Source organism: Nitrospirillum bahiense (genome assembly GCF_007828025.1).
Classification (GTDB): domain Bacteria; phylum Pseudomonadota; class Alphaproteobacteria; order Azospirillales; family Azospirillaceae; genus Nitrospirillum; species Nitrospirillum amazonense.
This window is the reverse complement of sequence record NZ_VITO01000001.1, coordinates 460,108-517,057: the sequence shown is the minus strand read 5'-3', so window position 1 is coordinate 517,057 and position 56,950 is coordinate 460,108. Positions and strand designations below refer to the sequence as shown.

Annotated in this window: 50 protein-coding genes (2 of these 50 running past the window's edge); 22 read left to right on the top strand and 28 right to left on the bottom strand. The window is 70.2% G+C overall.

Annotated elements, in window-relative coordinates:
* From FBZ88_RS02190 to FBZ88_RS02180, 3 genes are all read left to right on the top strand, one after another.
* Positions 1-587 carry the 3' end of a methyl-accepting chemotaxis protein gene (locus FBZ88_RS02190; protein ID WP_186464155.1) on the top strand. Its footprint begins 1,285 nt before the window's first position, so 587 of the gene's 1,872 nt are visible here — the last part of the coding sequence; its start codon lies beyond the left edge, outside the window; its stop codon occupies positions 585-587.
* A gap of 73 nt (positions 588-660) precedes the next feature.
* Positions 661-846, top strand: coding sequence for a hypothetical protein (locus FBZ88_RS02185; protein ID WP_145615191.1), 186 nt, complete (start codon positions 661-663; stop codon positions 844-846).
* A 112-nt stretch (positions 847-958) separates the two neighbouring features.
* Complete coding sequence (locus tag FBZ88_RS02180) at positions 959-3,061, top strand: S9 family peptidase (RefSeq protein WP_246138454.1); 2,103 nt, start codon at positions 959-961, stop codon at positions 3,059-3,061.
* A gap of 56 nt (positions 3,062-3,117) precedes the next feature.
* Here FBZ88_RS02180 and FBZ88_RS02175 read toward each other — a convergent pair whose 3' ends face one another.
* The 8 genes from FBZ88_RS02175 to FBZ88_RS02140 form a co-directional block, all read right to left on the bottom strand.
* Positions 3,118-3,885 (bottom strand): alpha/beta fold hydrolase, encoded by a 768-nt coding sequence (locus FBZ88_RS02175; protein WP_145615190.1) that lies wholly within the window; start codon positions 3,883-3,885, stop codon positions 3,118-3,120.
* Between the two features lie 113 nt (positions 3,886-3,998).
* The gene (locus FBZ88_RS02170) at positions 3,999-7,103 is read right to left on the bottom strand and encodes an efflux RND transporter permease subunit (RefSeq protein WP_145615189.1); all 3,105 of its coding nucleotides are present in this window, start codon (positions 7,101-7,103) and stop codon (positions 3,999-4,001) included.
* Positions 7,100-8,236, bottom strand: a complete 1,137-nt coding sequence (locus tag FBZ88_RS02165; protein WP_145615188.1) for an efflux RND transporter periplasmic adaptor subunit — start codon at positions 8,234-8,236, stop codon at positions 7,100-7,102. Before FBZ88_RS02165 ends, FBZ88_RS02170 begins: the two co-directional genes overlap by 4 nt.
* A gap of 97 nt (positions 8,237-8,333) precedes the next feature.
* Entirely contained in the window at positions 8,334-8,969 is a 636-nt protein-coding gene (locus FBZ88_RS02160; protein WP_088873008.1) for a TetR/AcrR family transcriptional regulator, read from the bottom strand.
* 133 nt (positions 8,970-9,102) lie between these two features.
* Positions 9,103-10,011 (bottom strand): alpha/beta fold hydrolase, encoded by a 909-nt coding sequence (locus FBZ88_RS02155; RefSeq protein WP_145615187.1) that lies wholly within the window; start codon positions 10,009-10,011, stop codon positions 9,103-9,105.
* Between the two features lie 60 nt (positions 10,012-10,071).
* Entirely contained in the window at positions 10,072-11,610 is a 1,539-nt protein-coding gene (locus FBZ88_RS02150; RefSeq protein WP_145615186.1) for a cation:proton antiporter, read from the bottom strand.
* 61 nt (positions 11,611-11,671) lie between these two features.
* Entirely contained in the window at positions 11,672-12,322 is a 651-nt protein-coding gene (locus FBZ88_RS02145; RefSeq protein ID WP_145615185.1) for a helix-turn-helix domain-containing protein, read from the bottom strand.
* A gap of 29 nt (positions 12,323-12,351) precedes the next feature.
* A complete protein-coding gene (locus FBZ88_RS02140) occupies positions 12,352-13,506 on the bottom strand; it encodes an NAD(P)/FAD-dependent oxidoreductase (protein ID WP_411861183.1) in 1,155 nt (384 codons plus the stop codon).
* Between the two features lie 264 nt (positions 13,507-13,770).
* On the opposite strand from FBZ88_RS02140, the gene FBZ88_RS02135 reads away from it, so the two are divergent.
* The 4 genes from FBZ88_RS02135 (at position 13,771) to FBZ88_RS02120 (ending at position 18,713) form a co-directional block, all read left to right on the top strand.
* Positions 13,771-15,417, top strand: coding sequence for a serine hydrolase domain-containing protein (locus FBZ88_RS02135; RefSeq protein WP_186464154.1), 1,647 nt, complete (start codon positions 13,771-13,773; stop codon positions 15,415-15,417).
* Positions 15,417-16,910 (top strand): M81 family metallopeptidase, encoded by a 1,494-nt coding sequence (locus tag FBZ88_RS02130; RefSeq protein ID WP_145615182.1) that lies wholly within the window; start codon positions 15,417-15,419, stop codon positions 16,908-16,910. The genes FBZ88_RS02135 and FBZ88_RS02130 overlap by 1 nt, the downstream gene beginning before the upstream one ends.
* Complete coding sequence (locus tag FBZ88_RS02125; RefSeq protein ID WP_145615181.1) at positions 16,907-18,196, top strand: MFS transporter; 1,290 nt, start codon at positions 16,907-16,909, stop codon at positions 18,194-18,196. The genes FBZ88_RS02130 and FBZ88_RS02125 overlap by 4 nt, the downstream gene beginning before the upstream one ends.
* Before the next feature lie 133 nt (positions 18,197-18,329).
* Positions 18,330-18,713 carry a VOC family protein gene (locus tag FBZ88_RS02120; protein WP_145615180.1) on the top strand — a complete coding sequence of 128 codons (384 nt, stop codon included), beginning with the start codon at positions 18,330-18,332 and terminating at the stop codon, positions 18,711-18,713.
* A 115-nt stretch (positions 18,714-18,828) separates the two neighbouring features.
* Here FBZ88_RS02120 and pyk read toward each other — a convergent pair whose 3' ends face one another.
* From pyk to FBZ88_RS30090, 10 genes are all read right to left on the bottom strand, one after another.
* Positions 18,829-20,247, bottom strand: coding sequence for a pyruvate kinase (gene pyk, locus FBZ88_RS02115; RefSeq protein WP_145615179.1), 1,419 nt, complete (start codon positions 20,245-20,247; stop codon positions 18,829-18,831).
* Positions 20,248-20,453: 206 nt separating this feature from the next.
* Entirely contained in the window at positions 20,454-21,251 is a 798-nt protein-coding gene (fabI, locus tag FBZ88_RS02110; protein WP_145615178.1) for an enoyl-ACP reductase FabI, read from the bottom strand.
* Complete coding sequence (locus tag FBZ88_RS02105; RefSeq protein ID WP_186464153.1) at positions 21,251-22,465, bottom strand: acetate/propionate family kinase; 1,215 nt, start codon at positions 22,463-22,465, stop codon at positions 21,251-21,253. Before FBZ88_RS02105 ends, fabI begins: the two co-directional genes overlap by 1 nt.
* A gap of 4 nt (positions 22,466-22,469) precedes the next feature.
* The gene (locus FBZ88_RS02100) at positions 22,470-23,453 is read right to left on the bottom strand and encodes a phosphate acetyltransferase (RefSeq protein ID WP_145615177.1); all 984 of its coding nucleotides are present in this window, start codon (positions 23,451-23,453) and stop codon (positions 22,470-22,472) included.
* 24 nt (positions 23,454-23,477) lie between these two features.
* Positions 23,478-25,706 carry a DUF3141 domain-containing protein gene (locus FBZ88_RS02095; protein ID WP_145615176.1) on the bottom strand — a complete coding sequence of 743 codons (2,229 nt, stop codon included), beginning with the start codon at positions 25,704-25,706 and terminating at the stop codon, positions 23,478-23,480.
* 362 nt (positions 25,707-26,068) lie between these two features.
* Positions 26,069-27,436, bottom strand: coding sequence for an efflux transporter outer membrane subunit (locus FBZ88_RS02090; protein WP_145615175.1), 1,368 nt, complete (start codon positions 27,434-27,436; stop codon positions 26,069-26,071).
* Positions 27,433-28,539, bottom strand: coding sequence for an HlyD family secretion protein (locus FBZ88_RS31215; protein ID WP_145615174.1), 1,107 nt, complete (start codon positions 28,537-28,539; stop codon positions 27,433-27,435). Before FBZ88_RS31215 ends, FBZ88_RS02090 begins: the two co-directional genes overlap by 4 nt.
* A complete protein-coding gene (locus FBZ88_RS02080) occupies positions 28,536-30,107 on the bottom strand; it encodes an MFS transporter (protein ID WP_145615173.1) in 1,572 nt (523 codons plus the stop codon). The genes FBZ88_RS31215 and FBZ88_RS02080 overlap by 4 nt, the downstream gene beginning before the upstream one ends.
* A complete protein-coding gene (locus FBZ88_RS02075) occupies positions 30,104-30,565 on the bottom strand; it encodes an ester cyclase (protein ID WP_145615172.1) in 462 nt (153 codons plus the stop codon). Before FBZ88_RS02075 ends, FBZ88_RS02080 begins: the two co-directional genes overlap by 4 nt.
* A gap of 154 nt (positions 30,566-30,719) precedes the next feature.
* A complete protein-coding gene (locus FBZ88_RS30090) occupies positions 30,720-32,513 on the bottom strand; it encodes a hypothetical protein (protein WP_186464152.1) in 1,794 nt (597 codons plus the stop codon).
* Between the two features lie 202 nt (positions 32,514-32,715).
* Between FBZ88_RS30090 and FBZ88_RS02065 the strand changes: the two genes are divergently transcribed.
* From FBZ88_RS02065 to FBZ88_RS02005, 13 genes are all read left to right on the top strand, one after another.
* The gene (locus tag FBZ88_RS02065; protein ID WP_145615171.1) at positions 32,716-33,231 is read left to right on the top strand and encodes a hypothetical protein; all 516 of its coding nucleotides are present in this window, start codon (positions 32,716-32,718) and stop codon (positions 33,229-33,231) included.
* A gap of 563 nt (positions 33,232-33,794) precedes the next feature.
* Positions 33,795-35,483: a GspE/PulE family protein gene (locus FBZ88_RS31210; protein ID WP_145615170.1), complete on the top strand. Its 1,689-nt coding sequence runs from the start codon at positions 33,795-33,797 to the stop codon at positions 35,481-35,483.
* A 4-nt stretch (positions 35,484-35,487) separates the two neighbouring features.
* On the top strand, positions 35,488-36,711 hold the full coding sequence (locus FBZ88_RS02055; RefSeq protein WP_145615169.1) for a type II secretion system F family protein: 1,224 nt from the start codon (positions 35,488-35,490) through the stop codon (positions 36,709-36,711).
* Entirely contained in the window at positions 36,695-37,156 is a 462-nt protein-coding gene (gene gspG / locus FBZ88_RS02050) for a type II secretion system major pseudopilin GspG (RefSeq protein ID WP_186464151.1), read from the top strand. Before FBZ88_RS02055 ends, gspG begins: the two co-directional genes overlap by 17 nt.
* Before the next feature lie 3 nt (positions 37,157-37,159).
* A complete protein-coding gene (locus tag FBZ88_RS02045) occupies positions 37,160-37,603 on the top strand; it encodes a prepilin-type N-terminal cleavage/methylation domain-containing protein (protein WP_145615168.1) in 444 nt (147 codons plus the stop codon).
* Positions 37,604-37,624: 21 nt separating this feature from the next.
* On the top strand, positions 37,625-38,065 hold the full coding sequence (locus FBZ88_RS02040) for a type II secretion system protein (protein ID WP_246138468.1): 441 nt from the start codon (positions 37,625-37,627) through the stop codon (positions 38,063-38,065).
* 5 nt (positions 38,066-38,070) lie between these two features.
* Positions 38,071-38,757 (top strand): prepilin-type N-terminal cleavage/methylation domain-containing protein, encoded by a 687-nt coding sequence (locus FBZ88_RS31205; RefSeq protein WP_186464150.1) that lies wholly within the window; start codon positions 38,071-38,073, stop codon positions 38,755-38,757.
* Positions 38,758-39,762, top strand: coding sequence for a PilN domain-containing protein (locus FBZ88_RS02030; protein WP_145615165.1), 1,005 nt, complete (start codon positions 38,758-38,760; stop codon positions 39,760-39,762). It abuts the gene before it with no gap.
* A gap of 1 nt (position 39,763) precedes the next feature.
* A complete protein-coding gene (locus FBZ88_RS02025; protein WP_145615164.1) occupies positions 39,764-40,381 on the top strand; it encodes a GspMb/PilO family protein in 618 nt (205 codons plus the stop codon).
* Positions 40,359-41,159 carry a hypothetical protein gene (locus FBZ88_RS02020; RefSeq protein WP_145615163.1) on the top strand — a complete coding sequence of 267 codons (801 nt, stop codon included), beginning with the start codon at positions 40,359-40,361 and terminating at the stop codon, positions 41,157-41,159. The genes FBZ88_RS02025 and FBZ88_RS02020 overlap by 23 nt, the downstream gene beginning before the upstream one ends.
* A complete protein-coding gene (gene gspD / locus FBZ88_RS02015) occupies positions 41,156-43,465 on the top strand; it encodes a type II secretion system secretin GspD (RefSeq protein WP_145615162.1) in 2,310 nt (769 codons plus the stop codon). Before FBZ88_RS02020 ends, gspD begins: the two co-directional genes overlap by 4 nt.
* Positions 43,466-43,488: 23 nt before the next feature.
* A complete protein-coding gene (locus tag FBZ88_RS02010) occupies positions 43,489-44,346 on the top strand; it encodes a general secretion pathway protein GspK (protein WP_145615161.1) in 858 nt (285 codons plus the stop codon).
* Between the two features lie 26 nt (positions 44,347-44,372).
* Positions 44,373-45,113, top strand: a complete 741-nt coding sequence (locus tag FBZ88_RS02005; protein WP_186464149.1) for a prepilin peptidase — start codon at positions 44,373-44,375, stop codon at positions 45,111-45,113.
* Between the two features lie 3 nt (positions 45,114-45,116).
* Here the strand turns inward: FBZ88_RS02005 and FBZ88_RS02000 are convergent, their stop codons facing one another.
* From FBZ88_RS02000 to FBZ88_RS01985, 4 genes are read right to left on the bottom strand one after another with little or no spacing between them, the layout of a single operon-like run.
* A complete protein-coding gene (locus FBZ88_RS02000) occupies positions 45,117-45,494 on the bottom strand; it encodes a hypothetical protein (protein ID WP_145615159.1) in 378 nt (125 codons plus the stop codon).
* A gap of 33 nt (positions 45,495-45,527) precedes the next feature.
* Positions 45,528-46,271: a permease prefix domain 1-containing protein gene (locus tag FBZ88_RS01995; RefSeq protein ID WP_145615158.1), complete on the bottom strand. Its 744-nt coding sequence runs from the start codon at positions 46,269-46,271 to the stop codon at positions 45,528-45,530.
* On the bottom strand, positions 46,264-46,602 hold the full coding sequence (locus FBZ88_RS01990) for a PadR family transcriptional regulator (protein ID WP_145615157.1): 339 nt from the start codon (positions 46,600-46,602) through the stop codon (positions 46,264-46,266). The genes FBZ88_RS01995 and FBZ88_RS01990 overlap by 8 nt, the downstream gene beginning before the upstream one ends.
* 15 nt (positions 46,603-46,617) lie before the next feature.
* On the bottom strand, positions 46,618-47,367 hold the full coding sequence (locus FBZ88_RS01985; RefSeq protein ID WP_145615156.1) for a hypothetical protein: 750 nt from the start codon (positions 47,365-47,367) through the stop codon (positions 46,618-46,620).
* A gap of 310 nt (positions 47,368-47,677) precedes the next feature.
* Here FBZ88_RS01985 and FBZ88_RS01980 point away from each other — a divergent pair, with 310 nt between their 5' ends.
* Positions 47,678-49,255 (top strand): aldehyde dehydrogenase (NADP(+)), encoded by a 1,578-nt coding sequence (locus FBZ88_RS01980; protein WP_145615155.1) that lies wholly within the window; start codon positions 47,678-47,680, stop codon positions 49,253-49,255.
* A 69-nt stretch (positions 49,256-49,324) separates the two neighbouring features.
* On the top strand, positions 49,325-50,251 hold the full coding sequence (locus FBZ88_RS01975; protein ID WP_145615154.1) for a Gfo/Idh/MocA family protein: 927 nt from the start codon (positions 49,325-49,327) through the stop codon (positions 50,249-50,251).
* Between the two features lie 176 nt (positions 50,252-50,427).
* Here the strand turns inward: FBZ88_RS01975 and FBZ88_RS01970 are convergent, their stop codons facing one another.
* The 6 genes in view from FBZ88_RS01970 to ytfQ are tightly spaced (at most 53 nt apart) and all read right to left on the bottom strand, a layout consistent with a single transcriptional unit that may run on beyond the window.
* On the bottom strand, positions 50,428-52,236 hold the full coding sequence (locus tag FBZ88_RS01970) for an IlvD/Edd family dehydratase (RefSeq protein WP_145615153.1): 1,809 nt from the start codon (positions 52,234-52,236) through the stop codon (positions 50,428-50,430).
* A gap of 53 nt (positions 52,237-52,289) precedes the next feature.
* Positions 52,290-53,024, bottom strand: coding sequence for a FadR/GntR family transcriptional regulator (locus FBZ88_RS01965; RefSeq protein WP_145615152.1), 735 nt, complete (start codon positions 53,022-53,024; stop codon positions 52,290-52,292).
* A 7-nt stretch (positions 53,025-53,031) separates the two neighbouring features.
* Positions 53,032-54,102, bottom strand: a complete 1,071-nt coding sequence (gene yjfF, locus FBZ88_RS01960; RefSeq protein WP_211102471.1) for a galactofuranose ABC transporter, permease protein YjfF — start codon at positions 54,100-54,102, stop codon at positions 53,032-53,034.
* Positions 54,102-55,115 carry an ABC transporter permease gene (locus FBZ88_RS01955; protein WP_145615151.1) on the bottom strand — a complete coding sequence of 338 codons (1,014 nt, stop codon included), beginning with the start codon at positions 55,113-55,115 and terminating at the stop codon, positions 54,102-54,104. The genes yjfF and FBZ88_RS01955 overlap by 1 nt, the downstream gene beginning before the upstream one ends.
* Positions 55,112-56,644 (bottom strand): sugar ABC transporter ATP-binding protein, encoded by a 1,533-nt coding sequence (locus FBZ88_RS01950; protein WP_145615150.1) that lies wholly within the window; start codon positions 56,642-56,644, stop codon positions 55,112-55,114. The genes FBZ88_RS01955 and FBZ88_RS01950 overlap by 4 nt, the downstream gene beginning before the upstream one ends.
* Positions 56,644-56,950, bottom strand: partial view of a galactofuranose ABC transporter, galactofuranose-binding protein YtfQ gene (gene ytfQ, locus FBZ88_RS01945; RefSeq protein WP_081486693.1) — the end only. 647 nt of this gene lie beyond the right edge of the window; 307 of the gene's 954 nt are visible here — the last part of the coding sequence; its start codon lies off the right edge, out of view; its stop codon occupies positions 56,644-56,646. Before ytfQ ends, FBZ88_RS01950 begins: the two co-directional genes overlap by 1 nt.

The following is a 56,950-nucleotide window of genomic DNA, read 5'->3' as shown; positions in this document are numbered from 1 at the left end:
AGATCGCCACCGACACGGCGTCGCGCGCGGAGACGGCGCGCCAGACCATCGAACACCTGGCCGGCCAGATGGAAAAGATCACGGAGATCGTGAACCTGATCACCCAGATCGCCAGCCAGACCAACCTGCTGGCCCTCAACGCCACCATCGAGGCGGCGCGGGCGGGTGAGGCGGGCAAGGGCTTCGCCGTCGTGGCGTCGGAGGTGAAGAACCTGGCCAACCAGACGGCCAAGGCGACGGACGAGATCACAGCGCAAATCGAGGCGACGCAGCAGGCCAGCGGCCGGGCGGTGGCCGAGGTGCGCACCATCGCCCAGGTTTCGGCCAAGGCGCAGGAGGTGGCGGCCGGCATCGCCTCGGCCGTGGAACAGCAGGGGGCGGCGACGCGGGAAATCTCGCAGAACGCCAGCATCGTGGCCCGCGGCACCCGCGCCGTCACCACCAACATCCACGCCGTCAGCGACGTGGTGGTGGACAGCGCCGACCGCGCCAGCCACGTGCTGGGCACGGCCGGGGAATTGGCGCAGCAGCTGAAGACCCTGGACGAACAGGTCAGCCGCTTCGTCACCGCGGTGCGGGCGGCCTGACGGAACGCATCCAATCCGCCGGTCGGGGGTTATGGTCCGAACGCGACCCAACCCCCACCGGACGGAGGATGCCATGGCACCGGAACCCAAGGACCAGCCCACGAACGGACGCCCCAACCCCGACGCCGTGCCTCCCGGCACCCCCGGTGCCGGTGAGAACATCTGCCGCCGCTGCGCCGGCACCGGCACGGTGGACGGGGCGCCCTGTCCGGAGTGCGGCGGCACGGGCAAGGTGGTGACGCCGGTGGGTGGCGGTTAATACCCCGGTCATCAGGTCCCATCTGGCGGCGGCCCCGCAAACATGACAGGTTGTGCGCCTGTACCGGGAGCGGGGCCCGGGCCGACAGAAGAACAATGCAGATGGGACCCACATGACTTCACGTTTGCACCGGGCGGCGTTCGCGCTGGCCCTCACGCTGGGCGTCGCACCCTGCGCGCTGGCGGCTTCCCCAGCCCCCACCGGCACCACGCCAGAGGCGGTCACCCCCGCCCACACCCTGACGCCGCGCGACGCCTTCGCGCTGGCGCAGGCCAAGGACGTGCAGATCAGCCCGGACGGCAAGCGCATCGCCTATACCCGCTCGTCCGAAGACATCATGACAGACAACGCCCGCAGCGAGGTCTGGCTGGTGGACGTCGCCAGCGGCCAGCAGACCCCGCTGGGCGTCCCGGGCAGCAGCCGGGCGCGCTGGTCGCCGGACGGCACCCGCCTGGCCTATGTGGCCAAGGGCCCCGGCGACAAGCCGCAGATCTGGGTGCGCTGGCTAAGTGGTTCCGGCAGCGGGAACAGCGCCGCCATCACCGCCCTGCCGGAAGGCCCATCCGACATCGCCTGGTCGCCGGACGGCAAGCAGATCGGCTTCACCATGTTCGTGCCGGAGGAGGGCAGCAGCTTAGGCTCGCCCCTGGCCGCGCCGGAGGGGGCGAAGTGGGCCGACCCCATCAAGGTCATCACCACCATCAACTATCGTGAGGATGGCGAGGGCTATGTCCGCCCCGGCTTCAACCACATCTTCGTCGTGCCCGCCGATGGTGGCGCCCCGCGCCAGCTGACCAACGGCCAGTATGACGACGGCGGCGCCCTGTCGTGGATGCCCGATGGCCGCCACATCGTGTTCAGCACCAACCACGGCAAGGACTGGGAACGCGATCCCCTGAACTCCGACGTCTTCTCCGTCGATACCACCACCGGCGGCCTGACCCAGCTGACCACGCGCCACGGTCCCGATCAGGAACCGGTGGCATCGCCGGATGGCAAGCACATCGCCTTCGTCGGCTTCGACGACAAGGAGCTGGGCTACCAGAACAGCGTGCTGTCGGTCATGAACGCCGACGGCAGCGACGTGCGGGCCCTGACGGCCGGCTTCGACCGCGACCTGGGCAGCCCGCGCTGGGCGGCGGATGGCCGGTCCATCTACGCCACCTACACCGACCACGGCGTCACCAAGGTGGCCCGCGTCACCCTGGATGGCAAGGTCACCACGGTGGCCGAGGGCTTGGCCGGCAGTGAGCTGGACCGCCCCTATTCCGGCGGCGGCTTCAGCGTGTCCAAGGATGGCGCGGTGGCCTTCCCCTGGGGCGACCCCACCCACCCGGCCGACGTCGGTCTCAGCACCGGTCCGGGAGAGCAGAAGCGCCTGACCACCCTCAACGCCAGCCTCTTCGCCGGCAAGACGCTGGCCAAGGTGCAGCCGCTGCCCACCACCTCCAGCGCCGGCGGCCTGCCCATCGACGCCTGGATGGTGACGCCGCCGGACTTCAACCCGGCCAAGAAGTACCCGCTGGTCCTGGAAATCCACGGCGGACCCTTCGCCAGCTATGGCCCCGTCTGGTCGACGCAGGACCAGCTCTACGCCGCCGCCGGCTACATCGTCGTCTACGCCAACCCGCGCGGGTCGACGTCCTACGGCGAAAGCTTTGCCAACCAGATCCACCACAACTATCCCAGCCAGGACTTCGATGACCTGATGAGCGTGGTGGACGCGGCCATCGCCAAGGGCTCGGTCGATCCCAACAACCTGTTCGTCACCGGCGGGTCCGGCGGCGGCGTGCTGACGGCCTGGATCGTGGGCAAGACCGACCGCTTCAAGGCGGCGGTGACGCAGAAGCCGGTCATCAACTGGACCAGCGAGGTGCTGACCGTCGACGGCTATACCTTCATGGCCAAGTACTGGTTCGGCAAGATGCCGTGGGAGGACCAGGAGCAGTACTGGCGCCGGTCGCCGCTGAGCCTGGTGGGCAACGTCAAGACGCCCACCGCCGTCATGGTGGGCGAGGAAGACCACCGCACACCCCCCAGCGAGGCGGAGCAGTACTACGCTGCCCTGCAACTGCGCAGCATCCCCACGGCCCTGATCCGCGTGCCCGGCGCCAGCCACGGCGGCCTGGCCGAACGCCCGTCGCAGCTGGTGGGCGAGACCAATGCCATCCTGGCCTGGTTCAAGAAGTACCGCACGGATACCGAGGCCAAGTAAGCGGTCTCTGTGCCAAGGAAAAGCCCCGGCCGGGTCGCCCTGGCCGGGGTTTTTTGTCAGCCGGCCTGGCTGTCGAGGAAGTTTTCGATCATCTGGGCGAACCGGGGCGGGCACTCCTGCATGGGGTAATGACCGCAGTTGGGCATCACCATCAGGGTCGCGTTGGGATGCCAGGCGAGGAAGGTGCGTTCCATCGCCGCGGCGTCCAGGCCGGGATCCCTGTCCCCGACCATGACCAAGAATGGTGTCGCCAGCCCGCGCACCTCATCCACGAAATGGGTCGTCCGCATCATGCGCAGATAGTGCGGACGGCACTGGGGCGCCACGCGGTCCCGGTTCTGGCGCAGCTTCACCTCGGCCCACTGGTCCGACAGGCCCGTCACGTATTTGACCAGGCGGCGGAAGGCGTCGTCGTCCTCACAGGTGCGGGCGAAGAAGGCTGCGGCCTCGTCCGGCAAGGGGTTGCCGGCGGCGGAGAGGGGGCAGACAGCGACCGCGCTCTTGATGCGCGACGGCACGTCGGCCGCCAGGCGCTGCGTCGCCATGCCGGTCATGGAATGGCCCACGACATGGAAGCGGGACCAGCCGAGACGATCGGCCACGGCCAGGCAATCGGCGGCGATCTCTTCAATGGTATAGTCGCCCGCCAGGTGCATGGACCGGCCGTAACCGCGCAAATCCACCAGGGCGTAGGTGAAGCGGTGAATGTCCAGATAGGGTAATGCCAGTTGGTAATTGCGGCTGTCGCCCAGCCAGTCATGCAGGACCAGCACGGGTTCCGGCCCCGTGCCGTGCAACGTGACGCCCAGGATGTCTGCGGTCATTTCGAATTCCTTTTCAAGGCTGCGGGGAAGCCAAAAAGGAAACGCCCTTCCGGCAGACCGGAAGGGCGTTCGAAACTGGGACCAGTCTTATCATACCTCGGCGCGAAGTCAACTCACTCCGCCGGTACCGCCCGGGGATAATGGGGCGCTTCCTCGTGCGCCGCCGCCCCGTCCGCCTTCACACGGAACCACAGGGCGTAGAGGGCGGGCAGGAAGACCAGGATCAGCACCGTGCCCACGGCTGTGCCGCCGATCAGCACGTAGGCCATGGACCCCCAGAACACCGACTGGGTCAGGGGGATGAAGGCCAGCACGGCGGCCAGGGCCGTCAGGATGACGGGCCGCGCCCGCTGCACCGTGGCCTCGATCACCGCGTGGTAGGGCGACAGCCCTTCCTCCTGGTTGGTGTGGATCTGGCCGATCAGGATCAGGGTGTTACGCATCAGGATGCCCGACAGGCCGATCAAGCCCAGGATGGCGTTGAAGCCGAAGGGCTGGTGGAAGATCAGCAGGACGGGCACCGCACCCACCAGGCCCAGGGGTCCCGTCAGGAACACCATGGCCATGGCCGACAGCGACCGGGTCTGCAGCACCAGCACCAGCAGGATCAGGGCCGCCATGATGGGGAACATGGGCGCCAGCGCGGCGTTGGCCTTGCCCGCTTCCTCGATGTTGCCGCCCATGTCGATGCGGTAGCCGGCGGGCAGCTTGGCGATGACGGGGGCCAGGGCCTTCTCGATGGCCATGGACACCTGGGGCGGCTGCAGGGCTTCGTCGATGTCGGCCTGCACGGTGATGGTGGGCACGCGGTCGCGGCGGCGCAGGATGGGCTCCTCCGCCCGCACTTCCACATGGCCGATCTGGCTCAGCGGTACCAGGCGCCCGTCGGCGCTGGTCAGGGTCATGTCGCCCAGGCGGGCGGGGTCCAGGCGGTCGGGGCCGGCGCTGCGGGCCGTCACCTGCACCACGCGGATATCCTCGCGCACCTGGGTCACCGGGGCGCCGGTCAGCAGGAACTGCAGCTGCTGTGCGGCGTCGGTGGGGTTCAGGCCGATCAGGCGCAAGCGGTCCTGGTCCAGCACGAAGTGCAGGGTGGGCGCCCGCTCGCCCCAGTCCTGGTTCACCAGGCGGGTGTCGGGGTTGGCCCGCATGACGGCCTGCACCTCATCGGCGATGCCGCGCAGCACCGCCACATCGGGCCCGCTGACGCGGAACATGACGGGGAAGCGCGAGGGCGGGCCGAACACCAGCTGCGACACGCGCACCCGGGCCTCCGGCGCCAAACCATCGGATATCGCCTGGCGCAGGTTGTCCTTCAGCCGGTCGCGCGCCTTGTCGTCCGGGGTCAGGACGATCATCTTGGCGAAGGACGGGTCGGGCAGCTCGGGGTTGTAGGACAGGAAGAAGCGCGGCGCGCCCTGGCCGACATAGGTGGAGACGATCTTCGCCTCCGGCTGCCGGCGCAGCCAGTCCTCAACCTTCTTGGCGGCGGCGCTGGTGGCCTCGATGCTGGTGCCCTCGGGCATCTGCACCTCCGCCATGATCTCCGGCCGGTCGGAGGTGGGGAAGAACTGCTGCTTGACGAAGCCCATGCCCACGCCGGCCAGCAGGAAGGTGCCGACCACGGCCAGGGCCACCCGGCCGCGATGGTCCACCGCCCAGGTGATCAGGCGGCGCAGGCGCTGATAGCGCGGGGTGGCGTAAATCGCGGCGTGCCCGCCGGGGATGGGCCGGATGTTGGGCAGCAGCTGGACGCCCAGGTAGGGCGTGAACACCACCGCCACCACCCACGAGGTGATGAGGGCGAAGCCCACGATCCAGAAGATGTTGCCGGCATACTCGCCCGCCGTGGACCTGGCGAAGCCCACGGGCGTGAAGCCGATGATGGTGACCAGGGTGCCGGACAGCATGGGGGCGGCCGTATGGCTCCAGGCGTAGGCGGCGGCCTTGATGCGGTCGTACCCTTCCTCCAGCTTCACCACCATGATCTCGATGGCGATGATGGCGTCGTCCACCAGCAGGCCCAGCGAGATAATCAAGGCGCCCAGGGTGATGCGGTCGAAGGCGCGGCCGGTGACCTGCATGATGACGAAGACGGCGGCCAGGGTCAGCGGCACGGCGGCGGCCACGACGATGCCCACGCGCCAGCCCAGGCTGGCCAGGCTGACGAACATCACCACGCCCAGGGCCACGAAGAACTTCAGCATGAACTCACCCACCGCCTCGTGGATGTTCACCGCCTGGTCGCTGACCTTGCTCAGCGTCAGGCCCACCGGCAGTTCGGCGGCGATCTTCTTTTCTTCAGCATCGAGGGCCTTGCCCAGTTCCAGACCGTTCCAGCCGTCCTGCATGACCACGCCCAGGGCCAGGGCCGGGTCGCCATCGTGGCGGATCAGGTAGGTGGGCGGGTCCTCATAGCCGCGCTTCACCTCGGCCACGTCCGACAGCTTGAAGGTGCGGCCGCCGGCGACGATGGGGGTGTTGCGGATCTTCTCCAGGTCATCGTAGGCGCCATCCAGGCGGATGAAGACCTGGGGGCCGTCGGTGTCGATGGACCCGGCCGGCGTCACCGTGTTCTGACGGGCCAGGGCGTCGAAGATGTCGCGGGCGCCGATGCCCAGGGTGGCCAGGCGGGCGTAGGTGAAATCGACGAAGATGCGCTCGGGCCGTTCGCCCAGGATGTCGATCTTCTTCACGCCGGGCACGTGCAGCAGGCGCTGGCGCAGGGTTTCCGCCTCGCGCGTCAGCTGGCGGGCGGGCATGCCCGGCGCCTTGACCGCGTAGACGGCGAAGTCGGTGTCGGAGTACTCGTCGTTCACGAAGGGGCCTAGGGCGCCGGACGGCAGGGTGCGGGCCTCGTCCCCCAACTTCTTGCGCGCCTGATAGAACTGCTCCGGCACGGCCGAGGGCGGCGTCTTGTCCTGCAGCGACAGGGTCATCAGCACCATGCCCGGCCGGGTGAAGGTCTCCACCTTGTCGTACCAGCGCAGTTCCTGCAGGCGCTTTTCCAGGGGCTCGGCCACCAGATCCTGCATCTCCTGCGCCGTGGCCCCGGGCCAGACGGCGCTGACGGTCAGCACCTTGATGGTGAAGGCGGGGTCCTCGGCGCGGCCCAGCTTCAGGAAGGCGAGGACGCCCGACAGGGTGATGGCGATCAACAGGAACAGGGTGATGGCGCGTTCGCGGACCGCCAGGGCCGACAGGTTGAAGCCGCTCATTTCAGCACCGCCTGGGCGGGGGCCGCGTTCTGCGCCACACGCACCTTTTCGCCCTCGTGCAGGAAGTGGCCACCCAGGGCCACCACCCGCTCGCCGGCCTTGACACCGCCCAGCAGGGTGGCCTCTTCCGCGCCCAACTGGCCCACGGTCACCGGGCGGAAGGCGATGGTCGCCCGATCACCGCTGACGGGATCGCCGCCGGCTTCGGGCGTGAGCACCCAGACGCCGGGGCCCTTGCCCTCGTCGTTCAGGGCACCCAGGGGGACGGAGACGGGCGGGGTGTCGTCGCCGGTCAGGGACAGGTGCACCGTCACCGTGGCGCCCAGCGGGGCCTGGGCGGCGGCGCCATCCAGGACGTAGCGCGCCTCATAGGTGCGGGTCTGGGTATCGGCGGCATCCGACAGCTGGCGCAGGGTGGCGGGCGCGCGCACGGCGCTGCCATACAGGGTGGCGGTGGCGTGGGAGCCCACCGCCGGCCGCACCGTTTCCGGCAGGTTCACCGCCGCCTCGCGCGGGCCGGCATGGGCCAGGCGCACGACGATCTGGCCGGCGGTGACTACCTGGCCCGGTTCGGCCAGCGTATCCATCACCGTGCCGTCGGCGTCCGCCACCAGGGTGGTGTAGGCGGCGTCGTCCTGCGCCACCCGCAGCTGGGCCAGCGCCGCGTCCAGTTGAGCCTGGGCGCCGTCGGCCGCGGCCTTCTTCTGGTCGTAGGCGGAGGGGGAGACGGCGCCGTTGCCCACCAGGGCGCGATAGCGCGCCTCATCCGCCCGGGCCTGGGTCAGCGTGGCCTTGATCATGGCCACCTGGCCCTGCTGGGTGGTGATGGCGTGGGCGTAGTCGGTGTTGTCCATGCGCATCAGCGGCTGGCCGGCCTTCACGGTCTGGCCGGGGTCCACCAAACGCTGGGTGACCTTGCCTGCGACGCGGAAGCCCAGTCCGCTCTGCACCTTGGCGGTGACGACGCCGACATAGGCGCGCTCGTCGCGCGCCGCCGGCTGGGCCGTGGCGACGCGCACCAGGCGTTCGGCCGTGCGCGGGTCGGGGGCAGGCTTGTCACAGGCGGAAAGCGAGGTGCCGGCCAGGGCCAGAACGGCCAGGGTCAGCAGGCGGGAAGATACGGGGTGCCGCATGGCGAAGCTCCATCCCTGAAGGAGCCTCGACCATACAGACAAGTGACGATCTCGTCAATCCGTCACTCGTAACGCTTCATACGTTACTTATTACATGTCAGGGGCGCAAGCTGCGCAACACCAGTCCACCGACCGCCGCCGTGGCGGCATCCAACATGTCCAGCTTCTCTTCCAGCATCAGGGGATGGGCGAAGGGCCATAGCGTCTCCTCGATCGCCAGGCACACCTCGTCCAGCGGGGTCTCGCGCTCGAACTCCCCCGCCTCGCGCCCGGCGACGACCAGCGCGCGCACCATGTCCCGCAGCTCTTCCTCGTACGTCGTGCCGGCGTGCCAGTTCTCGGTGACGGCGGTGACGACGATGTCGTGGAGCCGGCGTTCCTCGAAAAACAGGTCGGCACCGGCCCGCGCCAGGGTGGGATAGACGCGGCGCAGGCGTTCGCCCGCCGACAGGGGCTCCGCCATGATGGCGCGCAGCTGGGTGGTGATCTCGCCCAGGCAGCGGGCGCAGATGGCCTCACCGATGGCCTGTTTGCTGCTGAAGAACTTGTAGATGTAGGCGGTGGACAGGCCGATGGCCTTGGCCAGGTCCGCCACCGTGGTCTTGTGATAGCCGTAATGGCGGAAGTGCTGGTCGGCGGCTTCGACGATCTGGGCGCGGCGTTCATGGTCGAGGGGACCGCGCTGTCCGGCGGAGGCCGGGCTCGCGGGGGTGGGGCGCGCTGCGGTGGTCATGGGCGTGCGACCTTCAAATGATGAGATCCGGGCGGATCGGTCCGCCGCCCCTTATGTATGTGATAAATGACACATTGACAATATCGTCACTCATAGAGTGCGCGGAATAGCCACGGGCATCCAGTCGAAACGGTCAGGCGAGGAAGTCCAGGAAGGCGGCCAGCACCTCGTCCGGCCGTTCCTCCTGCAGGGTGTGGCCGCAGTCCAGCGCCCGGCCGCGCACATCGTCGGCCTTCTCCCGCCACGTGGCCAGCACGTCGTACAGCTGGCCCACCGTGCCATGCGCCCCCCACAGGGCCAGCAGCGGCGCCGTCACCCGCCGGTGGGCATCGGCCGCGTCGTGCGCCAGGTCGATGGTGGCGGCGGCGCGATAGTCCTCGCAGATGGCGTGGCGGGTGGCGGGGTCCCGGTAGCAGCGCAGATACTCGGCGAAGGCCGCCGGTTCGGTGGCGCCGGCGGTCTTGTTCTGCCGGTCGATGTGGCTGCGCAGGAAGAATTCCGGGTCGGCGGCGATCAGCCGTTCCGGCAGGGGCGCCGGCTGGATCAGGAAGAACCACCAGAAATACCGGGTGGCGAATTCCTGGTTGGTCAGGGCGTACATGGTGGCGGTGGGTGCCACGTCCAGAAGGGCCAGGCGGCTGACGGCGTCCGCATGGTCTAGCGCCATGCGGTGCGCCACCCGTCCGCCCCGGTCATGGCCGGCCACGGCGAAGCGTCCATGCCCCAGCGCCCGCATCAACAGCACCAGGTCCAGCGCCATGGCGCGCTTTGAATAAGGGCTGTGCTCCGCATCGCTTTCTGGCTTGGCGCTGTCGCCATAGCCGCGCAGGTCGGCCGCCACCACGGTGAAACGCCGGGCCAGGGCCGGGGCGATCTTGCGCCAGGTGACGTGGGTCTGCGGGTGACCGTGCAACAGCAACAGGGACGGCCCGTCACCGCCGATGGCCGCCCGCAGGGTGACCCCGGTATCGACGGTGACGTCCGCCAGGCGGAAGCCGGCCAGGAAGGGGCTGGGGCCCCGCTCAACGAAGATCGCGTTCATGCCGCCAGCATGCCCCCAGCCGGTTGCCGGCGGTGATGCAAGCTTTGCATAAGCCGATGCTCAGCTTTCGGCCAGTTCCAACTCATCAGGCAAGGCCGCCGCCAGTTCGGCCCAGTCCAGCTCCTGCTCCAGGGTGTGGAACACGTCATCGTCGATCCGTCCGCTGCGGCGCAGGTTGGCCAGGGCGCGGCGCTTGGCGGCGATGGTCTCGCGGCGCAGCTGGGCGGTTTCGCTGGCCTCGCGCGGGTGCCGGCCGCTGGATATTGCAGCGCGGTCGCGCTCATAGATTTCGCGCATCAGGCGCGCGCCGTCACCGTCCTTGTCCTCCAGGCTGGCCAGGGCGGCGTCCAGCAGGGCGCCGCGGGCGAACGTCAGATCCTGGCTCAGGCTGTCGTCCGCCGGAAAGCGCAGCAGGCGGATCAGCGGCCCCAGGGTCAGGCCCTGCGCCACCAGGGTGCCCAGCACCACGGCCAGGGCGCACAGCACGATCAGGTCGCGCTCGGGGAATCCCTCCGGCAGCGCCAGCGCCGTCGCCAGCGTCACCAGCCCGCGCATGCCGCACCAGGATACGACCAGCCCCTGGGCCAAGCTGGGCGGCTGGTCGTACCAGCCCCAGCGGGCGATCAGGTTGACCAGGCGGTTGTACAGCATGACCCAGGCCAGCCGCACGCCCACCACCACCGCCAGCACCGTGCCTGCGAATTCCAGGGCGCGGTCCAACTGCCCGTCGCCCAGGTGGCTCAGGATGCTGCGCGCCTGCAGGCCGGTCAGCAGGAAGGCCAGGACGTTCAGCAGGAAAACCACCGTGCCCCACACGGCGTAGGTGTTGACGCGGTCGCGGGCCCGCTGGCGGTAGGGCACGTGGTGGGCCAGGGTCATGGCGTTGGCCACCACGGCCAGGATGGCGGACAGGTGCAGCCGGTCGGCGATGACCCAGACGGTGAAGGTGCCGGCGAAGCTGGCGATGGTCCCGCCCAGCGTGCCTTCCAGCGGCCGCGACAGCACGATGTAGGCGCGCGCCGTCAGGTACCCCAGCAGCAGGCCGCCGGGTACGGCCAGCGCCACCTCCGGCGCCAGCTTCTCCAGGCTGCCGTCCCGCGCCCAACCCACCGCCGTGGCGAAGATCAGCAGGGCCACGGCGTCGTTCAGCAGGCTTTCGCCCTTCAGCACCGTGACGGTGCGGCGGGGCAGGCTGAAGCGGCCCAGCATGGTGGTGGCCGCCGCCGCGTCCGGCGGGGCGACGATGGCGCCCAGGGCCACGGCCGCGACCAGGGGCATGCCCGCCAGGGCCACGCCGGCCCAGGCGACGGCGGCTGTGGTCATCACCACGGCCAGGCCGGCCAGCGCCACCAGCGGTATCCACAAGGGCCGCAGGGATCGCGGGGGCAGATCATAGGCGGCGTCCAGCAGGGTGGGGGCGATGAACAGGGTCAACGCCAGGCGCGGGTCCATGCTGATCTGGGGTGACCAGGGCAGGGCCGCCACCAGCCCGCCGGCCAGGGCCAGCAGGGCGGGGTAGGGCACGGCCAGGCGGCGCGACACCTGCAACAGCAGGATGGCGACCACCACCAGCGTCAACATGCTTTCAAACAGCGCCACGTTGATCCCCGCCTTCCCCAAGCCGGGGCAACCTAGCATTTCGCCGGCGTCAGGGCAGCCGTCAGGCGGGGCGTTCGGCGGATTCTTCCGCCAGGGTGATCAGGTCACCCTGCAAGTTGCCGTCGTCGCTGGAACAGACGCCCAGCACCAGGGCGCGCTCGCAATCCTTGGCCAGGTAGGCATGGCCCATCATGCTGTCGATGTAGATGCCCTGGCCCTGGCGCAGGGTGACGGGGGCGTAGAATTCCAGGTGCACCTCGATGGTGCCCTCGACCACATAGATGAACTCCTCCCCCTGGTGGCGGACCAGGTCGCCGAACTCCGCCAGGGTGTGGGCCAGCACCTGGGTCAGGATGGGCACCATGCGCTTCCGCCGCAGGTCGGTGCAGAGGTATTCATAGTCGTAGGCGCCGGTGTGGATGCGCACGGAATTGCTGTCGCCGGTCAGGCTGCGCCGGCCGGTAATGACGGGCGGGGCGCCCTTGGCGGCAGCGCCGGGGCCCCGGTCCTGGGCCAGGAATTCGGCCATGCTCAGGCCCAGCCGGCCGGTGAATTGCTCCAGCTTGTCGTAGCTCAGCGACAGCTTGTCGCCTTCCACCTTGGCCAGGGTGGACAAGGGGATGCCCACCTTCTCGCTCATCTGTTTCAGGGTCCAGCCATTGCGCTGGCGCAGCGCGCCGATCAACTGGCCCAGGGTGGCATTCTTCTTCATCCGGTGGTCCATGGGGACGTGACCCGCCTTTATTCCAGCGGCACGCCCGGTTCGCAAGCGGCACCGGCCAGCCGGGATGGCAACACGTTAGCCAGCACCAGCCCCTCGGCCATGATGTCGTCGGGCACGGGGCGGTCCAGCACCAGGCTGGCCGCCAGCCGCGCCAGCGCCGGTGCCATCTGGATGCCGTAGCCGCCCTGGCCGGCGCACCAGTACAGGCCAGGCACGGCGATGTCGGGGCCCACCACCGGCTGGCGGTCGGACGCGAAGGTGCGCAGGCCGGCCCAGCTGTGGGTGACGCGGCGCACCGGCAGGTCCAGCGCCTGCTGCACCCGGTCGACGGCGATGGCCACGTCCAACTCATCCGGCAGGGCGTCGCAGGGCTCGCTGGGGGTTTCGTCCGCCGGGGACAGCAGCAGCTTGCCGGCGTCGGGTTTCATGTAGAACTGCTCATCGGTGTCGAAGACGCCGGGCCAGCGGTCGGTGTCGTGGCCCGGCGGCGGGTCGACCAGCAGGGCGGTACGCTTCAGCGGCGTGAGCCCCAGGGGGGCGGCACCGAAGGCCTGGCCCACCCGCTCCGCCCAGGCGCCGGCGGCGTTCACCACCTTGGGGGCCGCCACCTCGCGCCCATCCACGCGCAACACCCACAGATCGTCCTCGCGGCGAGGCTGGTTGGCCGCCGCGTCGGTCAGCAGGGTGGCGCCCCGGCGCTTGGCCAGGCGCAGATAGCCCTGGTGCAGGGCGTCGACATCGATGTCCATGGCGCTGCCCGTTTGCGCCAGGGCGGCCATCGCCACGTACTCCGGCCGCAACAGGGGCATCTGGGCCATGGCGTCGGCCACGGGTATCGTCCGCACGCTGTCGCCAATCTCCGCCAGGAAATCGACCAGGCGGGGCGCCTGCGCCGCTGTGGCGACGTACAGCAGGCCGCGCGGCGACAGCAGCGGATGGTCGGTGAAGCCCTCGGGCGGCGCATCGAAAAAGGCCCGGCTGGCCCGGGTCAAGGCCCGTACGTCGGGCCCGCCATAGGCGGCGGCGTAGAGGGCGGCTGATCGCCCGGTGGCATGCACGCCCGGCCGCGCCTCCGCCTCCAGCACCAGCACCCGCGCGTGGGGGCTCAGCTCTGCCGCCAGGGCGGCCCCGCCCATGCCGGCACCGATGACGATGACGTCATACCTTTCCAATTCCATCTCCCAGCCGGCGATATTCTCCAATTAGAGAAAAGATTTGGCACGCGGGCATTCGGCTGTCCAGCCGCAATATCGCGATCGGATGGTTATGTTTCAGGCGTATTCATAAAATGAAACACCATAAATGTGATATTTAACAATAGGTTATATAACAATGCCCATGCCATTCAGATGAGATTATTCTCACTTCGGAGAAACAATCTCTTGACAGGAAATACGGCCGTCGCGAACTATCCCGTCAACGGCAGGAGGGCTGCGATGGGCAAGGGAACGGGCGACGGCGCGGGCTTAGTCCCGGCTGCGGCGGAGGGGGCGAGGGCGGCAGTGGATGGTGCCGTCCTGGACGCGGTCTTCGCCGCCCTGGATACGACCCATCTGCCAGGCGTGGCGGTGGGGGTGGCGCTGGATGGCGTGCCGCTCTATCGCAAGGGCTTCGGCTTGGCCAGCCTGGAGCTGCCGGTCACCCTGTCGCCCACCATCCGCATGCGCATCGGCTCCACGACCAAGCATTTCGGCGCCCTGGCCTACATGCTACTGGTCGAGGCGGGGTTGGCCGGGCTGGACGACCCCGTGGCCAGGCATGTGCCGGAGATGGCGCGGGCGGCGGCCGGTGTCACCATGCGCCAGCTGATGACCCACGTCAGCGGCCTGCGCTGCAGCCTGGAATTGGCGCTGCAGCTCAGCGGCCCCGGCCACCATCTGTCCACCGCCGACTGCATGCGGCTGATGGCCGATGATGACGACGTGAATTTCCCGGCAGGGGAGGAGTGGTGCTACAACAACGGCGGCTACGTCCTGCTGTCGCTGGCCATCGAGCGTCTGTCGGGGATGAGGCTGGGCGACTTCTTCCGCGACCGCCTGTTCCGCCCCCTGGGCATGAACGACACCCTGCTGCGCCTGGTCGACACCGACTATGTGCCCAACAGCGCGTCCCTGCACATGGTGGACGGCAAGGGCGGCTATTACCGCCAGCCCATCGGGGCGGAGATCGCGGCCGAGGGCGGCATCGTCTCCACCGCCGATGACATGCTGCGCTGGCTGGCCCACCTGCGCGCCGCCCTGGCCGGCCGGCCGACGGTGGGCAGCGCCGAGACCTGGCGCCGCATGGTGGAGCCGGCGGTGCTGGCCAACGGCTATGTCACCGGCTATGGGCTGGGCCTGATGGACACGCCTTACCGCGGGGTGCGCACGGTGCATCACGCCGGCGGGGTCATGGGCGGGTCCAGCCAGATGATCACCCTGCCCGACCATGGGCTGGACATCATCATCATGGCCAACCGCGCCGGCCTGGACCCCATCGATCTGGCCGCCCGCGTCATCGATGCCTGCGTGCCTGGCTTAGGTCCCAAGCTTGAGCCGTATGAGGGCATCATCCCCACCGGCACCTATTATAGCCCACACAACGGCGGCACCTTCGGCCTGGCGCGACAGGGGGGCAAAGCCGTCATCAGCATGGGCGGTATGGGCCTGCCCCTGGTGCGGACGGACGATGGCCTGCTGCGCCCCAACGTCGCCGTCTTCCACATGGGCCTGGACGTGCCGGAAACGGAAGAGGCGCCCAAGACCCTGCGCGCGGTGGAGTTCGGGGTGGAGCGGGAACTGGTGCTGCTGGAACCGGACCCCGCGGCCGATCTGCGCCCCCGGGCCGGCCGCTATGCCGCCGCCGCCTCCGGCACGACGGCGGTGGTGGAGCCTGACGGGGATGGCCGGACGGGCCGTCTGGTCCTCACCGGCCGCCATGGCACTCTGCGCCACCGCCTGGCGAACCTGGCGCCCGGCCTGTGGGACGCCAAGCCCCTGGATCTGCCCGTGCCCATCGTCGGCGGCCTGATCGCCTTCGACAGTCAGGGCTTTACCTTCAACAGCGGCCGCACCCGCCGGCTGCGCTTCCGCAAGGTGTCCTGATGCGTACCGGTCCCCTCACGGTTTTCGTCGCCGGCCTGGTGCATGAGACCAACAGCTTCTCCCCCCTGCCCACGTCCATGCGGTCCTTCACCAACGACCTGCGGCACTTCGGCGGTGATCCGGCCACCCTGGCGCGGGCGCGGGTGCTGCCGGCCTATGGCGACCTGTTCACGGTGGCGGAAAGGCACGGCGACCGGGTGATCGACGGCCCGACTGCGGGGGCCCAGCCCTCCGGTCCCGCCCCGCGGGGCGTCTATGAGGGCCTGCGCGACGCCCTGCTGGCCGACCTCAAGGCGGCCATGGCGGCGGAGCGGGTGGACATGGTGGTGCTGACCCTGCACGGCGCCATGGTGGCGCAGGACTATCCCGACTGCGAAGGCGACCTGCTGACCCATGTGCGGGCCCTGGTCGGCCCGGACATGCCGGTGGGCGTGACCCTGGATCTGCACGGCAACGCCACCCGCGCCATGGTGGACAGCGGCGCTGTCATCATCGCCTGCAAGGAATATCCCCACATCGATTTCCTGGCCCGGATGGAGGAGCTGTACACCATCCTCTCCGCCATGGCGCGCGGTGGCCCGAAGGCCCGGACCCATATCCGCAAGGTGCCGGTCATGGGCCTGTTCGGCACGACGGAGCAGCCGATGCGCGGCTTTGTCGACCGGCTGGCCAGCTATGAGGGGCGGGACGGCGTGCTGTCCGTCTCCATGATGCACGGCTTCATCTGGTCCGACACGGAACATACCGGCGCCGCCGTCCTGGCGGTATCGGACGGCAGCGATCTCGCCGCTGTCGATCGCGTGCTGGCCACGATCGCCGCCGACTTCCAGGCCATCGTCACGGCGGCCCCCCTGCAGGAGCGCCTGCCCCTGGACCAGGCGGTGGACAAGGCCGTGGGCCTGATGGGGTCCGGCAAGCCGGTGGTCCTGGCCGACAGTTCCGACAATCCCGGCGGCGGGGCGGCGTGCGACAGCACCTTCGTCCTGCGCGCACTGCTGGACCGGGGCGTCCAGGACGTGGCGCTGGGCATGATCTGGGACCCGCAGGCGGCCTTGATCGCGGCCGATGCCGGCGTGGGCGCCGAACTGCCCCTGCGCATCGGCGGCAAGGTCGGGCCCCTGTCCGGCGACCCGGTGGATCTGGAGGTCACGGTGACGGCGGTGCGTGACGACATCCGCCAGCGCGGCCTGGCCACGGACGGCGACGACCCCATCGGCCTGGCCGTGGCCCTGCGCGCCGGCACTTGGGACATCGTGCTGAACAGCACGCGGCAACAGACCTTCTCCCCCGGCTGTTTCACCGAATTGGGCATCGACCTCTCGGCCAAGGCCCTGGTGGTGGTGAAGTCCACCCAGCATTTCCGTGCCACCTTCGACGCCATCTCGTCCGCCACCGTCTATTGCGACGCGCCGGGGTCCTTGAACATGAACCTGGGCGCGCTGCCCTACCGCCATCTGCGCCGGCCCATCTGGCCCCTGGATCCGGTGTCGTGACCGACGCGGCGGTGCCCATGCCGGCGGCGCGAGGCGGGCGGCCTCACACCCTGATGGTCCTGGCGCTGGCCATGATGGCGGGGATGGTGGCGCGCACCCTGCTGTCGCCGGTGCAGGAATTGGCCAAGGCTGATATGGGTCTGTCCGATAACCAGATGGGCCTGATCCAGGGCATGGCGCTGGCGCTGCCCGTGGCGGTGCTGGCGGTGCCCATCGGCCGGCTGGTGGACCGCACCCGGCGGGTGACCCTGCTGCTGGCCCTGTCCGCGCTGTGGATCGCGGGCACGGTCCTGTCGGGCCTGGCCTGGGATTTCGCCAGCCTGTTCGTGGGCCGCATGCTGGTGGGGCTGGGGGCGGCCGGCGCCGTCCCGGCCATCCTGTCGCTGACCGCCGACCTGTCCACGCCGCAACGCCGGGGCCGGGCCGTCATGGTCATGGTGATCGGTCAGGCGGCGGGCATGGCGGCGGCCTTTGCCGGGGGTGGGGCCCTGGTGGGGTCGCTGGCGCCGGTGGCGGGGCTGCCCCTGGGATTGACCGCTTGGCGGGCCACGATGCTGCTGGTGGCGCTGATGATGCTGGCGCCCACGGCCTTGCTGGTCTGGCAGGCGGAGCCGGCGCGGCAGGAGGGGGTGGCCGACGCGCGGCCGGAGGTATCGCCCCGGCTGGGGCCCGCCCTGGCCGAGCTATGGCGCCTGCGCCGCCTGGTGGCGCCCCTGATGGCCGGCATGATCACCGTCAACATGGGCGACGCCGCCGCCACCGTCTGGGCGGTGCCGGTGCTGACGCGATCCTTCGGCCTGCAGCCGGCGGACTTCGGCGGCTGGATGGGCGTGCTGCTGGGGTTGTCGGGGGCGGGCGGCACCGTCCTGGGCGGCTTGGTCGCCGATTGGGGGCACAAGCGCAATGCCCAGGGCGGCATCTTGTGGGGGGCCTTGGGCGGTGCGGGGCTGTCGGTGCCGGCTGCCCTGTTCGCCCTGGCGCCCGGTGTGCCGCTGTTCGCCCTGCTGCTGGCGCTGCTGATGGTGGCGGGCGCCATCGTGGCCGTGGGCGTGGCGTCGGCCATCACCCTGCTGGTGCCCAACCATCTGCGTGGCCTGTGCCTGGGCCTCATGAGCGCGCTGGGGGTCTTCATCAGCCTGGGCCTGGCGCCCAGCATCGTCAGCCTGCTGGCGCAGGCGTTGGGGGGCGAGGAACACCTGCCCCTGGCCCTGGCGCTGGAAGGCGTGGTGGCCAGCCTGGTGGGGGTGCTGACCTTCCGGCGGGCCCTGCGCGCGGCTCGTTCTTAAGGACAACAGACAATAAACCCTTGAATTGTTTTTAAAGGGAAAAAGTCAATCCTCATATGGCAGCATTGTTGAGTTTTTCCGCCTGTCTATAGTCATGCCACCCATTCCGTGAAGAATTGAGGGGAGGAAGACTATGGCGATCTACACCCACGTTTCCGTCGGCACCAACGACCTGGCCAAGGCCAGGGGCTTCTATGACGACGTGCTGGGCAAGCTGGGCCTGAAGCGGGTGGCCGACCTGGGCGACAACGGTTCCATCTGGGGTGAGGACAAGCCGTCCTTCTTTGTGCTGAAGCCGGCCAACGGCCAGCCCGCCACCGTCGGCAATGGCGTGACCGTGAGCTTTGAGGCGCCGAATCGCGCTGCCGTCGATGCCTTCCATGCCGAGGCCCTGGCCAAGGGCGGCGTGTGCGAGGGCAAGCCGGGCCCCCGCGGCTGGGCGCCCAACGCCTATGCCGCCTACGCCCGTGACCTGGACGGCAACAAGCTGGCGGCCTATTGTTTCAAGCCCGAGTGACCGGCCCCACGTCGCAATGAAAACGGCGCCGCAGCGATGCGGCGCCGTTTGACTTTGGACGCATGTTGCCGGACGCGATCGCGCCCGGCGCCCGGTGGGCCGCCCGGGGGAGCCCTTACCCCCCGATCTGCAGCATGCGCAGGTTGTTGGTGGTGCCGGCCTGGGCGAAGGGGATGCCGGCCACGACGATGATCTGGTCGTGCAGCTTCGCGAACTCCGCGCTCTGCGACACGGCGGTGGCGACATCCACCATCTGCTCGTAGGAGTGGATGTCCTCCGACAGGGCGCTGTGCGTGCCCCACAGCAGGCACAGGCGGCGCGACACGGCCTGGTCGGCGGTGATGGCCAGGATGGCCACTTCCGGACGCTTGCGGGCGATACGGGCGGCGGTGGTGCCGCTGGAGGTGAAGGCGACGATGACCGGCGCGCGCACGGCCTCCGCCAGGTCGGCGGCGGCGGCGGCCACGGCATGCGGCGGCGTCTGCTCCTCCGATGGATCCGACGCGCGGATGAGGGAGTGGTACAGCTTGTGCCGCTCAGTCGTGGCAATGATGCGGTCCATCATGGACACCGCTTCCAGCGGATAGGCGCCGCTGGCCGATTCAGCCGACAGCATGACGGCGTCCGCACCGTCATAGATGGCGGTGGCCACGTCCGACGCCTCGGCGCGGGTGGGGGTGGGGGCGGCCACCATGCTGTCCAGCATCTGGGTGGCGACGATGACCGGCTTCACCGCCAGGCGGCAGGCGCGCACCAGTTCCTTCTGGCGGCCGGGCACCTCCTCCTGCGGGATTTCCACGCCCAGGTCGCCACGGGCCACCATGATGGCGTCCGACAGGCGGATGATGTCGTCGATCTGGTCCAGGGCCTGCGGCTTCTCGATCTTGGCCATCAGGCCGGCGCGGTCGCCGATCAGGCCGCGCGCCTCGATCATGTCGCTGGGCTTCTGCACGAAGGACAGGGCCACCCAGTCCACGCCCAGGTTGAGGCCGAATTCCAGGTCGGCGCGATCCTTGGCGGTCAGCGGCGACAGGTTCAGCAGGGTGCCGGGTAGGTTGACGCCCTTGCGGTTGGAGATGATGCCGCCGAAGATGACCTCGGCCGTCATGCTGTCGTCGCCCAGGCTGGTCACCTTCACCCGCACGCGGCCGTCGTCGATCAGCAGGTGATGGCCCGGCAGGACGGCCGCGAAAATCTCGGGGTGCGGCAGGGGGATGGCGTCGCGGTCGCCGTCCTGGCCCTTCAGCACGAAACGGATGGTGTCGCCCTTGGCCACCGCGATCTTGCCGTCCTTGATGGTGCCGACGCGGATCTTGGGACCCTGAAGATCCTGCAGGATACCGATGGGCCGGCCCACTTCCTTTTCCAGCGCCCGGATGTGGGCGTGGACCTTGGCATGGTCCTCATGGGTGCCATGGCTGAAGTTCAGGCGGAAGGTATCGACGCCCGCCAGGAACAGCGCCTTCAGCATCTCGGGTGAGTTGCTGGCGGGTCCGACGGTGGCGACGATCTTGGCACGGCGGTGGCGACGCATTGTTGTTTTCGGCCCTGGCGGGCCGCCCCAGAAGTGAAGGCCGGTTGGAAACGGTGCCCGGGCGCATCGTCGGCATGGCCAACGGTTGCCCGGTCCGGTTGGCGGCGATGGTAACCGCTTCGCCCGCCGACAACAACATGGGGATATGCGAAATTCCGGTTAAGGGCGGTAATTTTACTACATGGCAGACGGGTGCCCTGGGCCGGTCATGCCACGATGTTGGCACCCCCATCGATATAAAGGGTGCTGCCGGTCAGGCGCCGGGCGAAGGGGCTGGCCAGGTAGGCGCAGGTGTAGCCGACATCCATGATATCGACCAATTCCCCAACCGGCGCGCGGCTTATGGCGTCGTTCAGGAGACGGTTGAAGTCCTTGAGGCCGGATGCCGCACGGGTCATCAGGGGGCCGGGCGACAGGGCGTGCACGCGGATGCGCTGTGGTCCCAGCTCATGCGCCAGGTAGCGGCAGGACGCCTCCAGCGCCGCCTTGACGGGCCCCATGACGTTGTAATTGGGCACCACGCGGTCGGCACCCAGATAGCTCATGGCGAACATGGCGCCGCCGTCGGTCATCAGCGGGGCGGCCAGTTTGGCCATGCGGATGAAGGAATGGCAGGAGATGTCCATGGCGCGGGCGAAGCCCTCGGCCGAGCAGTCCAGCAGGCCGCCCTTCAGATCCTCCTTGGGGGCATAAGCGATGGAATGCACCAGGATGTCCAGCCCGCCCCAGGTCTCGCGCACCGCGTCGAACACCGCCTCCAGCTGTCCCGGCGCCGTCACGTCCAGGGGCAGGAACAGGCGGGCCCCCAGTTCCCGCGCCAAGGGCTCCACATGTGGCTTGGCCTTGTCGTTCAGGTAGGTCAAGGCCAGGTCCGCCCCCACCTCCTGGAAGGCCTTGGCACAGCCATAGGCGATGGACTGGTCATTGGCGATACCCACCACCAGGGCACGCTTGCCGGCCAGGATGCGGTGGGGGGTGGGCAGGTTGGGTGTCTCGGTGCTCATCAGGTCGCTCCCGTCAGCAGGCGCCGCGTGTGGCGGGCGATCATCTGTTCTTCATCCGTGGGCACGATCCAGGCGGCCACGCGGCTGCCGGGCGTGCTGATGCGCGCGGCCCCCTCACCGGGGTGCGCGTTGGCCCCGCTGTCCAGTTCCACCCCCAGCCAGGCGGCGTGGTGGCAGACCGCCTCGCGCACGCCGGCGCTGTGTTCCCCGATGCCGGCGGTGAAGACCAGGGCGTCCAGCCCGCCCAGCGCCGCCGCCAGCGACCCGATTTCCCGCCCTATGCGGTAGGTGAACAGGTCCACCGCCAGCTTAGCCCGGGGTTCGGGCGAGGTTTCCAGCGTGCGCATGTCGCTGGAAATGCCGGAGACGCCCAGCAGGCCGGACCGCTGGTAGAGCAGCTTTTCCAGGTCGCGCGGCCCCATATGCATCTCATCCATCAGGTACAGCAGCACGCCGGGATCCAGGGTGCCGCTGCGGGTTCCCATGGGCAGCCCCTCCACGGCGGTGAAGCCCATGGTGCTGGCGACACTGCGCCCGGCATCGATGGCGCACAGGCTGGCGCCGTTGCCCAGGTGGGCGACGATGACCTTGGCGCCGCCAAGCCCCAGGGCCGGCAGCTGTCCCGCGATGTACTCGTAGGACAGGCCGTGGAAGCCATAGCGGCGCACGCCCCGGTCGGTGATCTCCGCCGGCAGGGCGAAGGCTTGGGCCAGGGGCGGCTGGGTGGCGTGGAAGGCGGTGTCGAAGCAGCCCACCTGGAACAGGCCGGGCGTGCTGGCCAGGATGCTGCGCGCCGGTGCCAGGTTGTGCCGTTGGTGCAGGGGCGCCAGGGGCACGAAGGTGGCCAGCCGGTCCAGCACGGCGGCGTCCAGTGCCGCTGGGGCGGTGAAGTCGCCGCCGCCGTGGACGATGCGATGGCCCACCGCCTCCACCTTGTGGCCTTCCAGATGGGTGTTGATGAACCCCATCAGGAAGCGCGTGGCGGCGTCATGGTCGAAGGCGCCGGCCTCGGTACCGGTCCAGCGCCGTTCCCCCACCACGTCGCCGGCGGGGTGCCGGGCGATGAAGTGGGCGTTGTCGGTGCGCAGCCCCTCGATCTGGCCCTTTAGGAACAGTTCCAGCTGCCGGGTCTCATCCGCGAACAGCGAGAACTTGATGCTGGAGGAGCCGGCGTTGATGACGATGATGGCGTTGCTGATCTTTCTCCGGCGCATGGGCTTACCCCACCGCCTTGGCCGAGAGGGTGCGGCGGTGGCGGGCGATCAGGGCCGCCACGGCGCAGGAGGCCAGGCGCGCCGGCACGCTGTCGGCCCGGCTGGTCAGGATGATGGGAACGCGGGCGCCCAGCACGATGCCGGCGGCGTCCGCCCCGGCCAGGAAGGTCAGGCTCTTGGCCAGCATGTTCCCCGCCTCCAGGTCCGGCACCAGGATGACGTTGGCATGGCCGGCGACGGGGGAGGTCAGGTGCTTGATGGTGGCGGCCTGGGGGCTGATGGCGTTGTCCAGCGCCAGGGGGCCGTCCAGGATGGCGCCGGTGATCTGCCCGCGCTCCGCCATCTTGCACAGGGCGGCCGCCTCGATGGTCGAGGGGATCTTTGGGTTCACCGTCTCCACCGCCGACAGGATGGCGACGCGCACATCGCCGAAGCCCAGGATCAACGCCAGGTCGATGGCGTTCTGAACGATGTCCACCTTCTCCGCCAGCGTGGGCGCGATATTGACGGCGGCGTCGGTGATGATCAGCGGATCGTCATGCCCCGGAATGTCCATGACGAAGCAATGGCTGAGGCGGCGGGCGGTGCGCAGGCCGGTGTCCGTCTTGACCACGGCGCCCATCAGCTCGTCCGTGTGCAGGCTGCCCTTCATCAGGGCCTCGGCCTTGCCTTCGCGCACCAGTTCCACCGCCCGCTGGGCGGAGGCGACGCTGTGCGGCGTGTCGATGATGGGCAGGGTGCCGATGTCCAGGCCCGCCTGGTCCGCCATGGCGCGGATGCGCGCCTCCGGCCCCACCAGGATGGGGGCGATCAGGCCCAAACGGGCCGCGTCCACCGCCCCCTCCAGCGCGCTCAGGTCGCAGGGGTGCGCCACCGCCGTGGGCGGCGGGCCGGCCTGGTGGGCGGCCGCGATCAGGCGCTGGTACTTCTTGTGCCGGGCGATGTCGGCCTGAACCGTGGGGGTGGTCGCGGCGGTGGGGCTGTCCATGGCGGTCTCCATTACGGGGCGGTTTCAGGCGGTGGCGGAGGTGCGGTGGCGGCGGGGCTTGGGCGCCGCCGGCGGGGGTACGGCCTGGAACAGCGCCGTCACCTCGTCCAGTCGCGCCGTCACGGTGGGGCCTGGCACCTCCCCCGCCTCGACCACTTGGCGCAGGGCGTCGGCGGCGCGGGCGCGCGCCTCCGGGTCCGCCGGCAGCAAGTCGGGAAGGGCCACCATGGCCGCCGTCGCGTCCCGTTGCAGCAGGGCCGACTGCTCCCGCACCAGAGCCTTGAACTCGGCCAGGGTCAGGCGCGCTTGCGCCGGGGCCTGGTCGCGCAGGGCCCGCAGCACGGCGAAGCGCCGCTCGTCGGCGCCGGCATGGGCATCCGCCTGCAGGACGTACAGCAGGCCGCGGACGATGGCCGCCGGGATGCCGCCCTGGCGCAGCCGGTCGGCGCCGACCTCGGCATCCTCAAGGGCAGCCAGCACCGGCCGGTCCCGCGTCGAGGCGTCCACGCCGACGGCGGTTTGCAGCAGGGCGGAGCCGTAGAAGGTCAAGAAGAAGGTCTCCGTCGCCAGATCGCGCAGGTCACGCCACGTGTCCAGCATCTGCACGATGCCGTCCGACACCGTCTCCTGCGCCTTCAGGAAGGGGTTGTCGTCCGCCACGGGCCGGCGGTGGGCGCGGACGGCGTCCGCCAGGCCGGCGACGGGCAGCATCATCGGGTTCTTGTCGGAGAAAACCTCGAAGCGCAGGCGGTTGGGGTGCATCCGCCGCAGCCACTCCGCGCCCTGGTCCGTCGCCATGCGCTTAACAACCGGGCGCAGGGTGCGACCATACAGGTCGCGGTTCAGGGCAGAGACGCGGGCCACGGTGGCGAAGCGGCGGTCGTCGCGCACGTCGTTGCCGCCCAGCGCGCGGATGTCGTCCAGGCCGCGCCGCTCGAACCGGGTCAGGTAGTGGCCGGACACCAGTTCGGCATGGGCCACGTCCGCCTTTTCCGTGAACACCGCCTCGTACAGGCCCGGCGGCAGGACGTCGATCAGGTCCATGGTCCGGGTGAACTCGTCATGCTCCTTGGCCGCGACCTTGGCGGAGACGAAGATGCCCAGGTGACCGATGCTGGGGTGCAGGGAGTAGACGATGGTCTGGCCGCCGGCCGCCAGTTCCGCGTCGCTGTCGTAGAGATCCAGGATCCAGTCCAGCGCCTGTTGCGGCGGGGTGATGTCATCGCCCCAGGAACAGAAGACGACGATGGGCGACTTGATGGTCCGCAGATCCACCTTGGTGCCATCCGACAGCGCGATGCCGCCCCGGGTCAGGCGGTTGCCCAGGAACAGCTCATCGGCGATGTACTGCATCTCCCCGGCGTTCAGCAGGATGGGGCTGCCCCACCAGCGTTCGAACTCCAGGAAGCGCGGGCCTTCCGTGTCCACTCTGGAATAGACGGCGTAGTTCTTTTTCCACAGGGTGTTGGCGGGGTTCATGCTCTCGAAATTGGCGATCAGGGCGGCGCCGTCGAAGATGCCGTTGCCCAAATCGCCGCTCAGCGTCGTCAGCCAGGTGCCGCCCAGCAGCCCGCCCAGATAGCGCAGCGGGTTCTTGGCATGCACCCCCGCCCAGTACGACAGCGGCGACCCCGCCAGCACGATGGGGCCTGTCAGGTCCGGCCGGGTGGCGGCCATCATCATCACCTGCCAGCCGGCCTGGCAATTGCCGATCAGGGTGGGCTTGCCGTCCGCCTCCGGATGGAGCGCGGCCACCGTCTCCACGAAGGTGGCCTCCGCCCGGCAGACATCCTCCACCGTCTGGCCCGGCACCGGCTGGGGCAGGAAGCCCACGAAGTAGCAGGGATGCCCCTCCGCCAGGGCCACGCCGATTTCGCTGTCATGCTTCATGCCGCCGATGCCGGGGCCGTGGCCGGCGCGGGGATCGAAGACGACGAAGGGGCGCAGGCGCGGATTGGTGGGGCGGTCGGCCGGCGGCAGGATGCGCACCAGGCAGTAGTTGACAGGCCGCGCCAGCGTCCTTCCATCCGTCACCAACTCGTAGGGGAAGCTCAGGACGTTGGGCCAGGCCTCGTCCATATAGCGGAAATGGTCGTTGCCCCGCTGGCGCAGCACGTCCAGGAACAGCAGGGAGCGCTGGCCCGCGTCCACCCAATAGTCCACGGCCTGCCGGGCCAGGGTGGCCCAGGGGGCGAGGGGCGGCGATTCCGTCCGCGTGGGGGTCGTCGCGATGGCCGCCGATGCCGTATCCATGAAATTCCCTCGTTTCAGGAAGAATGCTGCATAGCGGTAATAGTAGAGGAGAAATATGAAAGATAGGCGAAATTCTTCAGTCGAGCCCGTTAGTTCGGCGGCGAAACCAATTGAAGGCGGACTGGCGTCTATTTATGTAGTTTGAGGTTTTATTGAATATAGAACGCTTTGCTTATTATTTGATCGCAAAACGCCGAATTCTTGGGGTCGGGTCCATGCTCCCCGGCTTCACCCCGGACGGAATGGATTTGCGAACCATATCAGCGACCTACCAAAAAATATGCATCACGGAGGATATAGGTCGCCTTCCGGTGATATCCGCGCGCTACCGCGATCGCACATACAGCCGGGGATTGTACGCCTCACGGTGAGGTGGGGCGCCAGCCACCGCCCAGCGCCTGGGCCAGCGTGATGGCGGCGGCCAGCCGGTCGGCGCGCGACTGCACCAGCGCCAGCTCAACCGACAGCAGGCCGCGCTCCGCATCCAGCTGTTCCAGATAGGGCGAATAACCGGCGCGGTAGCGGCTTGTGGCGATGGCCAGGGTGCGGGCCAGGGCATCGCGCTGGCGTAACAGCACCGCCTCCTGCTCCCCGCTGCGCTGCACGCCGGCCAGCCCGTCCTCCACCTCACGGAAAGCGGTCAGGGCGGCCTTGCGATAGCCGAAGGCGGCGACATCCCGCCGGGCTGCCGCGCCGTCGGCCTGGGCCTGCAGGCGGCCGCTGTCGAACAGGGGTGCCAGGATGCTGCCGCCCAGGGTGAAGACGTTGACCGGGTCGATCAGGCTGCTGACCACGGTGCCGCCGGCGGCGCTCAGCTGCACGTCGGGCAGAAAGGCCGCGCGTGCCGCGTCCAGGCCGTGGTCGGCCGCCACCAGTTGCTGTTCCGCCTGGGCGACGTCCGGCCGGCGGCGCAGCAGGTCGGCGGGCAGGCCCGCCGGCACCGGCGGCGCCGTCAAGCCGGTCAAGTCCAACCCACGCTCTATGGCGCGCGGGTTCTCGCCCAGCAGCAGGCTCAGGCCATCCTCCTGCCGGGTGATGGCCAGTTCGGTGGCGGGGATGAGCTGGGCCGTGGCCTCATATTCGGCTTGCGCCTGCGCCAGGTCCAACTGGGCGGCGTAGCCCGTCTCCGCCCGCCGCCGGGCCAGGTGCAAGGAGGCTTCGCGCGCCGCCAGGGTGCGTTTCAGCACATCCAGCCGGGCGTCCAATGCCCGCAGCCCGACATAGCCGGCGGCGGCCGAGGCGGCGACGGCCAGGCGCACGCTGTCATGCGCCGCCTCCGTCGCCAGCAGGGCGGCGCGGGCGGCTTCGCTGGCATCTTCCAGGCGCCCGAACAGGTCCAGGTCATAGGCGGCGGTGGCCTGCCACTGTCCGGCCGTCTGCTGGCGCGGCTGGCCAAAGGGGCTGACATCGCGCTGCCGGCCGCCGCCGGCGGCGAAGGCCACGTTGGGCAGGCGCTGGGCCTCCGCCAGGCGGTATTGCGCCCGCGCCTCCGCCACATGGGCCGCCCCCGCCATCACGTCGGTGTTGTTGGCCAGGGCCTGGTCAACGATGCGGGTCAGCACCGGGTCGCCGAAGGCCCGCCACCAGGCGGCCTCCACGGCACCATCGGCGGTGTCGCGACCGCGCCAAGCGGTTGGCGGTTCCACGGCGGCGGTCAGCGGCGCCTCCGGCCTGGGACCGGTACAGGCGCACAGCAGAAGAAGCGCCAGGGGATGAGCCAGCCGCCTCATCGTGCGGCCCCCGGCGCGGTCCCACCGGGCTTGGCCCCGCTGGCGGTATCCACCCGCGTCTCCACCGACATGCCGGGGCGCAGGCGGTCGGCCAGGGGTTGGCCGGGGGTGATGGCGATGCGCACGCCAATGCGCTGCGGCACCTTGATGAAGTTGCCGGTGGCGTTGTCGGGCTTCAGCACCGCGAATTCGGAACCGGCGGCCGGCGACAGCATCTCCACCGTGCCGGTCAGTTCGGCCCCGTCCAGCGCGTCGACGGTGAAGCGCGCCGGCTGGCCCACGGCCATATGCGCGGTCTGCGCTTCCTTGTAATTGGCGATGATCCAGCGGTCGTCCGGCACCAGGGACAGGAACTGGGTGCCGTTGGTGACGTACTGGCCCAGGCGCACGCCGACCTCGCCCACCTGGCCGTCCTCGGGGGCGTAGATCACCGTATGGTCCAAATCGATCTCCGCCAGGGCCAGCTGGGCCTGCGCCGCTTCCACCTGGGCCTGCAGCCCGTCGCGGCCCACGTCCACCGTGCGCACGTCCTGGCGGGCGATCTCGCCCCCCGCCTCGGCCTGGCGCACCTGCGCTTCCGCCTGGGCCAGGGCGGCCTGGGTCTGGTCGCGCTCCCGGATGGAGACGGAGCCGTCGCGCACCAGGTCGGTCACGCGGGCCATATCGGCCTTGGCGCGGGCCAGCTGGGCGCGGGCGTTGGCCAGGTTGGCGGTCTGGCCCGCTAGGCTGGCGGTGCGGGCGGCGTGGGCCTGCGCGCTGTTGGCCAGGGCCGCGCGCTGCGCCGCCAGGGTGGCCTGGGCCTGGTCCACCCGGGCACGGTAGATGCGGTCATCGATGCGGGCCAGCACCTGGCCGGCCTTGACGTGGGCGTAGTCGCCCACCAGCACCGCCACGACATAGCCGCTGACCTGCGGGGCGATCACCGTGGTGCGCCCCCGGATGTAGGCATTTTCCGTCGCCTCCACCGTGCCGGCGAAGGGCGGCAGCCGCCAGGCGGCCAGCAGGGCCAGGATGGCGCCGACGGCGACGACCAGGATGGCCAGGGCGGTCAGCCGGCCGCGCCGGGGCGGATGCCAGTAATGGTGGGTATCGGGGGCGCTCATGATCCGCGTCTCCGGCGCAGGGTGTTGAACAGGACGAGGTAGCCGACATAAAGCGCGTTCAGCAGCGCCAGGCCGGCCACGAACAGGAAGACATCGTTGAAGGCCAGCACGGCGGCCTCGCGCCCCAGGGCTTGGCCCAGCGCGCCGCCGCCCCCCATCGCCAGGCGGGCCACCACCTGCGGGTCGGACGCCACCAGGTGTTCCGACAGGGTCTGGGCATGCCAATGGGACGAGGCCACCTGCTGGCTGCCCAGCAGGGCCGACCCCGCCAACCCGCCCACATTCTGGGTGATGCTGAACAGCACCATGAAGGTGACCAGGTGGTCCGGTCCCTTGGCCACCATGCGCAGGAAGCCCAGCACCAGGGCCGGCCCGATGAACAGGGTGGTGCCGAAGGCGATCAGCGCCTGGCTGAGGTACAGCTGTGGCGGGCGCACCAGGCTGGTGGCGTCGCTGTCCAGCCAGGCGCCGGCAGCGATCAGCAGCGACGCCGCGATGATCTGGTAGGGCAGGCGCCGTTCCGACAGGGTCAAGGCGGCCGTCAGCGTGCCGCTCAGCATGGCCAGGGTCACGATGGCGAACAGGGGATGCAGCTGGTCGTTGATCAGGCCGCCCGCCGTCAGCAGGCCGACCGCGCCATAGGTCTGCTCCGCCAATGACACCCGCACCAGCAACGCGGCGGCGGCGAAGCGCGCCATGTCCAGCGTGGTCAGCCAGTGGACGCGGATCAGCGGCCGGTCCCGCCGCCGCTCGATCAGCCAGGCCAGGGTGAACAGGGGCACGGCCGCCGCCAGCGCCCAGCCCAGCCAGGGCGTGTCCACCCACCACAGCAGGCGGCCTTGGCCCAATACACCGCAGACCAGCACCAGGCAGGGCAGCATCAGGCCGATGACGGCGAAGTCCAGCGGCTGGAAGGCGGGCGCGCGGTCGCTGGGCGGCAGGGGCAGGGCGGTGATGGCGGCCAGCACCGCCAGCGCGATGCCGATCTCCATCAGATGCAGGCCCTGCCACTGGTGCAGCGCCAGCATCTCCACCGGCACCAGGCGGGCCAGCGGCGTGCCCAGCTGGGTCAGGCCGATGCCGATGACCAGGGCCAGGGGCCGCAGGCGGCCGGGAAACACCTGCAACAGGTTGTAGATGGTCATGGTGGTCAGGCCGGCCGCCGTCATGCCGCTGACCGCGCGGATGGCGGCGGCAGCGGCGAAGCCGGGAATGACGAATTGCAATAGGCCGGCCAGGGCGTAGGCTATCAGCAGCGCGCCGGTCACCGCCGGAATGCCGAATTGCACCCGCGCCTTCACCAGCATCAGGTTGGCGCCGGCGTTGAAGGCGACGTAGAGGGCGGGAAGCCAGCTGGCCTGGTCGATGTAGACGCCCAGCGCGCCGGACAGGCTGGCCAGGTTCACGTTCACCAGCGCGTTGCCCAAGGTGGCCGCCACCCCCACCAGCACGGCGACGGCGGCATAACCCAGCCGGCGGCCCAGCGGGTGCGCCGGCGCGGCGGGCGAGCCCACGAAGGTCGGCCTCTCCTCCGGCCGGAACGCATAGTCGTCGCCGGTGACCGTCATGGGGCCGCCGCCGGATCGCGCAGCTGATGCAGCATCAGCGAGGTGTCCAGGTGGACGCGGTAGTCGACGATCCAGCCCCGCTCCCACCGGCAGATTGCCAGGCGTGGCACATCGAAGGCCCGCTTGAGCGGGGCGGCGTCGGGTCCATCCAGCAGGTCGGCGGGCAGGGTCAGGCCGCCGCTGGCGGTGCCGGTCAGCCGCGCCACGGCGCAGCTGTGGTGGCCGTCGTGGCTGCTGAACAATTCCAGGTAGGACTCCACATGGATGCGGGCGTCGGGGAAGGCGGCGCAGAAGCGGATGGCCTGATCGATATGCGCGCGCTTGTGCAGCGGTGGCGCCGCACCATCGCCATGCGCCACCAAATCCTCGCCCAGGAACTCGGCATAGTCGTGCCAGCGCCGGTCGTTCCAGGCGCGGTCCAGCGCGCGCATCCGGTCGAGCGTGCGGCGTACCGCCATGTCAGGCCCGCGGCGGGCGCTGTGATATCCCAAGCATCAACCCCATCAGCACCACTCCCCATTCCCCGGGGAGCCGTCCTCCGGGTTGCCTCTTGGGGACCAATGCTAGGGGCGGGGACCGGCGGGGATGGAGTGAGCCGTCCGGCGCTTACGGTTAGCCCGCCTGGACCGCCGCCTTGGGCGGCAGCAGCCGGCCCATCACCGCCTGGAATCCCGGGCGGTCGCGCCAGGCGTCGAAGCGGCTGTCGGTGCGCAGCCAGACGGTCGACAGCTCCCGCCGGTCGATGGCGTGATTGAGGGCCGCCAGGCCGCGCGCCTCGTCGTTCAGGGCGGCGGCCAAGGTGGCGCGGGCGAAGGCGGTGGCGGGAACGGTGTCGGACGTGGCCAGCAGGCGCCAGCCCCGCTCCGGCTCGCCCAGCCAGGCCTCGATCTCCGCGCGGGCGTAAACCAGGTCGGGGTGCTTGGCGGTGGCGCGCTCGATGGGGCCGACCAGGGCCCGGGCGCCGTCGGGGTCGCCCCCGAAGACATGGGCCAGGGCGCGGCAGACCAGCACCTCCGCCGATAGGCCCGCCGCCTGTCCGTCCGCTGGGGGCCCGGCGGCGATCAGTTGGGCATGGCGGCGGCCCTGATAGTGGCTGATGGCCTCCGCGATGTCCTGTTGCACGGAAAAGGGCTCGATGGCGCGGGCCTCGCGGAACAGGTGCTCCGCCTCCTCCTGCCGGTCGAGGATGGTGAGAAGGACGCCGTAGAGGCGGGCGGCGCGGGCGTGATCGCCCAGGCGCAGGGCGCGGGCGAAGTCCGCCTCCGCCGCCGGGGCGTCGCGGTCCAGCCAGGCGGCCACGGTGGCGCGCGCCGTCAGCGCCTCCACCGACTGGGGATCGATTTCGAGGGCGCGCCGCACGGCGGCGTCGGCCGTCGCCTTGGCCTCGGCATGGCCGACCAAGCCCAGGCGGAACAGGTCGCATTGGCAGTCGGCCACACCCGAGTGGCCCCGGGCGAAGTCGGCCGCCCCCTCCGCCACCCGCTGGAATATCTCCAGCGCCTCATAAAGGGCGGTGGGGGTCTGCTGGTCCTGCAACTGCCGGGCGCGATAGATGCGGGCGTGCGCCTCCAGCGCCACCGGGCCGGGGGCGATGCGCGAGGCGCGCATGGCGCTGCTGTCCAGGCGCACCCGGCTCAGCACCGTGGCGGCGATGCGTTCCTGCAGGCGCAGATGCTCATGGTCGGGGGCGTCGAAGCGGTCGGACCAGATGACGAAACCCTTGGGGTTCGACACCTCCACCGTCACGCGCAGCATGCCGCCCTGGCGGCGCACCGTGCCCTGCAGCACGGCGTCCACCCCCAGTTCGCGCGCCAGCGCCGGCACCGTCCAGCCCTGGTCGTGCGCCTGGAAGGCGACCGCGCGCGAGGCGACGCGCAGGCCCTGCGCCCGGCCTAGAGCGTAGATCAGTTCATCCGTCAGGCCGTCGGCGAAACTTTCATCCTCGGGCGCACGGCTTAGCGCCCGCAGCGGCATGACGGCCACGGCGGCGCCGAAACCGGGAGTATAGGTTGGACCCTCCGCCAGGGGTGTCGGCGCGTCCGGCTCGACAGCGGGCGGCGCGGTGTTCAGGCTGAAGTGCGGGATGTAGCCGCCTGTCGGCAGGCTGACGACCACGGGATCGGCCCGGCCGGGGCCGGCGTAGTGATCCTCCAGCTTGCGGCGCAGGCGCCGCGCCTCCACCCGCACGGTGCTGTCGATACGGGGGTCGTAGGGCGGTTCGCGGCCATAGACGGCGTTGCCGATCACCGCCTCCCTCAAGGTGGCGCCGCCGTCCTTCAGCGTTTCCTCGACGATGAAGTGCAGGAAGGCCAGCAGCCGTTCCGACCCGGCGAACTGGGGGCTGGCCCGCAGCCGGTCGACCTGTTCGCGCACGGCCCAGGGCGACGGCGTCTTGGTGGGATCCACGGGGGCCCTGTCCTTCTGAAAATTGGGCTGAAAATTGAGCTGAAAGTTTGGATATCACGCAATTTATGAGGGGCGCCGCCAGCGCAGGTCAAGGCAGGCGCCCGGTCTCACAGGTTGGTATAACGGTTAGCGGGCCCTGGCTAACGGCGCTTGGGCGTTGTGAACCGATATTGTCCGGCAGGGCAGGCGCAAGGGGGATGGGATGGTGGAATTGCCGTGGTTGCAGATATCGGGCGCCGTCGCCGGTGGGGTGGTTGGCGGCTTCTCGGGTTTCGTCGCCAACACCTTCCATGAGCGGCGCGTGCGTCTGCGGGCCAAGCGCAACATCGCCTGCGCCCTGATTGGCGAGATCGGCGCCCTGTCGCAGCATATCGAGGAGAATTACCTGTCGATGCTGCGTGCCGACCTGCAGGCTTGCGGCGACGCGCCATCGGTCGTGCATCACGCCTTCCGCGGTGATCGCGACTATATGCCCGTGTTCCGTGCCCTGGGCAGCACGGTGGGTTACCTGCCCACGCCGCTGCCGCGCGACCTGGTCTCCTGGTACACCAGCTTGGCGGCGGGGCTGGAGCGGGCGCGGGCCCTGCATGAGCTGTCCGGCCAACGCGACCCTGAGGCCGTGGCCTTCGCCGTGCGGCTGGCCAAGATCCAGGATGCGGCGTTCATCGAACTGCTGGCCCGGTCGCGCAAGCTGCTGGACAGTCTGGACCGCATTTAGGATACGGTTCGGGCCTTATCCGACCAGCAATACCCACAGGGCAATGGTGGCCTTTCCTGGCGGAGGGGCATCAACCTTTTATTGTGATCTTTGACTTGAGATCGCTCAAGGAAATCTGACCATAAATTGGCCAGTTGAATAAAATCTGAAAAGATTCAGATGATTGGGTAACGTCGTCGGCAAATCGGACCGATTCGTTAAATCTAAAATTTTATGAATATTGCTTTTGACTATAGGCAGGAATCCATCGCCTGGCATAGGTGCCGCCTGGATGAAAGGAGTAGGCGAGGGGCCGGAGCCTCGCGCCTCTCTCCCCATTAACGGGCCATTATCGCGAGGTCATTCCATATATTTCAATGTATTAGTGGATATATCTGGACTGATTGGCTTGGTATTACCTCTTCGGAGGTAGGTTCCGTGACCTAGACCCTTCGCGATATATTAACCTTTACGACCTAGAACTATTCCCACACAAAGCACCCGACATATTCCGCATCCAGTTTTAAAAGGTATATTACGTGACCGCCCATCAACACTCAGCTGTCCGTGCTGTTACCGATACCATGCAGCGGCACGACCACCAGGATGACTCCCTGACCCGCGTCCTGTCCGCGCTGGCGGCACAGGGCCAACTGGCCAACGGCGCGGTGGCGCGTGCGCAGGCGGCGGGTGGCCGGGTGGACCGGCGGCTGGTGGATCTGGGCCTGGTGTCGGAAGAGCATATGGCGGGGGCGTACGCCCAGGCCCTGGGCCTGGCGCTGTGGCCGGCCGACCATTTGCCCGAGGCGCCGGTGATGATGGAAACGGCCAACCTGTCCTTCCTGAAGACCAAGCTGATGCTGCCCCTGACCGCGGGCGGCACCCCTGGCGACGGTACCCAGGCCGTGTTCGCCGTGGCCGACCCGCTGGATACCCAGGCGTTGAAGGCAGCCGCCTTCCTGGCCGGCCGCCCGGTGCGCCCCGTGGTCATGACCGGCACCGCCATCGCCGCGGCGCTGGACCGCCTGTATGAGGCCGCACCCGCCGCCGCCAACCAGGACGAGATACCCGACCTGCTGGAGGGCGATGCCGAGCGCCTGCGGGACCTTGCCAGCGAGGGCCCGGTGGTGCGCCTGGTGGGCAACGCCATCCAGGCGGCGCTGGCCGCCGGCGCCACCGACATCCATGTCGAGCCCATGGCCGACCGCCTGGTCGTCCGCCACCGCGTCGATGGCATCCTGCGCGAGGCTGAGGTGCTGCCCCGGCGTGTGGCCGCCGGCTTCATCACCCGCGTCAAGGTCATGGCCGGCCTGGACATCGGCGAGCGGCGCCTGCCCCAGGACGGCCGCATCCGCCAGACCCTGCAGGGCCGCGAGATTGACTTCCGCGTCTCCACCACCCCCACCGTGCATGGCGAGGATGTGGTGATGCGCATCTTGGACCAGCAGACCGCCGGCGGCCGGCTGGACAGCCTGGGCCTGCCGGCCTGGGTGGCGGACCCGCTGGCGGCCGAGCTGGACCGCCCCCACGGCATCGTGCTGGTGACGGGGCCCACCGGCAGCGGCAAGACCACCACCCTCTATGCCGGCCTGCGCGGCATGGACGCCGCCCGCCGCAAGATCCTGACCGTCGAGGATCCGGTGGAATATCTGCTGGACGGCATCAACCAGACCCAGGTGAAGCCGGGCATCGGCCTGACCTTCGCCCACGCCCTGCGCAGCTTCCTGCGCCAGGACCCCGACGTCATCCTGGTGGGTGAGATGCGCGATGGTGAGACCACCAAGGTGGCGGTGCAGGCGGCCCTGACCGGCCACCTGGTGCTGTCCACCCTGCACACCAACGACGCCGCCGGCGCGGTGCCGCGCCTGATGGACATGGGGGTGGATCCCTACCTGCTGGCCTCCACCCTGAACGGCGTGCTGGCCCAGCGCCTGGTGCGCACCCTGTGCCCCCACTGCCGCCAGCCCCACGCGCTGTCGGCCGAGGCGGCGGCGGCCCTGGGCCTGCCGGCGCGCCTGACCACGGTCTATCGCGCCGTGGGCTGCCCCGCCTGCAACGGCACGGGCTACCGCGGCCGCTGTGCCATCGCCGAGTGGCTGCCCATCAACGACCAGGTGCGGGCGCTGATCCGCCAGGGGGCGTCGTCGGCGGAGATCGAGGCGGCGGCGGTGGCGACCGGCGGCATGGTGCCCCTGTACCAGGACGGCCTGCAGCGGGTGTTGGATGGTGTGACCACGCCTGAAGAAATTTTGCGCGTGACCAAGGCGGATTGAGAAAATGACGACGATGGCCATGACCAACTTCACCTACCGATCCGTCGATGCCAATGGCCGTGCCAGCCGGGGCACCATCGAGGCCGCCGACCGCCGCGCGGCCGTCGATCAGCTGATGCAGCGCGGCCTGACGCCGCTGTCGATCAAGGCGGAAGGGGCCAGGCGCGCCGTCGGCGGGGGGGGCGCCAAGGGCCTCAAGCGGGCGGAACGGCTGTCCCTGGTGCGGGACCTGGCCAACCTGGTCTCCGCCGGCTTCGCCCTGGAACCGGCCCTGGGCCTAGTCGCCGACCAGATGCAGCGTCCGGCCGCCGGTGCCCTGGTGGGTGAGATTCGCGCCCGGGTGCGCGCCGGCGACAGCCTGGCCGCCGCCTTGGCCGCGCAGGGCGGGGCCTTCCCACCGGAGTTCGTCGGCCTGGTCGCGGCGGGGGAGCAGGGCGGGTCCCTGGCCGCCGCCTTGGGCCATCTGGCGAGCCTGGAAGAGGACCGCGCCCAGTTCCGCCAGCGCCTGATCAGCGCCATGACCTATCCCGCCCTGATCGGCCTTCTGACCCTGGCGGCCCTGGCCTTGATGGCCGGCTATGTCCTGCCGCAGTTCCAGGACCTGTTCGCCGGCAGCAAGGCCAAGTTGCCCGCCGCCACCGCCGCCGTCCTGGCCATAGGTGACTTGCTGGGCCGCTTCGGCCCCGGTCTGCTGGCGGGCGGTGCCCTGGCTGTGCTGGCGACCCTGCGCGCCTACCGCCAGCCCGAGTTGCGCCTGCGCATGGATCGCATGCTGCTGGTGGCCACGGGCCCCCTGGGCCGGCTGATCGGCGATGCCCAGCTGGCGCTCTACACCCGCACGCTGGCCAGCCTGCTCAGCGGCGGGGTGCCGCTGGCCTCCGCCCTGGCCACCGCCGGCGGCTGCGTCGCCAACCGGGCGCTGGCCGGCGCCGCCGACCGGGTGCGCGTCGCTGTGCGGGGCGGATCCGACCTCAGCCGCGCGGTGCAGGCCGAACCGCTGTTCCCACGCCGCCTGTCGCGCATGCTGGCCATGGCGGAACAGACCGCCAGCCTGCCGCAGGGCCTGCTGGATCTGTCGAAAGTGTTGGAGCGCGAAAGGGGCTTAGCGCTGGATAGGGCCTTGTCTTTGGTGACGCCCGTCCTAACCCTTGTTCTCGGCGGCATGGTCGGCGGCATCTTCGCCGCCCTCATCGCGGGGATCCTCAGCCTGAATGACATCGCCCTCTGACACCCTGGACCTGAACCCCATCTTCCGTCGTGACCGCGGGAGGCAGTGGGGGTTCACCCTGGTCGAGGTGCTGGTGGTGCTGGTGATCATCGGCCTGTTGGGCCTGCTGGTCGCCCCCAACCTGGTCGCCCGCTTGGGAAAAGCGAAGGGGGAGGCGGCGCAGGCCCAGATCAACACCCTGGTGGCGGCTGTCGACCTGTTCTACGTCGATGTCGGCCGCTATCCCACGATGCAAGAGGGGCTGGAGGCGCTGGTGACCGCGCCCGCCGGCGACGCCAGCTGGCGCGGGCCCTACCTGCGCAAGCGCCAGGCCCTGATCGACCCCTGGGGCAACGCCTACCGCTACAAGGTGCCGGGCGACCACGGCGCCTATGACATTTTCACCTACGGCAGCGACAACGCCCCGGGCGGCGAGGGTGACGCCCGCGACGTCACCAGCTGGTAGGTCATGATGCTGGCCGAGGCCCCACCGCGGCATGCGGCCGGCTTCACGCTGGTCGAGGTGCTGGTGGTGCTGGTGATCCTGGGCATCCTGGGGGCGGCCCTGGCCCTGGGCATCCAGGACCGTCTGCCCGGCCTGCGCTTCAGCGCCGCCGTCGCCGCGCTTGAGGATGAGCTGCGCAACCGCCAGGTGGAGGCCATGGTGACCGGCCAGCCGGTGGCCTTTTCCCTGGATGACCTGAAGCATCCCGCCGGGGGTGCCGCCGGCCGGCGGCTGCGCCGTATCGCCGCCGTGACCCTGGCCATCGACAGCGCCGATGCCGGCCGGCCCGGCGCCGTGGTCTTCCTGCCCGGCGGCTGGTCCCCCGGCGCCGAAATCCGCCTCAGCGAGGGCGACCGCGCCGCCACTGTTCGGGTGGACTGGCCGCTGGGCACGGTCCACCGGGAATAGGAAGGGGCCAGATTGACCGAAATGCCCATGCGCCGCGCGGCCGGCTTCACCTTGCTGGAAATGCTCATCGCCCTGGCCATCTTCGGCCTGGGCACGGCGCTGCTGATGCAGTCCGCCTGGTCAGGCGCCTGGGCGGCGCGGCAGGCGTGGGGGGAGACGGTGGCCCTGCGCCTGGCCCAGTCGGTGGCGGCGGAGGCGGGCGTTGCCATCCCCCTGGCCAACCGGCCCACAGACGTGCCGCTGGAGGGGACGGAAGGGGGCCTGCCCTACCGTGTCAAAATTGTGCCGGTGGCCGTTTCCCCGACCGGCGACCGGGACTATCGGGTAGAAGTCCGCGGCATGGCCCCGCCGCCCCAGACAACCACAGGCACAATTACAGGCGCGCCTGGGACGGCGCGGGGAACAGAGGGGCCTGTGTTGGCGGTCGTCACCAGCCGGGCCGTGGTGGACGACACGCGATGACGGCGATGGCCCGCGCGATCCGAAATACCCCCAACGGCCGCCCCAACGGCCGCCCCAACGGCCGCCAGGGCATGACCTTGGTGGAGGCGCTGGTGGCCCTGGCCCTGCTGGGCATGCTGGCCGTGGCGGCCGTGGGCCTCCTGCCGCTGATGAACCGCATGGCCGACCGCAGCGGCGCCCTGCAACGCGCCGCCGCCGACCTGGGCCGGGTGCATGACTTCACCCGCTTCCTGGTGACCAACGCCCTGACGCCCGGCGACCTGGGCGCGGCCGGGGCGGACATGCCACCGCTGGAACGCGACGCCCGGCATTTCGACGTACTGGCACCCCTGCCCGCCGGCTTGGGCCGGGGCGGTCTCTACCGCATCGCCCTGACGGTGGAAGGGCAGGCCGGCCAACTGGCCCTGCGGCTGCGGGTGGCGCCCCTGCGCCCGGACGGCCCGCCGCCGGGCGACGGCGTGCTGGTCGGCGGCGCGACGCGCATCGCCTGGTCCTATTTCGATGCGCAGTCCCACGTCTGGACCGACCGCTGGACAGACGCCTCCCGGGCCCCGGCCCTGGTGCGGCTGGACGTGGCGCTGGCGGGTGGGGAAGCGCCGTGGCCGCCCATGATCGCCGCCCCTATGGTGCGGGGCGGGGTGTTGTGCGCCTACGATCCCGTGCAGGGTGGCTGCCGCCCGGGAGGGGCCTAAATGCCCACCCTGGCCCGCCGCGTGAAACGCTTGGCCGTGCTAGCCATGGACGGATTGGCCGATGGCGTCGTCGCGGCCTTGCCGCGCCGTTGGCGCCAGCCCCTGGGGCTGGAGGTGCCGCTCGTGTTCGTGATGCCCGGCGGCGCCGGCGTGACCGCGCCGGTGGGGCGGGCGCCCGTGCGCCTGGTTCTTGACTCGTCGGACGTGCACACGGTGGACGTGCCCTTGCCCAAAGGCGGGCTGGGCGGGGCCATCGTCGACGCGCGCGGTTTTGTCGAGATGCAGGCCCATCGCTTCATGCCCCTGCGCCCCGATCTGCTGGCCTGGGACGTGGTGATGGTGCCGCCGGGCGATGGGGGCGGGACCGCATCCGCCTATATCGCCCGCGTCTACATGGTGCGGCGGGCGGTGCTGTCGGCGGCGCTGGCCTCGGCAGTGGCGGCGGGCTTGACCTTGGCCGGCATCACCGCGTCGGTGGCGGGCGGACGGGCGCCGGAATTCCTCCGCTTCAACACCCTGCGGGTGCGCCGGCGGGCCCTGGGGATGGCCATGGTCGCCGGCCTGTTCTGGCTGGCCCTGCCCATTCCCTTCGCGGTCGCCATCTGGATCCTGGACCAGCAGACCGCCAACGTGGAGCAGAAGCTGGCGGCGGTGGCCAATGAGGCGCGGGCCGCGCTGGACTTGCGCGACCGCATCCTGTTCCTCAGCCCCGACGCCCCCGCGACCGCCGTACTGCTGGCCCAGCCGGGCCGGGGCCAGGTGCTGGATGAATTGGCGTTGGCCCTGCCCGACAGCGTCTGGCTGAAGGACGTGACGCTGACCCCCCAGGCCGTGACCCTGCAGGGCCGGGCATCCGACCTGGCCGACGTGCTGGCCCGGATCCGGGCGGCCGGCCCTTTCACCGATCCGCATTTCACCGATCCCGCCGACGCCGCGGCCGGCCAGTCCGGTGGCCCGGTGCGCGACTTCACGCTGGTGACCAGCCTCGCCGTGGGGAGGCCTTGAGATGGCTGCCGCCGCGCCCCGCCCCCTGTTCGTGTTGGCTATCGCCCTGTGCCTGCTGGCGCTGCCCCCCTACCTCTACCTGGCGCCCCTGGTGGATGGGGTGCAGGAGGCGGCCACCCGCCGCGTCGCCCGCCTGGATCAGTTGGAAAGCGCCCGCGCCCTGCTGACCCAGCGCGACGATCTCAGCCGCCGGGCGGCCGTGTTCGACCAGGCGTTGGGGACGCACACCCTGCTGCGCAGGGGCGAGGACGTGGCGGCGGTGCAGGCCGATGCCGAAGGTGACATTCGCGGCGCCCTGCGCCAGGCCGGCGTCACCGTCCGCACCCTGACGGTGCGATCGGACGCGGGCCGCGGCGCCTACCGCCGCATCCACCTGTCCGTGGCGGCGGAGGGGGACGCCGTGGCCGTGACCAACGCCGTCGCCGCGCTGGACGGCGTGCGTCCCCGTCTGCTGCTGCGATCCGTGCATGTGCATGCCGACACGGCGGAACCGGCGGCGGCCGGGCCCAGTTTCGGCCGGGCGGCGCATGGCCCTGCGCCGGGCCCCGTGCCGGGCGAAGACCGTCCCGTCACCCTGGAGCTGGAGATCGACGTCTATGCCGACCTGGCCGCCTCTTGACCGGCCCGCGCTGATGCTGGCGGCGGCCGGCCTGGCGGTTGGCGCCGGCCTGGCGCTGGCGGTGGCCGTCGACGCGTCGGACCAGCCGGTGCGGGTGCGCGCACCGCTGCCGGCGGTTCCGGCACTGGCCGGCCCCACCGCCATGGGCCTGTCCGCCGAGCCGGGGGAGGCGGCGCGCCGCCCCCTGTTCACACCCGACCGGCGGCCCCCCCTGAAGGGAGGGGGGGCGGTGGCGCCGGATGGGCCGGACCTGCAGGTGACGGGCGTGGTCACCGGCGCGGCGGGCGGGGCCGCCACCGGCCTGGACCGTAAGACGCAGAAGCCATTCAGCGTGCGCCTGGGCGATGACCTTCAGGGCTGGACGGTGGAGGCCATCGGCCGTGCCACCCTGCGCCTGCGCCGGGGAGCGGCCGTGCGCGACTATCCCCTGGTCTTGCCGCCGCCACCCACGGCGGGCGTTCCCATTGCGCCTGCAGTGACGCCTGTACCCACACCGTCCCCCGCCGCCACCGCTGCCGGCGGGCGATCGCCGCCAAGCGCGACCCCCACCACGGGCGCCCCCCCCACCAATGGCGCCCCTTCTGCCACCGGCACGCCGCCGCCATCCGGGGTGGCACCGGGGCCGACGGCGCCCTCGGCCAAGCCATCCGGCGCGCCGCCGCCGGCGACTGGCCCCGCCGCCAATCCGCCACCGCTCGATCCCCAGCAGCTGGAAGCCCAACCCAGCCATCCGCCCTCCCGGCCCTCTCCTGATGGTACACCCAGGCAGCAGCCATGAACCCAGTCCGACCCAGTGCTCCGCCCCGCCTGCTGCTCGCCGCGTGCCTGGCCTTGTTCGGCTGTTCGGAAAGCGCCGCGACGCGCGGGCCCGGCACGCCCTTGCCGTCCTCGCCACCCGCCGCCACCGCGCCGGTCAGCAGCGTCATCGGCCCCAATGCCCCGCCGCCGCGCATGCCGGCGCAGACCGTGACCGGCACCGGGCAGCTGGTGCGGCAAACCCGGCCGGTTTCGGGCGTGACCCCGGCCGGCGCGGACGCGGGTGAGCCGGTGGAGATGAACTTCGTCAACGCCGATGTCCGGTCGGTCCTGGACGCCGTCCTGGGCGGCATGCTGGGCCTGAATTACACCATCGATCCCAAGGTACAGGGCCAGGTGACCATCCGTACCACCCGGCCACTGGCGAGGGGGCAGGCGCTGGCGGCGGTGGACGCGGCCCTGCGCACCCAGGGGTTCGCCATCGTCGGCGGCGATGGCTTCTACCAGGTGGTGCCGGCGGCCGACGCCGCCGGCCAGGCACCGGTGCAGACCACCTCGGCGGCGGAGCGCACGGCGGGCTTCAGCACCGCCATCGTGCCCATCCGCCACGTCTCGGTGGCGGAACTGGACAAGATCGTCCACCCCCTGACCCGCCAGGGCTTCATCCAGCTGGCGGACGCCGGCCGCAACATCTTCATCGTCAACGGCACGGCGCATGAGATCGAGTCCTTCACCCAGCTGGTTGCCAGCTTCGATGTCGACTGGCTGGCCGGCCTGTCCTTCTCCCTCCACACCCTGCAGTCGGTGGAGCCGGCCCGGCTGGAGGCGGAGTTGCGCCGCGTGCTGCAACTGGACGGGGGGCCTTTGCAGGGCATGATCGACTTCGTGCCCATCAACCGGCTGAACGCCCTGCTGGTGGTGGCCAAGCGGCCGGAGTTGCTGCCCACCGTGGGCACCTGGATCGACCGGCTGGACCGGCCCGGCCCCGACGGCGGCAAGGTGGTGCACTTCTATGAGGTGCAGAACGGATCCGCCGTGGAGCTTGCCAACGCCCTGAACCGGCTGGTGGGCCGTGCCGGTGCCGAGCAGCAGCAGGCGACGGAGCAGCAGGGCCGGGGCCGCGCCGGCGGCCGGTCCGCGACGACAACCGCTGCGATGACCACCAGCCGGGGTGGGCTGTCCACCGGCGCCGGCACCAGCCCGCCCAGCGGCAGCGCCGCCACCGGCGCCTCCGGTTCCGCCGCCAGCGCGCCGCCCAGCCCCGTGGCCAGCGGGGCCACCCTGCCGGCCAGCGGCGGAGGGGAGGGCGGAGGGGAGGAGGATGGGCTGTCGGAACTGAAGGGAGTGCGCGTCGTGGCGGACGAGCGGCGCAACGCCCTGCTGATCTTCGGCTCTGGCGCGCAGTACGCCCTGCTGGAACAGGTGCTGACCCGCCTGGACGCGCCGCGCGAGCAGGTGCTGATCGAGGCGACGATCGCCGAGGTGACGCTGAACGACCAGCTGAACTTCGGCGTCCAGTGGTTCCTGGACAGGGGCAGCAGCACGGCGGGCTTTTCCAACACCACCGGCGCCACCGTGGGGGCCAGCTACCCCAACTTCAACTACACCTTCCTGACCCCCAATACCCGGGTGGTGCTGAACGCCCTGTCCAGCGTCACCGACGTGCAGGTGCTGTCTGCCCCCCGCCTGATGGTGTTGAACAACGAGACGGCGCGCCTGCAGGTGGGTGACGAGGTGCCGGTGGTGGTGCAGTCGGCCACCAGCACGCTTACCAGCGACAGCGCCGTGGTGAACTCCGTTGAATATCACGACACCGGCGTGATCCTGGAAGTGACGCCCCGCATAAACCGCAGCGGCGCCGTGGTGCTGGACGTGAACCAGGAGGTCAGCACCGTCACCAACACCACCACGTCCGGCATCGACAGCCCCACCATCCAGCAGCGCAAGATCACCAGCGTCGTGAACGTGCAGGATGGGGAGACGGTGGCCCTGGGCGGCCTGATCAGCGACACCTCCAGCCGCAACGGCGCCGGTATCCCCTACCTGCGCGACATCCCGGTGCTGGGCAAGCTGTTCGGCACCGACGGCCATACCAAGGGCCGGACCGAGCTGCTGGTTTTCCTGCGCCCGGTCATCGTGCGCGACGCCACCCGGGCGCGCGAGGTGACGGACGCCCTGCGCGCCAGCATGAGCCGCCTGGAAATCTTCGCCGGCGCCACCGGCGGCGCGCCGGTACCGACGCCTGCCGTGGTGCCGCCCCCAGTACAGACCATGCCCTTGCCGGCCACGCCGCCGTCCCACGAGCCGGCGGCGCCCACGGGGCGATGATGGCCGGGGGCGTGCCCAGGGGAGTGGGCTCCAGCAGGGACGGCTATGCCCTGCTGCTGGTCCTGTTCCTGCTGGCCATGGCCACGGCGGTGGGCTTGGTCGTCATGGGCAATGGCCTGTCGGCGCGCAAGCTGGCGCGCGTCGCCTCCATCGCGGCGGGGCAGGACCAGCGGGCGGCGGCGGCCGCCTGGGTGGCGCTGGACGCCCTGCTGGCGCAAGGGGACGCCGACATCCCGCCGCCTCGGCGGCTGGTGCTGGACGGCCAGGCACTGACCGTCACCGTGGCGCCGGAAACCGGCCGCATCGACCTCAACGGCCTGTCGCGCCGGGCGTTGGTCCAGGCCATCCACACCCTGGGCTTTTCGGAGGGTCAGGCGCTGAAGGCGGCCGATGCCATCACCGCCTGGCGCGGCATGGATCCCCCGGGTGCCAACGGCCTGGACCTGACCATCGACCCCGTGCGCGCCCTCTGGTCGCTGGAGGATCTGGACGCCATTCCCGGCCTGGACCCAGATGTCGCCGCCTGCCTGCGCCGCTGGGGCACGGTTTATGCCCGGGGGCCCTTCGGCGGCTTGGCGCCGCTGGTGCGCCGCCCGGGCGCGAAGCCGGCGGCGGGGCCAGTGGGGGGTGAGGAACGGGGCGAGGGGCCGCTGGGTCTGGTCGCCGGCGGCATGGTGCGGGTGACGGTGGCGGAGGAGGGGCGGCCCCAGGTGCGGCGCAGCGTGCTGCTGTATCGCGGCGTGGGCCGGCAAGCGGCGGGGTCCGGCACGGAGGCCGAGTCCCCCTGGCTTACGCTGGAATGGCAGCGCCCCGTCCTGGCCGGCCGTGACGCTTGCGCCGTGACGGATCGTATGGGGACCGACCGGGGTGGGGTTCCCTGATGGGCGCGGCGGACGATAGCCTGTGGATGGCGCTCTCCCTTATGGCCGCCGCCCTGCTGGGTCTGGTGGCCGGCAGCTTCGCCATGGCGCTGGCCTGGCGCCTGCCACGCGATGAGCCTTGGGTGATGGGCCGGTCGCGCTGTCCTGCCTGCGGCACACCGCTGGCGCCCTCGGCCCTGGTGCCGGTCTTCTCCTGGCTGGCGCTGGGGGGGCGGGCACGCTGCTGCGGCTCCCCCATCCCGGCGGCCTATCCGGTGGGGGAGGCGCTGGCCGCGCTGGCCTTCATGGTGGCGGTGGCGCGCCTGGATTGGGGGCCGGAGACGGCGGCCCTGGGCCTGCTGGCCACCCTGCTGTTGGCCAGCGCCGTCATCGACCTGCGCCACCGCTGTCTGCCCAATGGCTTGACCCTGGCGGCGGCCCTGTTGGGCTTTGGGTGCAGCCTGACGGGTTGGACTGTGGCGCCGTTGCCGGGCTTGGCGGCAGCCGTCCTCGTCGCCCTGCCATTGCTGGCGGTGCGCTGGGCCCTGAGCCGGCGCTTGCGGCGGGTGGCGCTGGGCCTGGGGGATGTGAAGCTGCTCACCGCCGCCGCCTGGTGGGTCGGCCCGGCCGGCATGCCCTGGCTCGTGCTTCTTTCCGCCGTCCTGGGCCTGGCGTTCTATCCGGTGTGGTGGCTGGCGCGGCGCTACCGGGGGGAAGAGGCGGCGGAAATGCCCTTCGGCCCGGCCATCGCGCTGGCCTTTTACGCGCTGGCCTGCTTCAGTCTCTGATCGTCATTTGTCGCCGGTGTAGGCGGCGCGGCATTCGCCCAGGTTGGCGCAGTTCACGGACTGGGCGCCCGCCACAGTGCCGGTGTTCGCGGTGTTGTTGCGGGTCAGGCGGTCCCCCCGGCTGACCGGCGGCGGCTCAGGGGCATAGATGCCTTTCAGCCGGCCGTATTCCTCATCATGGAAGGCCTTCACCTCTTCCGGCGAGGGCAGGAAGCTGGGGGTGACGATGATATCCTCGCCCATGGTCGCGTCTTGGCCTGGGTTCGTCGCCGGCCCGGCGGCCACCGGGGCGCCACTCTGTGCCCAGGCCGCGCCTGGCGACAGGGCGGCCGCCAGGATCAGCGCGAGCCGGCCCGCGCTTTTGATGGATCGCAATGTCATGATTCGCCCCCCCCCGTGGGTCAGCTTCGTATGTCAGCTTCGTATCAAGGCGTCGTCGTCACCGCCGCACTCCGCCACCGCCTTCTGCCAGAAATGCCAGGCGATATAGGGCGCCAGGGTCAGCAGCAGGTTGATGGCAATGTGGCGCAGGCAGTCGTTCAGGCCGGGCCAGGGCGTGGCCAACGCGAAGCGGATTTCCAGTTCCATGATGCCGTGCGGATCGGCGGGCCGGATGAAGTCCAGGGTGCCGCTGCCGCCGATGATGCCCACGATCAGCACGGCGACGCTGGGCCACAGCGCCGCCATGCGCTGGCGGGTGGCCATCCAGGCGAAGACGGCCGCCAGGGCCAGGGGCAGGACCAGGCCGTGAACATAGGTGATGGTGGCGAAGGCGCTGTCGAACCAGTCGGGCAGCACGGGCCGGGCGTCCGGTGTGGGGCGATGCGTTTCCACGATGGCGGCGACGGCGGCGATGGCCAACCCGTATGTCATCGCCACGCCCAGCATCGACCCCAGCCCGTAGACCGCCCAGGGTGCCCGGGCGCCCCAGGACCGGAAATCGCCGCGCGCGACCATCGCACGGACAAGGTCGTCGGCCGTGCCCAGGCGGGCCAGGGCGCGGCTGTGCGCCTCAGCCGGGGCTAGACCGGCGGCCAGTTCCTCATCCGCCAGGTCGGCGGCATGGTCGCGCAGTTCCGCGACATAGCGGCGGGCGTGGCGGGGGGCGATGCCGGCGGTCAGCAGCCGGTGGCGCAGGGGGCCGAACATCTCAGGCATGTTGCACCCCGATCAAGATGGACTGGATGGCGTCGGTCAGGCGCGACCAGTTGCCGGCCAGGTCGTCCAGGCGCTGGGCCCCGGCGGCGGTCAGGGCGTAGTAGACGCGGCTGCGGCCGTTGACCGTCTTGCGGCTGGAGGACAGGGCGCCGTCGCGTTCCAGCGCATGCAGCACCGGATAGATCACCCCCTCGCCCAGGGCGATGGCGTCGCGGCTGCGCTCCCGGATGGCCTGGACCAATTCATAGCCGTACATCTCCTTCTCCCGCACCAGGCGCAGGACCAGCAACTCGGGCACGCCGCTCATGAAGTTGGAATTGTTCTCTGCCATGGGACGTCTCTTATCTCAGGTCTCGATCAGGTGGCCGTGCTCCGGGCCGCCGGGGCTTTGGGGGACGGCCTTGCGCCAGATGTGCCAGGCCAGATAGGGCACCAGGGTCAGCAGGAGGATCGCGGCGATATGCCTGAGTGCCATGTCCAGGTTCACGTAGGGACAGATGAATGACCAGCCGACCACCAGCTCGACGTAGCCATCCGCCACCTTGGGCAACTGCACCTCCGCCACACCGGCGCCGCCGACGATCCCGACGATCAGCAGCGCGACGCTGGGCCACAGGGCCGGCATGCGCTGGCGCGTGGCCATCCAGGCGAGGGCGCCGCCGGTCAGCAGCGGCAAGACCAGGTTGTGCAGATAGCCCAGGGTCATGGTCGCGGCACCAAACCAGGGGGGCAGTATGGGATGGGCGCCGGGGGCGGGGCGATGCGCCACCAGGATGCCGACGATGGCGCCCAAGGCCAGGCCGTAGGTGGCCAGGACGCCCAGCAGCGGGGCGATGCCGTAAACCGCCCACGGCGCGCGGGCGCCCCAGGATCGGAATTCACCGCTCTGAAGCAGCGCCTGGGCCAAGACCTCCTGCCCGCCCAGGCGTTTGAGCGCCAGGGCCTGCGCCTCCCGCAAGGGCAGGCCCGTGGCCATTTCCTCCGCCGTCAGGTCGGCCGCATGCTCCCGCAGCTCCATGACGTAGCGGCGCGCATGGCGAGGCGCGACACCGGCCGTCAGCAGGCGCTCACGCAGGGCGTGGAACAGGTCGGACATGGGCGTCTCCTGGGGTGAGGAGCGACGGCGCACCCAGGCGCCGGTCAATACCTTGCAACGCGAGGCATTATGCCTTGTGCTGCGAGGTATGGCAAGGGCCATCCGCCATGGCTGCCCCGCCATTGCATGTTACCGGTATCAGGCCTACATTCCGATCGCGACCGTCGATGCCGCACGCCCTCGAATGGCCCAGCTGCAAGGCATGTCCACCGGGGAAGTGTGGATTTATCGTACAAATTTGGCTAACAAGGGGCGGCGCCCCGGCAACAGGCCACCCGTCGGGGGGCCACCAGAGGGATAGGAACACCAGATGTCTTTGCACGGTAAGCTGCTGATCGGCAGTGCCCGCGTCGCCACCGACGCCACCTTCACCGCCATCGATCCCGCCACCAACGGGGCTCTGGACACCGCCTTCGCCCAGGGTGGCCCCGACCATGTGGCCCAGGCCTGCGCCCTGGCCTGGGAGGCCTTCGATACCTTCCGCGAGACCAGCCTGGAGCTGCGCGCCAGCCTGCTGGAAAAGATCGCCGACAACATCCTGGCCCTGGGCGACGCCCTGCTGGAACGTGTCGGCCAGGAAAGCGGCTTGCCGCGCGCCCGCCTGGAAGGCGAGCGGGGCCGTACCATGGGCCAGCTGCGCCTGTTCGCCAGTGTCGTGCGCCAGGGTGACTGGCTGGGCGTGCGCGTGGACCCGGCAATGCCGGAGCGCAAGCCGCTGCCCCGCGCCGACCTGCGCCTGCGCCACATCCCTGTGGGTCCGGTGGCCGTGTTCGGCGCCAGCAACTTCCCCCTGGCCTTCTCCGTCGCCGGTGGCGACACCGCCTCTGCGCTGGCCGCCGGCTGCCCGGTGGTGGTGAAGGGTCATCCCGCCCATCCCGGCGCCAGCGAGATGGTGGGTGAGGCCATCGCCGCCGCCGTCAAGGAACTGGGCCTGCCCGAAGGTGTGTTCAGCCTGCTGAGCGGCACCACGAATGAGCTGGGCGGCGCCCTGGTCGCCGACCCGCGCATCAAGGCCGTGGGCTTCACCGGCTCCCGCGCCGGCGGCCTGGCCCTGGTGCGCATCGCCCAGAGCCGCCCGGAGCCCATCCCCGTCTATGCGGAGATGAGCAGCATCAACCCCGTGCTGCTGATGCCCGCCGCCCTGAAGGCGCGCGCCGAGGCCCTGGGCCAGGCTTTCGTCGGTTCCCTGACCATGGGTGCCGGCCAGTTCTGCACCAACCCCGGCCTGATCATCGCCGTCGAGAGCCCGGACCTGGAGCGCTTCATCGCCGCCGCCACCGAGGCCGTGGCCAAGACCACGCCCCTGGTCATGCTGACCCCCGGTATCGCCAAGGCTTACAAGCAGGGCGTGAAGGCCCTGGCCGACAGCCCCAGCACCACCATCCTGGCCCAGGCGGCCGAGGGTGAGGGCAACACCTGCTCCGGCGTGCTGTTCAGCGTGACGGCGGCCGACTTCCTGGCCGACCCGGCCCTGGCGCACGAAGTCTTCGGCTCGTCCTCCGTCATCGTCCGCTGCCCGGACGTCGACGCGGTGAAGGCGGTGCTGGAAGGCCTGGAGGGCCAGCTGACCGCCACCCTGCACCTGGACGAGGCGGACTATGACGCCGCTGCCGCCCTGCTGCCCACGCTGGAACGCCGGGTGGGCCGCATCCTAGCCAACGCCTGGCCGACGGGTGTCGAGGTCTGTCATTCCATGGTGCATGGCGGCCCGTACCCGGCCACCTCTGACTCTCGCACCACCTCGGTGGGCACGCTGGCCATCGACCGCTTCCTGCGCCCGGTCTGCTACCAGGACCTGCCGGACGCGCTGCTGCCGGCGGCGGTGAAGCATGGCAATCCGCTGGGCCTGAACCGCCGCGTCGACGGCGTGGTGCAGCCCGGCAAGTAAGTCGTCGTGGGGGCGGGTCGGAAACGCGGCCCGCCCTTTTTTATAAAAATCAGGGGAGCTCAAGAGCGCATGTCACCGATCAAGATCGGCCTGGTGGGCGTGGGCAAGATCGCCCGCGACCAGCACCTGCCCGTCATCGCCGCCAATCCGGATTATGATCTGGTGGCGGTGGCCAGCCGCAACGCCACGCTGGACGGCGTGGACAGCTACGGCAGCCTGGACGCCCTGCTGGACGCCCGGCCGGAGATCGAGGCCGTCGCCCTCTGCACCCCACCACAGGGCCGCCATGCGCTGGCCCGGCACGCGCTGGAGCGCGGCCGCCACGTGCTGCTGGAAAAGCCGCCGGGGGCCACCCTGGCCGAGGTGCACGACCTGGTTGGCCTGGCCAAGGAAAAGGGTCTGGCCCTGCTGGCCACCTGGCACTCCCGTTACGCCCCGGCGGTGGAACCCGCCCGCGCCTGGCTGGCGGACCGCACGCTGAAATCGGTGTCGGTGTCGTGGAAGGAAGATGTGCGCCATTGGCATCCGGGCCAGGAATGGATTTGGCAGCCGGGTGGCCTGGGCGTGTTCGATCCCGGCATCAACGCCCTGTCCATCATCACCCACATCCTGCCGCGCGCCCTGGTGCTGAAGGCCGCCACGCTGGAATTCCCGGCCAACCGCCAGGCCCCCATCGCTGCCCAGTTGGACTTCCAGGACCTGTCCGGCGTGCCGGTGCGGGCAGAGTTCGACTGGCGCCAGACCGGCCCGCAGAGCTGGGACATCGTGGTGGAGACCACGGATGGTACCCTGGCGCTGAACCGCGGCGGTGCTGCCATGAGCATCGACGGCGTCGCCCATCTGGAAGAACCGGAGGCGGAGTACGCCAACCTCTACGCCCTGTTCAGCCGCCTGGTGCGCGACCGCCAGGTGGATGTGGACCTGGCCCCGCTCAGCCATGTGGCCGATGCCTTCCTCTGCGGGCACAGGGTGCTGGTGGAAGAATTCCACGAGTAGGCCGGCCGCTGCGGTTCCAGGGTCCGAGAAAGCCGGCGGTGCCCCTGCCGGCTTTTTTCATAGTGCCCTGCGCCTGCCTGCGCCTGCGGACTTGCGAGCGCGCCTGAAGTTATTTCTAGCCCATAAAAAAGGCGGCGGCGCCACGTTAGCGCCGCCGCCTTCCTCCTACCCGCGCCTCAGTGATTGTCGCGCGGGATGCCGTTGGTTTGGGCCACGCGCTGGTACTTCACCGCCGGTTCCAGCACGGCGCCGTCGCCCAGCTGGCCGACCATGCCGCGCTGGATCTCCTGCCACGGCGTCTGGCTGGCCGGGTACTGGTAGCCGCCGGCGGCCTCCAGGGCCTGGCGGCGGGCCGCCAGTTCGGCGTCGCTGATCAGGATGTTGGCGGTGCCGGCCCTAAGGTCGATGCGCACCCGGTCGCCCGTCCGCAGCAGGGCGATGGTGCCGCCGGCCGCCGCTTCCGGCGAGGCGTTCAGGATGGAGGGGGAGCCGGAGGTGCCGGACTGCCGGCCGTCGCCGATGCAGGGCAGGGCGGTGATGCCCTGCTTGATCAGGTAGGCGGGCGGCCGCATGTTGACGACCTCGGCGGCACCCGGGTAACCCACCGGGCCGGCGCCGCGCATGAACAGCAGGGTATGGGCGTCGATGCCCAGGGCCGGGTCGTCGATGCGGTGGTGGTAATCCTCCGGCCCGTCGAACACGACGGCCCGGCCCTCGAAGGCGTCGGGGTCGTCGGGGTTGGACAGGTAGCGGTCGCGGAACTCATCCGAGATCACGCTGGTCTTCATGATGGCGTTGTCGAACAGGTTGCCGCGCAGCACCAGGAACCCGGCATCCTTCTTCAAGGGCTGGTCGAAGGGACGGATGACGTCGGGCAGCTTGATCTCGGCATCGCGGCAATTGTCGCCGATGGTCTTGCCGTTGGCGGTCAGGGCGCCTTCGTGGATCAGGCCCTGCTTCATCAGTTCCGCCACCACGGCCGGCACGCCACCGGCGTGGTGATAATCCTCACCCAGGTACTCGCCCGCCGGCTGCAGGTTCACCAGCAGCGGCACCTTGTGGCCATGGGTTTGCCAGTCCTGCAGTTCCAGCTCAACGCCGATGTGCCGGGCGATGGCCGCCAGGTGGATGGGGGCGTTGGTGGAGCCGCCGATGGCGGAGTTCACCACGATGGCGTTCAGGAAGGCCTCGCGCGTCATGATGTCCGACGGCTTCAGGTCCTCGTTCACCATTTCGACGATGCGCTTGCCCGTCTCATAGGCAATCTGCTGGCGCTCGCGGTAGGGGGCGGGGATGGCGGCGGAGCCCGGCAGCTGCATGCCAAGCACCTCGGCCAGGCTGTTCATGGTCGTGGCCGTGCCCATGGTGTTGCAATAGCCGGTCGAGGGGGCGGAACTGGCCACCAGCTCGATGAACTTGCGCTGGTCGATCTCACCCGCCGCCAGCATCTGGCGCGCCTTCCACACGATGGTGCCGGAACCGGTGCGCTCGCCATTGTGCCAGCCGTTCAGCATGGGGCCGACGGATAGGGCGATGGCGGGGATGTTGACCGTGGCGGCGGCCATCAGGCAGGCGGGCGTGGTCTTGTCACAGCCGATGGTCAGCACGACGCCGTCCAGGGGGTAGCCGTGCAGCAGCTCCACCAGGCCCAGATAGGCCAAGTTGCGGTCCAGGCCGGCCGTGGGGCGCTTGCCGGTTTCCTGGATGGGGTGGACGGGGAATTCGATGGCGATGCCGCCGGCCTGGCGGATGCCCTCGCGCAGGCGCTGGGCCAGCACCAGGTGGTGACGGTTGCAGGGGCTGAGGTCCGACCCCGTTTGGGCGATGCCGATGATGGGCATGCCCGACTGCAACTCATCCAGGGTCAGGCCGTAGTTCAGGTAGCGCTCCAGATACAGCGCCGTCATGTCCGGGTTGTCGGGGTTGTCGAACCAGGCGCGGGACCGCAGTTTGGGCTTGCCGTTGGAAGGGTCGGACGACGTCATTGCAGGGCTTTCTTCAGGAATGCGGTCAAGGCGTTGAATGGGAAGGCGGGACTTCAGGCGGCGTCGGGGTCGGGCAGTTCCAGCCGGCCGAACCCCGAATCGATGACGGCCAGCATGGCGTGCGCGGCGGCCGCGCTGTCGCCCGCCTCGATGGCGTCGGCGATGGCGGCGTGGCTGTCCACCACCTCCTGCTGCAGGACGGTTTCATCCACCGGGGACGAGAGTGAGAACGAGGCCAGCAGCGCCGCCTCGATCACCGCCGCCAGCGATCGCATCATGGGGTTGCCGGAGGCGGCGCTGACCGCGACGTGGAATGCCAGGTCCGCTTCGGCGAAGCTGCGGCGGTTGTGCCCCGGCTCCGCCATGCGGGCGACGGCGCGGCGCATGTCGGCCAGCTGTTCCGGTGTGCGGCGCTTGGCCGCCAGGGCGGCGGCCCGCGGCTCCACCGCGCTGCGCATCTCATAAAGGTGGCGGCGCATGGCGTCGTCCAGGCCTAAGCTCACGCGCCAGGACAAGAGGTCGGCATCGAAGAAGTTCCAATGCGTCGGGTCCTGCACCTTGGTGCCCACCCGTGTCTTGGAAACGACCAGCCCCTTGGCCGCCAGGGTTTTCATCACCTCCCGCAACACCGTGCGCGAGATCTGAAAGCGGACCAGCAGGTCCGGTTCCGGCGGCAGATTCACGCCCACGGGCAGGGCGCCGCTCAGGATCTCCATGCCCAGGGTGCGCACGATCTGCTCATGGTGCGACAGGGGACGTTCAGGCGATGACCAGGTCGAGAGGGTCATGGGCGGCTCAGCTGGCGGACGGCGCGGCGGCGCCGGAGGAGGGACGGGAGGCGGGGGCCGACGTGGCCTGATTGGGTGTGCTAGGCGCGGCGGGGCCCGCCCCCGACCGGCCATACCGGGCGGAGGCCACCAAAATCAAGCGTTGTACGGCGATGAACAGGAAGAGCAGGGCCCCGATGGCGATTTTGGTCCACCAGCTGGACAGCGTGCCGTCGAAGGTGATCCAGGTCAGGATCAGCCCCTGGATCAGCACGCCGATGAAAGAGCCGGCCACGCCGCCCACGCCGCCGGTCAGAAGCGTGCCGCCGATGACCACCGCCGCGATGGCGTCCAGCTCCACCCCCGTGCCCGTCAGGGCGTAGCCGGACCGGGTGTAGAGGGAGAACACGATGCCGGCCAGCGCCGCCATCAGGCTGCAGAAGGCATGCACCAGAATGGTGGTCCGGCCGGTGTTGATGCCCATCAACTGGGCGAAATGGCCGTTGCCGCCCAGGGCGAACACCCGGGCGCCAAAGCGCGTGCCGTGCAGCAGGATGCCCCCGGCCAGGAAGGTCAGCAGCATGATGCCGGCCACCAGGGTCAGCCGTCCGCCCCCGGGCAGGGCCAGGGCGGCGGCTGCCAGGGTGTCGTAGGCGGCGTTGTGGATGGGGATGGAATCGGTGCTGATCAGCAGGGCGCAACCACGCGCCAGGAACATGGCCGTCAGGGTGACGATGAAGGCTGGCGCCTTCAGGTAATGGATGGCGGCACCCACGCCGGCGCCGAACATGCCACCCAGCGCCAGCACCAGGGCGAAGGCCAGCGCCGGGGGCAGGCCGGTGCCCTCGATCAGGCGGGCCAGCGCCACCGTGGTCAGGCCCATGACCGCGCCCACCGACAGGTCGATGCCGCCGGCCACCACCACCACGGTCATGCCGACCGCCAGGATGCCCAGGAAGGCGTTGTCGGTTAGCAGGTTGCCCATGACGCGCAGGCCCAGCATGGCCGGATATTGCGCGGCGCAGATGGCATAGATCAGGACGAAGACCACCACCGTCGCCAGCAGCGGCAGGGTGCGGGTGTTCACGAAACGGCCCATCACGCCTGGGCCTCCTTATTCTTGAAGCGCCGCACCAGGGACTGGGCCAATGGCCGGAAGGCGGGCGATTGCTGGGTCAGCACGGCGGCGACCACCAGCGCCATCAGCACCAGGTTCAGCTCCGGCGGCAGGCCCGCCCGCAGGATGGCGGTACGCATGGCCTGCAAGACCAGGGCGCCCAGGACGGAGCGGCCGATGCTGAACCGCCCACCATACAGGCTGGTGCCACCGATGACGACGGCCAGGATGGCGTCCAGCTCCAGCCACAGGCCGGCGTTGTTGGCGTCCGCACCCTTGATGTCGGCCGTGGCGATCAGGCCGGCCAGCGCCGCCATCAGACCGGACCAGACATAGACGGCGCCCAGCACCAGGCTGGTATGGACGCCGGCCAGGCGGCTTGAGCGCGGGTTGGTGCCCACGGCCTCGACGAACAGCCCCAGCGCGGTCGCCCGCACCAGCAGCCCGGTCAGCCCGGCCGCCAGCAGCGCCAGCACCACGGGCAGGGGCAGAGCCGCCAGTGTAGCGCCGGCCACGGCGATCAGGTGCGGTTCGGTGAAGGTCAGGATGCGGCCCTCGGTGATCAGCTGGGCGATGCCGCGCCCGGCCACCATCAGGATCAGCGTGGCGACGATAGGCTGCAGGCGGAACACCGCGACCAGCAGCCCGTTCCACAGGCCGCAGACCAAGCCGGTGGCCAGCGCCGCCAGGATGGCCAGCGGCCAGGCCAGGCCGGCGTTCACGCCCGCCGCCGCGACGGCGCCGGATATCGCCATGATGACGCCCACCGACAGATCGATGCCGCGCGTGGCGATGACCGGGGCCATGCCCACGGCCAGCAGCATGACGGGCGCCCCCCGGTTCAGGATGTCGATCAGGCCGCCAAACAGCCGCCCGTCCTGCAGGCGCAGGTCCAGGAAGCCCGGTGCCACGAAGACATTGACCAGCAGCGCCAGCACCAGCAGCGCCAGCTGTGGCCGCGCGGCTTTCAGGCGGATCAGAATGAAGGCGCTCATGCCGCACCTTGGGTGTGATGGTCCGCCGCGATGGCGTTGACGATGGCGGCGGGGGTGATGGAGTCCCCCTCCAGCAGGCCGGCGGGGGCGCGATCGCGCATGACCAGCACCCGGTCGGAGTAGGCCGCCACCTCCTCGATCTCGGACGAGATGACGTACAGCGCCATGCCCCGGTCCCGCAGATCCTCCAGCAGGCGCACGATTTCGGCATGGGCGCCGACGTCGATGCCGCGCGTGGGCTCATCCAGGATCAGCAGGCGGGGCTCGGTGGCTAGCCAGCGGGCCAGCAAAGCCTTCTGCTGGTTGCCGCCCGACAGCAGCTGGATGGGCTTTTCCGCATCCGGCGTGCGGATGTCCAGCAGCTTGATGTAGCGGTCGGCCAACTCATGCTGTTGCGCCGTGGACAGCCGCCGCCACCAGCCGCGCTTGGCCTGCAGGGCCAGCACGATGTTTTCCCGGATGCTGAGGCCGGCGACGATGCCGTCCAGCTTGCGATCCTCCGGGCAAAAGCCGAAGCCCAGGCGGATGGCGTCACGCGGGCTGCGCAGGGTGACGGCCTTGCCATCGACCAGCAGCTGGCCCTGGTCGGCCGTCTCCACCCCGAACAGCAACAGGGCGGTTTCCGTGCGGCCGGAGCCCAGCAGCCCGGCGGCCCCCAGCACGGCGCCGGCGTGCAGCTCCGCGTCGAACGCCCCCACCAGGCGGCGCCGGCCCAGGCCTTCCGCCCGCACTAGCGGGGCGCCGGCGGGCGTGGCGGCGGCCGGCCGGCGGCTCAGGTGGCTTTCCGCCGTGGGCGTCTTGCCCAGCATCATGGCCACCAGGTCCAGGCGGGGGAGGTCGGCGGTCCGCCGCTCCCCCACCAAGCGCCCGTTGCGCAGCACGGTGATGCGGTCGGTCAGGGCGTAGACCTGGTCCAGGAAATGGGTGACGAAGACGATGGCCAGGCCCTGGTCGCGCAAGCTGCGCAGCAGGGTGAACAGGGTTTGCACCTCCGCCGTGTCCAGGCTGGCGGTGGGTTCGTCCAGGATCAGCACCTTGGCCGACAGGTCCACCGCGCGGGCGATGGCGATCAACTGCTGCACGGCGGTGGAAAAGTCGGACAGCGGCCGGCTTGCGTCGATGGTGAGGCCGAAGCGGCGCAGCAGGGCCGCACCCTCCCGGTTCATGCGCGACCGGTGCACCAGGCCCCAGCGTGTGGGCTCCCGCCCCAGATACAGGTTCTGCGCCACCGACAGGTTGGGCAGCAGCGTGATCTCCTGATAGACGGCGGCGATGCCGGCCTGGACGGCGCCGCCGGGGCCGTCCGGATCGATCTCCACCCCATCAACGGTGATGGTGCCGCCGTCACGTGGCTGGGCGCCCGTCAGCAGGTTGATCAGGGTGGACTTGCCGGCGCCGTTCTCCCCCAGCAGGGCGTGGATTTCACCCGCCCGCAGGGTCAGGTCCACGCCGTCCAGGGCGCGCACACCCGGGTACTGCCGGGTCAACCCCCGGGCCGCCAGCACCACCGGGGCTTCAGGGTTGGCCATCAGTACAGGTCCTTGCGCCGGGCGTATTCGGCGGCGGCGGTGTCGGGCTCATACAGCTTGGACGGCGTCTGCACCCACTTGGGCGGCGGGGCGTGGTCCTTGCGGTAAGCCAGCAGGATGTCATAGGCGCGCGGCGCCATGTCCGGGGCCAGTTCCACGGTGGCGTTGGCATCTCCATCGGCCATGGCCTTGAAGATGTCGGGCACGCCGTCGATGGATACGGTCAGGATGTCGGTGCCCGGCTTCAGGCCCGCTTCCTTGATGGCCTGGATGGCGCCGATCATCATGTCGTCGTTGTGGGAATAG

Excerpts from the sequence above, each read along its gene's own strand:
- FBZ88_RS02185 (WP_145615191.1), top strand. The coding sequence starts at position 661 with ATGGCACCGGAACCCAAGGACCAGCCCACGAACGGACGCCCCAACCCC.
- FBZ88_RS02180 (WP_246138454.1), top strand. The coding sequence starts at position 959 with ATGACTTCACGTTTGCACCGGGCGGCGTTCGCGCTGGCCCTCACGCTG.
- FBZ88_RS02175 (WP_145615190.1), bottom strand. The coding sequence starts at position 3,885 with ATGACCGCAGACATCCTGGGCGTCACGTTGCACGGCACGGGGCCGGAA.
- FBZ88_RS02170 (WP_145615189.1), bottom strand. The coding sequence starts at position 7,103 with ATGAGCGGCTTCAACCTGTCGGCCCTGGCGGTCCGCGAACGCGCCATC.
- FBZ88_RS02165 (WP_145615188.1), bottom strand. The coding sequence starts at position 8,236 with ATGCGGCACCCCGTATCTTCCCGCCTGCTGACCCTGGCCGTTCTGGCC.
- FBZ88_RS02160 (WP_088873008.1), bottom strand. The coding sequence starts at position 8,969 with ATGACCACCGCAGCGCGCCCCACCCCCGCGAGCCCGGCCTCCGCCGGA.
- FBZ88_RS02155 (WP_145615187.1), bottom strand. The coding sequence starts at position 10,011 with ATGAACGCGATCTTCGTTGAGCGGGGCCCCAGCCCCTTCCTGGCCGGC.
- FBZ88_RS02145 (WP_145615185.1), bottom strand. The coding sequence starts at position 12,322 with ATGAAGAAGAATGCCACCCTGGGCCAGTTGATCGGCGCGCTGCGCCAG.
- FBZ88_RS02135 (WP_186464154.1), top strand. The coding sequence starts at position 13,771 with ATGGGCAAGGGAACGGGCGACGGCGCGGGCTTAGTCCCGGCTGCGGCG.
- FBZ88_RS02130 (WP_145615182.1), top strand. The coding sequence starts at position 15,417 with ATGCGTACCGGTCCCCTCACGGTTTTCGTCGCCGGCCTGGTGCATGAG.
- FBZ88_RS02120 (WP_145615180.1), top strand. The coding sequence starts at position 18,330 with ATGGCGATCTACACCCACGTTTCCGTCGGCACCAACGACCTGGCCAAG.
- pyk (WP_145615179.1), bottom strand. The coding sequence starts at position 20,247 with ATGCGTCGCCACCGCCGTGCCAAGATCGTCGCCACCGTCGGACCCGCC.
- fabI (WP_145615178.1), bottom strand. The coding sequence starts at position 21,251 with ATGAGCACCGAGACACCCAACCTGCCCACCCCCCACCGCATCCTGGCC.
- FBZ88_RS02105 (WP_186464153.1), bottom strand. The coding sequence starts at position 22,465 with ATGCGCCGGAGAAAGATCAGCAACGCCATCATCGTCATCAACGCCGGC.
- FBZ88_RS02100 (WP_145615177.1), bottom strand. The coding sequence starts at position 23,453 with ATGGACAGCCCCACCGCCGCGACCACCCCCACGGTTCAGGCCGACATC.
- FBZ88_RS02095 (WP_145615176.1), bottom strand. The coding sequence starts at position 25,706 with ATGGATACGGCATCGGCGGCCATCGCGACGACCCCCACGCGGACGGAA.
- FBZ88_RS02090 (WP_145615175.1), bottom strand. The coding sequence starts at position 27,436 with ATGAGGCGGCTGGCTCATCCCCTGGCGCTTCTTCTGCTGTGCGCCTGT.
- FBZ88_RS31215 (WP_145615174.1), bottom strand. The coding sequence starts at position 28,539 with ATGAGCGCCCCCGATACCCACCATTACTGGCATCCGCCCCGGCGCGGC.
- FBZ88_RS02080 (WP_145615173.1), bottom strand. The coding sequence starts at position 30,107 with ATGACGGTCACCGGCGACGACTATGCGTTCCGGCCGGAGGAGAGGCCG.
- FBZ88_RS02075 (WP_145615172.1), bottom strand. The coding sequence starts at position 30,565 with ATGGCGGTACGCCGCACGCTCGACCGGATGCGCGCGCTGGACCGCGCC.
- FBZ88_RS02065 (WP_145615171.1), top strand. The coding sequence starts at position 32,716 with ATGGTGGAATTGCCGTGGTTGCAGATATCGGGCGCCGTCGCCGGTGGG.
- FBZ88_RS31210 (WP_145615170.1), top strand. The coding sequence starts at position 33,795 with ATGCAGCGGCACGACCACCAGGATGACTCCCTGACCCGCGTCCTGTCC.
- FBZ88_RS02055 (WP_145615169.1), top strand. The coding sequence starts at position 35,488 with ATGACGACGATGGCCATGACCAACTTCACCTACCGATCCGTCGATGCC.
- gspG (WP_186464151.1), top strand. The coding sequence starts at position 36,695 with ATGACATCGCCCTCTGACACCCTGGACCTGAACCCCATCTTCCGTCGT.
- FBZ88_RS02045 (WP_145615168.1), top strand. The coding sequence starts at position 37,160 with ATGATGCTGGCCGAGGCCCCACCGCGGCATGCGGCCGGCTTCACGCTG.
- FBZ88_RS02040 (WP_246138468.1), top strand. The coding sequence starts at position 37,625 with ATGCCCATGCGCCGCGCGGCCGGCTTCACCTTGCTGGAAATGCTCATC.
- FBZ88_RS31205 (WP_186464150.1), top strand. The coding sequence starts at position 38,071 with ATGGCCCGCGCGATCCGAAATACCCCCAACGGCCGCCCCAACGGCCGC.
- FBZ88_RS02030 (WP_145615165.1), top strand. The coding sequence starts at position 38,758 with ATGCCCACCCTGGCCCGCCGCGTGAAACGCTTGGCCGTGCTAGCCATG.
- FBZ88_RS02025 (WP_145615164.1), top strand. The coding sequence starts at position 39,764 with ATGGCTGCCGCCGCGCCCCGCCCCCTGTTCGTGTTGGCTATCGCCCTG.
- FBZ88_RS02020 (WP_145615163.1), top strand. The coding sequence starts at position 40,359 with ATGCCGACCTGGCCGCCTCTTGACCGGCCCGCGCTGATGCTGGCGGCG.
- gspD (WP_145615162.1), top strand. The coding sequence starts at position 41,156 with ATGAACCCAGTCCGACCCAGTGCTCCGCCCCGCCTGCTGCTCGCCGCG.
- FBZ88_RS02005 (WP_186464149.1), top strand. The coding sequence starts at position 44,373 with ATGGCGCTCTCCCTTATGGCCGCCGCCCTGCTGGGTCTGGTGGCCGGC.
- FBZ88_RS02000 (WP_145615159.1), bottom strand. The coding sequence starts at position 45,494 with ATGACATTGCGATCCATCAAAAGCGCGGGCCGGCTCGCGCTGATCCTG.
- FBZ88_RS01995 (WP_145615158.1), bottom strand. The coding sequence starts at position 46,271 with ATGCCTGAGATGTTCGGCCCCCTGCGCCACCGGCTGCTGACCGCCGGC.
- FBZ88_RS01990 (WP_145615157.1), bottom strand. The coding sequence starts at position 46,602 with ATGGCAGAGAACAATTCCAACTTCATGAGCGGCGTGCCCGAGTTGCTG.
- FBZ88_RS01985 (WP_145615156.1), bottom strand. The coding sequence starts at position 47,367 with ATGTCCGACCTGTTCCACGCCCTGCGTGAGCGCCTGCTGACGGCCGGT.
- FBZ88_RS01980 (WP_145615155.1), top strand. The coding sequence starts at position 47,678 with ATGTCTTTGCACGGTAAGCTGCTGATCGGCAGTGCCCGCGTCGCCACC.
- FBZ88_RS01975 (WP_145615154.1), top strand. The coding sequence starts at position 49,325 with ATGTCACCGATCAAGATCGGCCTGGTGGGCGTGGGCAAGATCGCCCGC.
- FBZ88_RS01970 (WP_145615153.1), bottom strand. The coding sequence starts at position 52,236 with ATGACGTCGTCCGACCCTTCCAACGGCAAGCCCAAACTGCGGTCCCGC.
- FBZ88_RS01965 (WP_145615152.1), bottom strand. The coding sequence starts at position 53,024 with ATGACCCTCTCGACCTGGTCATCGCCTGAACGTCCCCTGTCGCACCAT.
- yjfF (WP_211102471.1), bottom strand. The coding sequence starts at position 54,102 with ATGGGCCGTTTCGTGAACACCCGCACCCTGCCGCTGCTGGCGACGGTG.
- FBZ88_RS01955 (WP_145615151.1), bottom strand. The coding sequence starts at position 55,115 with ATGAGCGCCTTCATTCTGATCCGCCTGAAAGCCGCGCGGCCACAGCTG.
- FBZ88_RS01950 (WP_145615150.1), bottom strand. The coding sequence starts at position 56,644 with ATGGCCAACCCTGAAGCCCCGGTGGTGCTGGCGGCCCGGGGGTTGACC.